Raw genomic sequence first — 57671 nt, forward strand, 5'->3', positions numbered from 1 at the left:
AGCACGCCGAACCAGCCCACGTACAGGCGGTTCTCGGTGCTGGTCACCCACTGGCAGAACCGCTCCCACATCGTGGCGCTTTCGCGCCGCTGTAAGGTGGTTGTCATGGTATTGAGTGCTTGTAGATTACAAGAGTTATGAATTAGGTTGATTGCTCAACCTGAAACGATAGTAAATGATTTATTTCTTTTTGTAAAGCTTCTCAGATCATTCGCAGCAGCTTGCGAGCAATTTTCTACTTTTCAAAGCGCTCAAACTCAAGCTGAGCGACGGCTTCAGGAATGTTGAGCGCCAAAAATCGATCGATCGCCAGGTACATCCAGCTTATGAATACTTGTGGATCCTGACTGGTTTTCTGAAAACCAAGCGCGATCGCCAGCTTTTCGTAGGCGGGGTGGATGATCAGCGTTTGCAAATCGCAAAGGTTGGGAAAATCAAGCTGCATCCGCTGAATCGTCGTTTGTGCGTCTTGTAGAAACTGGCAGAGGGTAGATGGTTGCAGGTAGGTCGCATCGATCATCCAGCTCCGAACAAAGATGGTGGTGCAGGTGGAATCGCCCGCTGCGGCCATTTTGATTGGGTCTTCGATCGCGCTGGAACTCAGGTGTAGACTTTTGCGGGGCGGCAGGAAGAAATTTTCCTCGGATTCTGCGGCTGTGGGATAGAAGGCGTAGAAGCCGATCGGATTGCCGTTGTCTTGGCGTCGCAACACACGCAGCCCGATTGCATACTGGGCTGACCACTGCCGCAGCAGCTTGGCGATTTTGTGCGGAACAACCGTTGTTTTGCAGCGCCAGTTGTAATTTTGAGCGAGGAATGTGGCGACGGGAATCGTGTCCGTGCGGGCGTTGAACTGGTCAGGCGCAAGGGAAATTGTAACGGCAGGAGCAGGCAGCATCAGCAGTTCGGGCGGCGGATTGATTTGGATGCAGATAGTGTTGCCGTCGAACTGCTTGTCGATCAGGCCGAGCGCGGCAAGTTTGTCGAGCATCAAGCCAGCAGCGCGATCGCTGCCTCGGTCTTGATTGCCGTAGAACAATTCGGCGGCTTCTCGGTGCGTGCAGGAAATTAGGCCAGCGGGAACTTCCAGCTTTGCCAGTGGGGACGAATGCGACTTTTGTTTAGCAAGCAGGTAGAGCCACAGGCTCAAGAAGCATTCAGCGCGGCGGCGGGTCATGCCGACTCGTCCCAGCAGCGTGTTGATGTAGGCTTGCTGCTGCTGCAACGACAACCACTGGTGAATACACTCAATATCCATGATTGCTGCTGAAAAAGTTGAGGTAAAACTGGGCAGTTTTACCGAGGTGTGTCGAAAACTTCAGCAGCGATCGCGGCGATTGCGGAATTTGTACGGAGCAAAACTTCACCCTGCTTCAGAGTGCTACAGTCCGCTGGAGTTTATGCCTTGGCACTTCATCACCCTGGCTTGAACAATGGCAACAAGCGATCGAAAAAGTTGATGTTCAAAGCGATCGCAGGGTGTTGCGCTAGGAGAAACCAGGACGATGTCTACCCCGGATACAGTGCAAGTGGAGACCGTGCAAGCGGTGATAGAAGGCTTTGTGGATGGAATTTTGATTCTAACTGAGTATGGGGGTTGGGTGCAGGCCAACACGACAGCACAGCAGCTTTGTCGTCAGCTTGTGCCCCAGACCGCAACCAGTCCGAATAAACCGATCGTTCCGAAAGTCATTTGGGAAGTTTGTGCAGCGCTAATCGACAGTCGATCGACGTTTCGCGAGCATCAGTTCATCTTAGAGTCGGAAATTGTTACGCCTGCCCAGGTGAAGCTGCGAGTAAGAGCGCAGTGGCTCTCGATCGACACGCCTTATTTGCTCGTTGTCTTGGAAGACTGTCAGCAGTCCTCTAAAAACTTTAGAGATTGGAGCGCAAGGAAATACGGGCTGACCGATCGACAAGCGGAAGTTTGGGCACTGCGGCGGCGGGGTTGCTCGTATGCAGAAATTGGCCGACAGCTTTACATTACGCAAAATACGGTAAAAAAGCACCTGAAAGATATCTACGCCAAGATTCGGGAAGTTGAAGATTGGCAAGATTCAGCTTAGGCACAAGTGTCGCGATCGATCCTAGTGATCGATCGCGCTTGGAGTTGCCTATCGCAGACGGCGCGTGTAGGTGATCATCACCTGATCCGGGTTGTTTGGCACGGGCTGCGGCAAAGTCCATTCGGTGCTTTCAGAAAAGCGACACAGATAGAACTCGCGCACAATTTGATCGACACCCGGACGCGAACCATACACGACGATCTGCACCATTTCCGGTTGCGATCGCTTCGCATCCTCTGGTCGTCCCGACTCAACGCGAGGCTTAACGGGCTTTGGCATGGAATTTCTCCTTGTGTTGGATATGAAATTCCCAAACGCTCAGCAGCCCATTGACTGTGCCAGTTGTGGCAAGTGCAAATCGGGCGGCTGAGCGGAATGTTAAAATCCGTCATTAGCCTCCTGACTGCCTGTATCAGTTGTGGGGGTTAGCCGCTCGGATGCTCGTCACAGCTTCCGGTGCGGCGCTGAGTTTTTGGGACAACGCCACCGACGGGCAACGTTAATCGAAGATAGTAGGCGATCGACCTTCAACAGTCAAGCATTTTCACGCAAACGTGAATTTGAATCTTGATTGCATTGAGCGAATCAATGTTTTCGATCGAAAAGAAAATCTAAACAAAGCAAACAGATTTACGCGAGACCTTTACGATGAAAGGCTAGTTGAAAAAGCTGGGCATCTCTGTTTTGCTGCTTCAGCTTAAAAACCGCTGGGATGCGAAATTGAGCCGCGAAGATTGAAGGATAGCAATGAAACTGTGGATTGACGGAAAACCAATGTCGCCGCAAGCAGGGCAGTCGCGATCGCTCATCGATCCTGCAACAGGCGAAGCGTGGGCAGAAGTGGCAATGGGCGATGCTGCCGACATCGATCGCGCCGTCCAATCTGCCGATCGCGCTCGTGCCAATTGGCGATCGGTCAATAGCCGCGATCGAACCCAAATGCTCAGTAGTCTCGCCGCTCTGATTCGTGAGAATTTAGAACCGCTTGCCCAACTGGAAAGCCGCAACGTCGGCAAACCGATCCGCGATGCCAGAGATGAAGTGAATCTCGCTGCCGACTGCTTTGAGTATTACGCCGGAGCGATCAACAAAATTGGCGGACAGACAATTCCCGTTGCTGCTGCGGGAACCTGCCTGACCTTTCGCGAACCGATCGGCGTCTGCGGCCTGATCGCCCCCTGGAATTTTCCGATCGCGATCACCGCCTGGAAAGTCGCGCCCGCCCTCGCAATGGGCAATACGATCGTCCTCAAACCCGCCACCCAAACGCCGCTCACTGCTCTTAGACTGGCGGAACTGGCGATCGAAGCAGGCATTCCCGCAGGCGTGTTCAACGTCGTGCCGGGAGCGGGCGATCGCGCCGGAGATGCGCTGGTTCGGCATCCGCTCGTTCGCAAACTTTCCTTTACTGGCTCCACTGAAATCGGCGCGGCAGTCATGAAGCTCGCTGCCGACGATATCAAGCGCATCACCCTGGAACTCGGCGGCAAATCGGCCAATCTGATTTTCGCGGATGCCGATCTCGACAAAGCCGTCCCGAAGTCGATGTGGAGCGTGCTGGGCAATGCCGGACAAGACTGCTGCGCTCGATCGCGCATTCTGGTTGAGCGATCGATCTATCCAACCTTCCTCGAACAGCTTACGGCTCAGTTTCGATCGCTCAAACTCGGCCATCCGCTTGATGAGTCAACCGAAATCGGTGCTTTAGTTTCAACGAAGCATCGCGATCGCGTCCAAGAGTATGTTTCGATCGGAAAGTCAGAAGGTGCAAAGCTTCTCTGTGGCGGCGATCGTCCGGGCGGCGAACTGGTGGGGGCGTATCTTCAGCCCGCGATTTTTGCCGATGTGCAGCCGGATATGCGAATTTTTCAGGAAGAAATTTTTGGGCCTGTGGTTTGCGTGATGCCGTTTGATTCCGAGGCGGAAGCGGTGGCGATCGCCAACAACAGCTTATACGGACTGTCGGGATCAATCTGGACAAAAGATATCAGTCGAGCGTTGCGGGTGGCAAAGGCGATCGAAACTGGAGTCCTGTCAATCAACACAGGCCACAGCGTCCACCTGGAAGCACCGTTTGGCGGCGTCAAGCGCAGCGGCTTCGGTCGCGAACTGGGACTGAATGCGCTGGACAACTACAGCGAAATCAAAAGCGTTTTTATCGCTGATTAACATCGCAAAAGTAACTTCTAAGCAGATGAACGCCATTCAGTGTGAAATGCTCGAATTGCCCTCACCCCTCACCCCTCTCCCTAGGGGAGAGGGGGACAACAGCCGGATCGGTTCCCCTTCTCCCCTAGGGAGAAGGGGCTAGGGGATGAGGGCAAAATCCACGCATCTGACAAACCTATTCTGTTGAGCGACTTATGGCTGCAAAAATCCGGGGACTGCTGAGCGTGGACGAACTCAAGCAGCAAGTGGAATCAGAAGCGATCGAAACTGTCCTCACCGTCTTTCCCGACATCTACGGACGGCTGATCGGCAAGCGGATCACGGGCGAATACTTCGTGCATGACGTTCTTGACCATGCCGTCCACGCCTGCGACTACCTGCTAGCCTGCGACATGGAAATGGACCCGGTTCCGGGCTATGCCTTCACCAGTTGGGCGACGGGCTACGGCGACTTTCGCATGGTTCCCGATCTATCGACTTTACGATCGGCTTCCTGGCTGGACAAAACGGCGATCGTCCTCTGTGACATCTTGAACGAAGAAGAAGACATCCCCGTTGAAATCGCCCCCCGCAATTTGCTCAAACAGCAAGTGGAAGCCGCGAAGCAACTGGGCTACACGGCAATGGGCGCATCGGAATTAGAACTCTATCTGTTTGCCGATTCCTACGAAGCCGCTCGCCGCAAGGGATATCAGGACTTGGAGCCGATCGGCTCCTACATCGAGGACTATCACATCTTTCAGGGCACAAAAGAAGAATTTGTGATCGGCGCGATTCGCAAGCACCTTGATCGATCGGGCATTCCGGTCGAATTCTCGAAGGGCGAATGGGGACCAGGGCAGCAGGAAATCAACTTGCGCTACGCGGATTTTTTAGAGATGTGCGATCGCCACGTCCTCTACAAGCATCTCGCCAAAGAGATCGCGTGGCAAAACGATGTCGCCCTCACCTTCATGGCAAAGTGGGATGAGCGCTACGCCGGATCGAGTATGCACCTGCACGCTAGCCTGTGGGACGAATCGGGCAATCCGCTCTTTCCCGGATCAGAACCTTTTGGTCCCGTTCACAGTTCCCCCTTATTCCGCTGGTTCTTAGGCGGCTGGATGCAGCACATTCGCGAGATTTTCGCCTTCTACGCGCCCTATCCGAGTTCCTACAAGCGCTACGTCGCCGGATCGTTCGCGCCGACCGGAATCGCGTGGTCATACGACAATCGCACGGCAGGCTTTCGCGTCTTGGGACATGGAGCCGGACTGCGGCTAGAGTGTCGTGCGCCCGGAGCCGATGCCAATCCGTATCTTGCCTTCGCGATGACTTTAGCAGCGGGACTCGACGGCATCCGCAACCAGATCGAACCGCCACCGATGTTTGAAGGAGATGTTTACGCCGCGCAAGATTTGCCGCAAGTGCCGCATAGCTTGAACGAGTCGATCGCCACCCTCGAAGAAAGTGACTGGGCGCGATCGACGTTTGGCGATCGCGTCATCGATCACTACCTGCACTTCTTCCGCACCGAACAGCGCAAGTTCGATGAAGTCGTGACAAGCTGGGAACGCGCCCGCTATTTCGAGAGGGCTTAAGCGATGCGTCGTCCGGTCATCGGCATCACCACCTACAGCCGCAGCGAGGCGAATGATTTCTCGCTTCCTGCCGCCTATGTCGATGTGATTCAGGCGGCAGGCGGCACAGCCGTTCTACTTCCACCCCAGCCCAATCCAGAACCACTGCTAGAGGTTCTGGACGGATTGATTTTTGCAGGCGGCGGCGACATCGATCCGGCTCGCTACGGTAACGATCAGCATCACGAAACGGTTTACCTGGTAGACGCCGATCGCGATGAATTCGAGCTAGAGCTAGCAAATCTGATTCTAAAATCGCAACTTCCCACGCTCGGAATCTGCCGAGGAATGCAAATTCTCACGGTTGCCAGCGGCGGCGATCTCATCGTTCATGTCCCCGATGCGTATGGCGATCGCATCTTGCACCGACTCGATCATCCCCGTCGCCCAACGCCCCATGCAGTTCAAGCGAGTCCGAATAGTCGATTGTCGAATTTGCTGGAGGCGATCGAGTTTGAAATCGTCTCCTGGCATCATCAGGCGATTAAAACCGTTCCGCCCAATTGGAAGCCAGCAGCACGAGCGGCAGACGGACTTGTGGAAGCGATCGAACATCAGCAGCATCCTTGGCTGATCGCCGTGCAGTGGCATCCGGAACTGTCGCCGGACGATCCGATTCAGCAAAAGTTGTTTCGATCGTTTGTGGCCACTTGCCGTTCATCGTTGTGAGGAGAAATGTATGCGCTTAAAAGACAAGGTTGCGTTAATTACAGGAGCAGGCAGCGGCATCGGGCGCGAAACGGCTTTGCTGTTTGCCCAAGAAGGCGCTCAGGTTGTGGCTTGTGATTTGAATGAGACAAGCGGAAAAGCGGTTGTCGAGGCGATCGAGCAGTCCGGCGGACAAGCCGCATTCGTGAAGGCAGATGTCTCAAAAACCGCAGACATAAAGGGCGCGATCGACTTTGCCGAAGCGACCTACGGCAAGCTGAACGTTCTATTCAACAACGCCGGAATTTTTCACGCCAACGATGGCTCGGTTCTGGAAACCGAAGAAGACATTTGGGAACTGACCATTAACGTCAACCTGAAGAGCGTGTTTTTGGGCTGCAAATATGGAATTCCGGCTTTGTTGCGATCGGGTGGCGGCTCAATTATCAACACGGCTTCATTTGTTGCGATCGTGGGAGCTGCGACGCCGCAGATTGCCTACACTGCCAGCAAAGGCGGCGTTTTGGCAATGACACGCGAGATTGCCGTTGAGTTTGCTCGCCAGAATATTCGTGCCAATGCGCTTTGTCCTGGCCCGGTTCAAACGCCGCTGCTAGACGAACTGCTGGCCGACCCTGCCCGCCGTCAGCGTCGGCTGGTTCACATTCCGCCGGGTCGGTTTGCCCAAGCGCCAGAAATTGCCAACGCTGCCTTATTTCTCGCCAGCGATGAATCGTCGTTTGTCAACGGCTCAACATTTTTGGTCGATGGCGGCATCACCGCAGCCTATGTGACACCGGAATGAAGAAGACCTAGACGGCTCGGCGATCGTACAGATCCGCCACCGCTTCCGCGTATCCGTTGTAGAGCAGCGTCGGTCGCTTTTCCCAGGAAAATTCATCTTGTGCGCTGATTAGCCGTTCGTGCGCTTGCGACCAGCGCGGATGCGGCACATCGGGTTCAACGTTCGCCTCAAACTTGTATTCGCCCGGACTGATCGTGTTCCAGTAAGTTTCCGGCTGCTTGTCGGTAAATTCGATGCGGACGATCGATTTTGCGCCCTTAAAGCCGTACTTCCAGGGCAAAACCATTCGCAGCGGTGCGCCGTGCTGTTTGGGCAGCGTGTGGCCGTAGATGCCGATCGCAAAAAACGCGAGATCGTTCGCCATCTCTTCGATCCGCAGCCCTTCTGTGTACGGCCAAGGCAGATAGGCTGAGGGTGGAAAGGAAGGTCCCTGCGTCACTTTTGGGTTGTAGTAAGACGTAAAGCGCACAAACTTGGCGCTGCTGGTCGGCTCAACGGCGTCGATCAGCGCTTTCATCGGGAAACCCAGCCAGGGCACAACCATTGCCCACGCTTCCACACAGCGAAAGCGATAAATCCGCTCTTCTAAGGGAAACTGCTGCAAATCATCTAGGTCAAAGGTGCGCGGCTTTGCCACCAAGCCGCCGACCTCAACTTGCCAAGGATCGATCGACAACGCCTGCGCTTTGCGCCAAATATGCTTGTTGGAGCCGTATTCGTAGAAGTTGTTGTAGGTGGCGGCGACCAGTTCACTCGTGAGGGGACGATCGATCAAAACGCCTTCGCCATCGAGATTAAAGCGGGGATTGCGATTTGCCGTCAGTGGGCGGACTCCGGCGATCGGGTCACTGTCGCTTGCGGTCGGACGCTGACAGCCCATCAGCGAGGCGGCGATCCCGGTGGCGATCGCGCCTTTCAAGAAGCGACGCCGATTCAGAAATGCGGCTTCTGGGGTGACAGCGGCTTCAGAGAGATGCCAGGAGTTGCGAACGCGAATCAGAACCATGTTTGAACTACTGCCACTTCAAGATCAGCCAAAGAAAAGCGGGGTCAAACTGCCCCGCCCTTCTTCATTATTTACCGAAACAGCCGTATTTACCGAAACCGACGCTTGCGCCGCGCCATGATTGCTTTGCGCTTGCGCTTTTCCAGCGGTGTTTCAAAATGGCGATGGCTCTTGACATCAGCCAAGATGCCCGCTTTTGAAACTTGCCGCTTGAAGCGACGCAGTGCCGACTCGATGCCTTCGTTTTCGCCTAAGACCACTTGGGTCATGCAGTTTTCTCCTTTTGCGTTGAGTGGTGCAATTAAAGTGAATTGTGAGTTTGTATGTCGCGATCGCCCGCCGTTCACGCTCCATGCCTGGATGCAATTGCAGATGAACGCCAACTGGACGGAAAGAATGCTGTCAGCGGGTTGCTGGTCAGCCCAAAGCGAATCACAGCTTGTCCCGCAGCACGATCATCTTAGCTAAACTAACACAAAACCTCGATCGCTGGAGCGATCTTCGCGGCTGGCAAGCAATTCCACCTAAGCCAAAATCCCTGAATAAGCGTTGCGTACTTGGGGCGGAAAGGCCAGCGGCGTGAAAATTTCTCCGGTGGACACGTCGAGTTCCCAGTTGCCGCCCAGCGCCGCATTTCCGGTTGGATGCGAAGACGCGGCAACCTGCGCCCCAGTTAGTGCATGAAGGCGATTGAGCAAGGCAACGGAGACAGCCGCGATCGCCGGATCGATCGCAACGCGACAGCCGTAGATAAGGATTTCGGCATCTGGGGCGAGGGCGCGTCGCCACTGCCATAGAGGTTCGGTGTAGCTGGCGATCGAGTCGATCGTCAAATTTGCGCCGCCAAGCTGCACTCGTCCGGGTTCACCCGGTGAAACAATGTGAATTGCTTCGATGTTGCTGCGGTGCGCCAAGGTGCGCGTGATCTGCTCGACGCCGTCTCGGTGCGGATAGAGCAGCACAACCGGAATTTGCGGATAGACGCCGCGCACGAGAAACAAAAAGTCTTTCACTGCCGTGTCAATGAAAACAAGCTGTTTGGAGACTTTGTTTGACGCGATCGCGTCGAAAGCAGGAGGAGCATCGGCGGCTGCGATCGAAGTCATATGAATTGCCTCAGGTGATAGTAGGATGGCCGATCGAAACGCGAATGAAGCGGCAGGTGCAATTGAGTTGCGACGGAGATGGCATCATCCTAGAAGCTCTGCTGAAAAAGGACTTCTAGAAAACGTCAGATTTACACCATCAACGAAGGTTAGGCAAAACCTATAACTTTCGTTGATGCTGAGGCGGCAAGGTCAACGAAAGTTGTAGATTTCGATCGCTTGACTGGAATCTGAAACCGATGCAGTAGTAATAGAACAGCGAATCGTCTCAAAGCTCCAAAGCATCCATGCGTCTTTTCAAAACCCAGCCCAATCCCTTTCGATTTTTGCTCTACACCGAGTGGATGATGCTGGCAAGCTGCGGCTTGATGGCGGCGATCGAAGCGTGGCAGCAGCGGCGAATTCCGATGCAGCACTTTTGCATTTTGCTGATTTTGGGCGTGATGGGCTTGGGTTTACCCAGCGGCAAGCTTGTCGTTCGCTATTTGTATACGGCGATCGAAATTGGCATTATTTTTTACGGCACAACCTTGGGCTATCTGCACATTCTGCCGACGCTATATTTGATTGTGGTGATTCGGAGCTGCTTTTTGTTTCAGCCGATCGAACGCTGGATTGTGGCAGGCGTTTGTCTGGTGCTGTTTTTGGTGAATCAGGCGCAGTATTTTCAAATCATGAGTGACTTGGTGGTGTCGCAAATGCAGCGCGTTTGGATGCACCAGATCGCGCAGGTGCTCATGTTTGGCTTGAGCTTATTTTTTGTCATTCAGCTTGTCGGCATTTTGCTCAATGAGCGGAAAATGCAGGCGCAACTGACGCTCGCACATCATCAACTGCGGCAATACGCCCTGCAAATTGAAGACTTGGCCGCGCTGCAAGAGCGCAACCGCATTGCCCGCGAGATTCACGACTCGGTCGGTCATGCGCTGACGGCACTCAATATTCAACTGCAAACCACCGCGAAACTGTGGCCGATCGATCCCGACCAAGCTCAAACCTTTTTAGCTCAAGCACAACGGCTGGGAATCACGGCAATGCAGGAGGTGCGCCAGTCGGTGAGCGCCCTGCGGATAGAAGACCGACCGGAAGAACCGCTCGAAGTGGCAATCGCCACCCTCGTTGATGATTTTCGCCACAGTACAGGAATTGCGATCGACACTCACCTCGCAATCAGAGCCGACCTTTCGTCCCAAATCACCAAAACGCTGCATCGACTGGTACAAGAAGCGCTGACCAACATCTGCAAGCACGCGCAGGCAACCAGCGTTCAGCTTGCGATCGAAACAAGCGAAGACAGCGTTCACCTGACGATTTGCGACAACGGTCGAGGCTTTGCGTCCGATCGCACGCCGTCTGGCTATGGTTTGCAGGGAATGCAAGAGCGCGTTTCGGCTTTGGGCGGCAGATTTAATCTCGATAGCGCTTTGGGGGCAGGCTGTCAAATTAACGTGCAGTTGCCGATCGAGGTGCTGCCAACGATGGTGCTTCCGACTTAATGAACCCGTAAAATTTCTCAGATTTTGCTGAGCTAGATAGTATAAGAGGATATCCTGTCGGAGAAACCCCGCATGATTCGTCTTCTGCTGGTGGATGACCAGCAACTGGTCTGTCAGGGTCTCAAAGCGATGCTGGCGCTAGAGCCAGATTTGTCTGTAGTGGGGGTTGCTGAAAATGGCGAGGTGGCAGTCGCGCAGGTTGCCAGCTTGCAGCCAGATGTGGTGTTGATGGACGTGCGAATGCCTGTGATGGACGGTCGCACCGCCACGCGAATTATCTGCAAGCAGTTTCCGCAGGTCAAGGTTCTCATTCTCAGTACGTTTGATGACGATCGCTACATTGCCGATTCGATGCACGCAGGCGCAAGCGGCTATCTGCTCAAGGACATGCCCTCTGAAGAACTCGCGCAGGCAATTCGACTCGTGCATCGTGGCTATACGCAGATGGGGCCAGGGCTGATGGAGAAGCTGGTTGCCCAACTTCCGACTGATCGAGCCGAATCTCCCAAGCGATCGATCGCCATTGCGCTGACGCCCCGCGAGGAAGAAGTGCTGCGGCTGATTGGCATCGGCGCTACGAATCGCGAAATTGCCGAGCGCCTGTTCATCTCTGAAGGCACAGTGAAAACCCACGTCAATCACCTGCTCAATCGCATAGCGCTGCGAAATCGATCGCAACTTGCCATCTACGCCCATTCGGTTTTCTACACTACCCATCAACCGTGACGATCGAGCCAATCCCTGACACCCACTCTGCAAGCAGTGGCACAATGGAAAAAACTCGATCGCCCGCAATGAGCCTCACCCCAATTCTCGATCGCGCCTTGGCTGGAGCCGAAATCACCGAGTCGGAAGGCGTGCTGCTGCTGACCCAAACGGACGCCGACGCGATCGAGCAGATTCGCCAAACTGCCGATCGCCTCCGGCAGCGACAGGCGGGTGAAATCGTCACCTATGTAATCAACCGCAACATCAACTTCACCAACATTTGCGAGCAGCACTGTAGCTTCTGCGCGTTTCGGCGCGATGCTGGGGAGGACGGCGCATACTGGCTGGACGAAGGGGTGATGCTGGAAAAAACGGCGGATGCTGTCCGGCAGGGCGCAACGGAAATTTGTATGCAGGGCGGTTTGAATCCGGAGGCCAAGCTCGACGGGCGATCGCTGCCGTTCTATGTGCGGGTGGTGCGATCGATCAAAGACGCATTTCCCGATTTGCATCTGCACGCCTTTTCGCCGCAGGAAGTACAGTTCATCGCCCGTCAGGACGATATCACCGAAACGGAGGTGATTGCTGCGCTGCAAGCGGCAGGTGTCGGATCGATGCCCGGAACCGCCGCCGAAGTTTTAGACGATTCGGTGCGACGAATTCTTTGTCCAGAGAAAATTAACAGCGCTCAGTGGCTCGAAATCGTGGAAACGGCGCATCGGCTGGGAATGCCAACCACCAGCACGATGCTTTCCGGCCACATCGAAACGCCTGTCCAGCAAATGCGGCATTTGGGACTGCTGCGATCGCTGCAATATCGGTCGATTGAGCGGGGCGATCGCGGCATCACGGAATTTATCCTGCTGCCGTTTGTCGGCCAGGAAGCTCCGAAACCTTTGCGGCGTCGGGTCGGACGCGATCAGCCGATTTTGGCGGATGCGCTGAAGCTGATGGCCGTTGCTCGCATTTTTTTGGGCAATGCGATCGCCAACCATCAGCCAAGCTGGGTGAAGCTCGGCCTGGATGGAGCAACCACCGCGCTCACCTGGGGCTGCAACGACATCGGCGGCACGCTGATGGAGGAACACATCACCTCAATGGCCGGAGCGCAAGGCGGAACCTGCATGGAAGTGGCGGATCTCGTCGGTGCGATCGCATCGATCGATCGACCCGCCCGCCAGCGCGATACGATTTACAATCTCGTTCCTGCAATGGAAATGCAGCCAGTGAGCGATCGATGAGCAACGAACTGATCGGCATTTATGAACAGCTTGTGATGGTTAGCCAGAGGGCACTGGAGAACCATGCTTATGAAGTTGCTTATCATGCCCTGGTTGCGGCGATGCACTGCGCCGATGATTTGCAGGACGAACAACGCCTAGCCTTCATCGAACAAGAAGCAGAACGCCAAAAGAATTTTATTGATGAAACTAGCTCGAATCACCGCTTGTCCTCGCAAGCCGTTCAGCAGCGCGGCGGCGTAAATCTGTATGACTCGCTGATGGCACAAGCCCACATTCACCACAGACAAGCAAAGCTCAAACAGCATCAACAGCGACTCGATCGCTAAACCATTTTTTTGCTACAAAAATTGAGGAGAAACGCCATTCTTTACTTCAACAGTTGACATTCACTCGGTTTTCGCTGCCCTGTCCACCAATGGCGCAGTTTCTGTGCCGCTGCTGACGGAAACGGCACGGCGATCGCTTCTTGGGCAGGCTGAACAGTTTTGCTACGCACCGGAAGTCAAAACAGTTGGCGCAGCCGATCAAATTGTTCGCACCGAATACAGTGCCTTTGAAATCTCGGATCAAGCCTTATTCCTAGAATTTCAATTCGCGTTTCAAGGTTTGCTCGATCGCGAATTTGCCAAGCTCGATCGCTATCCGTTTAACAGCAAACAGGAATTTAATGCGATGGTGCTTCAGCGCTATTTGCCGGGAGAATTAGGAATTACGCCACATCGAGATAGCCTGCGAGCCATTCATCTGATTGCCTTGATCAATTTAGGGGGAACTGCTGAGTTTTATCGCTGCGACGATCGCCAAGGCCGCAATTCCATTCAGCTTGACACCACACCTGGAAACGCGATTCTGATGCGTGCCCCAGGCTTTTTAAACGCCCAAATTCGACCGTTTCACTACCTCACCAACATTCGATCGATCCGCTACAGCTTGGGCTTACGACAGCACATCGATCGAGCTTAGCGGCGATCGCATCCATTTCCCCGAACCCCTGACACCTGCCATAATGCCCGTGTGAGCAGAGTGTGACGCAGTGAAATACTTTTTTCTTTCCGAAGGCTGGAGCATCGGTCGCGTTTGGGAACTGGGCGGCTTGTGGAACGAATTGGCGTGGCGACGCAAGCCGGAAATTGAACGGCTCAACCTGTGCATCCTGGAGCAGGGCGAAAAGCTGTGGCTCTATCGCGTCGAGGAAGCCGTCTTGATGGTAGAAGTCAAACCAGATGCCAGCAGCAGCAACAGCCCGATCGGTCAGGTTGTCCTGAAGCGGCTGATCACTGCCGAACAAGCGATCGAACTGCTCTGCGCTGCCGAGGACTTCGGCGATCGCCTCTAGCATTCTCTAATAGCCAACACCCCTCAAGGCGTATCCGCCAGATTCGCGTCGGGGAAGTTGCTCACGGCGCGGCGCAGATCGGCTAGCGATCGGTTATAGCCCAGCACGGCCTGCAAGCGGTTGACTTCCGCCTGCGTTAGTTGCGTTTGCGCCCGCAGCACGTCGGACTGAATGCCAACACCCGCCTGAAAGCGAAGTCGAGCCAGCCGCAGCGACTCGGTTGCCTGCGTTAGAGCCAGTGAAGCGGTTTGAATGTTGGCAAAACTTGCCTGCAAATTCAGGTAGGCTTGCTCGACTTCAAAGCGGACGTTATCGCGGGTATTGGCAAACTGCACTTCGGCGGAAGCAATGTTGGCTTCTTCTTGGTCGGCATTGGCGCGGGCGGCTCCACCGTCAAACAACCGCATGTTGAACTGTGCCCCAAAGCTAAAGTTGTCGTTGAAGCCTTCGCCCTGAGTCAGGTTGTTGTCCAGGTTATAGGCGGCAAACAGTCCAACCTGTGGCCCGGTTGCCGAGAGCGCAACGCGCCGCTGCTGCTGGCCGATCTCGCGCTGCACAAGCTGCTGCTCTAGTTCTGCTCGATTCCGAAAGGCCAAGACGATCGAATCTTCCAGGCTCAAATCCCACAGATCTGCGACCACGATCGGGTCAGCGGCAGAAATATCAATCAGCGGCGGCAGATTGAGGCGGGCGGCAAGCTGGCGGCGAGCAACGCGCTGATCGCTCAGTCGCTGCGTCAAATCTTGCTGCGCGTTTGCCAAATCCACTTGTGCTTGCAGCACGTCAAAGCGCGTGCCAATTCCGGCTTGTTCTTGCGCTTGAGCATCGCGCACGCTCTGTTCGTTTTGTGCCACTGATGCCTGGGCAATCCGCACGAGTTCATCTGCTTCTTGTACGCCGTAATAGTCACGGGTGACGTTTTGGCGCAGTTCTTCTGCCGTCACTTCAAGCTGCAATTCTTGAAAACGCACGGTTCGCTCGGCGGCGCGAATTTGACCCGATCGCCGCCCCGCCGTAAACAGTTCATACTCCACCTGCAAGTTAGCACTTAGCGCAGTCTCCAGCCGCTCATTCGTTTCAAGCTGAGCCGCACCCGGAACTTGCTGTTGCTGCTGTTGTTGCTGTTGCTCCACCTGACGAGACAACGGAACTGGAGTTGGCGTCGGTGAAGGGGTCACACCTGGAGTGGGAGAGGGCGTCACGCCTGGCGTGGGAGAGGGCGTCGGTGAAGGAGTCGGCGTCGGCGTCGGAGAGGGCGTCACGCCTGGCGTGGGAGAGGGCGTCACGCCTGGCGTGGGAGAGGGTGAGGGCGTGGGAATGATAATTGGTGTGCCGCCTGTGCCGCCCGTCTGCGTGGTGCGGGTGACTTGCTGAGACGTTAAATTTGCGCCAACCGAGACGGTCGGGAGATTGGCGGCTTCGGCCTGACGCAGTTGAGCACGAGCGCCTTCGACGGCAAACTGAGCCGCTTGCAGTTCACGGCTATTGCGCTGGGCAAGCTCGATCGCCTGCTCTAGAGTAATGGGCTGTGTGCCAATCAGCGTCACCTCGTCCGCCTGAGTGGGAAACTGAAGCGGATTTGGGTTGTTAAACAGATATTCAGGAGCAGCCACACCCGGAGCCGAGCTAGGCGGCAGCGTTGAGGGAATGCCAGTCGGATTAGGAGCAGGTAGCGGCGTTGGGCTGTCGGCGGGCGCAGGCGTTGCACTGTCGGCAGGTGTAGGCAGCGGCTCGTCCACCGGAGGCACGGTTTGCGCGATCGCTTCGTCTGCGGTTGGTTCGCCTTCAGGCAAATTTGCTGCATCTTCACCAGCGGCGATCGCTGCGTCCGCCGCCGTCTCATCCGCCGTCTCATCTGCGGGCGAAGCTGCGTCTGCGAGCGAGATTGAGCCTGCCGCTTCATTCGCCGCAGGCTCAATCTCGCTTGATGCCTCGCTTGCCACAGCTTCAGATTCGCCTGCCGCTTCATTCGCTTCCGTTTCGCGATCGTCCGCTTCAGGTTCAATCGCTGCTTGCGGTTCGGCTTCGGGCGCTTCTGCTGCTTCAGTTTCAGGCTCAGCCTCAAAACTGTTTGACGCTGCTTGCTCCGGTTCGCCAGGGTCTGCCACCTCGATCGAGACGGCTGAATCGATCGATTCGGGCTGCATAGCTTGAACTTCCACTACCGTCACGGCGAGCGCTTGCGCCTCTGGCAGCGGCTTACTATCTAATGAAACCTTAGCTGCATCTTCAACCGCCGCATTGTCGCGATCGTGGCTGAGTGAATTGATTTCTGGGTCGGTTTGAGCGGTTGCTTTGAAGGGGCTAAGCACGACCACCGCACTCAAACCGATCGCAATGACAGCGTAGGAGGGTTGCATAGATGTTTTGGCAGTCTGGAACAATTGCAGGCAAAAACAGCCTTCAGAATACTCGAATTCTGGTCGATTGGCTCATGCGAGTCAGAAGATTTGCGAGAAATTCCGACTTTGGGTGGTTGCAAAATGGCTGTAGTCATCCTTTACAGCGAGTATTCTGCAAAATCCGGCTGTCCGTAGACTAATGTACGATCGATTACTGAGAAAATTTGGTTGTGCGATCGCTCAGACAGCAAGCAGCGACACGCTAAATCGGCTACATCTGCGCGATGAATGCTGCCCGCCACAGTAGGATCAAGCGTCAGAACGCCATTTCCGGTTGCAGGTTCGGATTTTAGCCCGCCCGGACGCAGAATCGTGTAGGTCAAGCCGCTGGCGACCAAGTGCTGCTCGGCCTGTGCTTTTTCGGCCAACACTGCCCCCAGCGTTTGCAGCGCTTGTGGCGGCAGCGCAACGGCACTGTTGCCACTGCCAATCGACGACACCAAGATGAATCGCTGAATGCCCGCCTTCACAGCGGCATCAATCAGATTTTTGTTGCCCAGATAGTCCGATCGCAAGCCGTCTTTGGACAAACCGCCGATCGTGCTGATGACCGCATCAAACGGCTCGCTTGCCAAGGCTGCCTCGACCTGATCGGACAATAGCGCATCGCCCATCACTAAATTGACGCCGATCGATCGCAGCTCATCCGCCGCAAATTCACTACGCAGCAAAGCTGTAACCGCAAGGGAATGGCGCACCAGTCGATCGGTGAGTTCTCGCCCAACGCCGCGACTTGCACCTGCCAAAAAAATTCGAGAAGCCATTTTCGATCGCTCACGGACACGACATCAGCGGCTCAAATGAGTTGACACACTGGCCGCCCCACCGATTTTACTGCAATGTATTTGGCAGCAACGGCAATCCGCTCAATCAGTTTCGGTGGAAAAACGCTAGCCCAAATCGGCTACAGCCGCTACGGTAAAAAGAATACATGTCAGTTTTTGACGAGTGGCGCAGACTGATAATGCATGTATGTGACGCATTCATGCGAATGTAAAATCCTTTTCATCCGTTTTAAGAAACGACAAGTGCCTGTTGATCGCTGCGATCGCGCCACCCTATCATCCGCAATGAACGAGCCAAGCTGCTCTCATCCGACTGCTTCGATTGCCACCGTGCCACCGCTCGTTTTGCTGCAAAAAATTATCACTGCCACAAGCAAGCAAATTGGCGATCGTCGATTTGACGAGCTTGTGGTGCAGCTTCAGCAAAACTGGAGCGGTGTGGCGATCGTGGCCGAATGTGAATCAGGAACCTGGCAAGTTCTGAGTGCTGCGCCGACTGGGGTAAGCATTGATGCCTTGCTCACCGCCATACAGGACGGGCAATCGCTGCAAGAAGGCGCTCAAGTGTTTGCAGCCGATAGCAGTGGTGCAGTGGTTGGTGCGATCGCAGTGGCAACGGATGTTCTCGATCGCGCCAGCATGCAGGCCGTGCTGGAAATTCTAGCGCCGCTGGTCGGGGCAGAAATCGAGCGGCGACGGCTTCAAGCTGCCGCCCAAGCCAGCCAGCAGCAGGCCGAACGGTTCCAGTGCATTCTCGATCATCTGCCACAGCAGATTTTTTGGAAGGATACTCAGTTCGTTTATCAAGGTGGCAATCAAGCTTGGGCAGCAGCGATCGGACTCAACAGCATCAGCGAGGCGATCGGCAAAACTGATTTGCAGCTAAATTGGCCGAGCGAGCTTGCCACGCTGTTTCAGCAGCAAGACCAGCAGGTCATCACATCGGGACAGCCGCTAGAGCTAATCGAAACGCCAGCCTATCCGATCAGTCAGCCCGCCTGGATCAGCGTTCACAAATCGATGCTCACTGATGCAGCAGGCAATGCAATCGGCGTGGTTGGCTGGATGGAAGACATCTCTGCCTTTCTGCAAACCGAAGCGCAACTGCGGCTGCAACTTGAGCGCGATCGCCTGCTGAAAACGAGCCTGTTGCACATCCATCGATCGCTGCAACTCGAAGATGCGCTCAACAACGCCGTCACTGCCGTTCAGCAGTTTCTTCAGGCCGATCGCGTCTTGGTGTACCAAATTCACCCTGACCAGTCTGGAACGCTGGTCGCAGCGGCCACTGCACCCGAATGGACGATCGAGCAAGCAGGCGATCGCCATCAGCACTGGTTTGGCGTGGCCGATTGCGCGACGGGGAATGAAACCATTTCGCTCACCGCTCAGTATGAGCAAGGCCACCTGTGCATTGTTCACGATGTCCAGCAGCACGGCTTTTCGCCAGAGATGATGCGGTTTTTGCGGCAGATTTCCGTACAGGCAAAGCTGGTTGTGCCGCTGTTGAGCGGCGGTTTGTGGGGCTTGCTCGTGGTGCAGCAGTGTCACGCGCCGCGCCAGTGGCAGCCGTTTGAAATCGATTTGCTTCAGCAGCTTGCCACTCAAGTTGCCATTGCCATTCAGCAAGCCCAGCTCTTTCAGCAGGTGCAGCAGCAGGCGCAGCGCGAACAACTGCTCAACTCGATCAATCGATCGATTAGCGCCAGCCTCAATCCACAGCACATCATTGACGAAATTGTGAAGCGGACGGGCGAATGCTTTGCGGTCGATCGCGTTGTGATTTACACGCTAGGCGATCGAATTCAGGCAAGTACCGAATGGCGCAGCAGCAAAGCGATTGCCTCAGTTCTGGGAACGATTTGGGAACGGGAAGACTGGCCGGATTTATCCAACCCCAATTCCAACTTTTGCAATCGGCGGGCGCTGCATGTGCCACGCTATGAAGATAAGCCGATGTCGCGACGCACTCAGCAACGCTGGTCAGAAACACAAATCAAATCGTTTGTGAGTGCGCCGATCGTCATTCATGGAGCGCTCTATGGCAGCTTGACGATTCACACTACCAGGCAATATCGCAGCTTCACAGCCGAAGAAATTCACCTGCTCGAAGCGATTGCTGCTCAAACGGCGATCGCGCTGTGCAATGCCCAAAGCTACGAATATCTTGAACAGTTGGTGCAGACGCGCACCCAAGAACTTGCGATCGAAAAGCAGTTGTCAGAAACGGCCAACCGCGCCAAAAGTGAATTTTTGGCCGTCATGAGCCACGAACTTCGCACGCCGCTCAATGCAATTCTTGGCCTGTCTGACCTGCTAAGGCAAGGCGTTCACGGCGCACTCAACGCCAAACAGCGCGAATACATGCAGTGCATCTACAGCAGTGGCGAGCATCTGCTGGCGCTGATTAGCGACATTCTCGATCTCTCGAAAGTGGAAGCGGGTCGAGAAGAACTGGATCTGAAGCCGATTGTTGTGGCGGATTTATGCACCTATTGTTTGTCAGTCGTGCAGGAACGCGCTGATGCAGCCGGATTAATTTTGCGACAGGCGATCGATCCCACTGTCGATCTGTGCATTGCGGACGAACGCCGCCTGCGGCAAATGATTCTGAATTTGCTTTCAAATGCCGTCAAGTTTACGCCTGCTGGAACCGTCACGCTCAGCGTCATCAAGCAGCCGCAAAGCGTTCACTTCACCGTCACCGATACCGGAATTGGCATCGCGCCTGACCAGCTACCCACGCTGTTTCGCTTGTTTCATCAGCTTGACAGCCGCCTCAATCGCCACTACGAAGGAACAGGATTGGGACTTGCTTTGACCCAGCGGCTCGCTCAGCTTCACGGCGGTGAAGTCACCGTTGAATCGACTCTCGGTGAAGGCAGTCGCTTTACGATCGTCCTGCCCGATCGCCCCGTCACTGAAGCGCATTTTCGCGCCGAACTTGACCAGTTTTGTCCGGCAGTTCCGCCGCTGTCCCGCGATCGCGCAGCGCTCCCGGAACGGTATCGCGAAGCGCAGAGGGAACGGTATCAGAGGGAACAGTATCGCCGCCGAATTTTGCTGGTTCAAACAGATACACAGCAGGCACAAACGATTTGCGATTATCTCAGCGGACTGAGCTACGACGTGATGCATCAAGCGGAACTGGCCGACCTGATCGCCGATTTGCACCAGCAGCAGCCGGATTTGTTGCTGCTCGCACTGCCTGAGCACGACGAATCGCATTTCACGCTGCTCAAACGCCTGCGCGAGCAGCCTGATTTGGTGCAGCTTCCCGTGATCGTGCTCACCGATTTGACGGTGCGGGGCGATCGCTACCTGAATGCAGGTGCAACGGCGACGCTTTGCCAGCCGATCGGTCTGATGCAGCTTGAATCAACGCTGTTGCGCTACCTGTAGCGGCTACCAAGGTAAGCGGCTGCCGTCCCAAGAGAAAAATTCGCCGCTGTCTGCTTCGGTGAGCTTTGAGAGAATGGTGAGAAGCTGTTCGACGGTGCGATCGACACTGAACAATTTCTCTGGCGGCACATTGCGCTGAAACGGGCGCGATAGCTCAGTGTCGGTTGTGCCTGGATGCAGCACGACCACGATCGCCTGCGGATTTTTGCGGCGATATTCGATCGAGGCCGTTTTCATCAGCATATTTAGCGCAGTTTTGGAAGCGCGATAGCCATACCAGCCGCCAAGCTGATTGTCGCCAATGCTGCCGACTTTAGCAGAAATCGTCGCGAAGACGCAGCGATTGCGATGACTCAGTAACGGCAACAAATGCTTCGCCAGCAAAATTGCGCCAACGCTGTTGATTTGAAAATAGCGCAGCAGGCGATCGCCATCGATCTGCCGCAAACTTTTTTCAGGCGAGAGCGTGGCATCGTGCAAAACGCCAACGCAGTTGATGACGCAATCGAGGCGATCGACCTGAGCTTGAATTTGCTGAACTGCTGCGGAAATTTGCGCTTCTTCCGTGACATCGACTTGAAGACAAACGATGCGATCGGAGTGCTGATCTTGCAGGGCAAATAGTTCGGTTGCTCTGGCGCGATCGCGATAGGTGGCAAACAGTTTGGTGATGCTTTCATCTAGCAGTAACTTTCGGACAAAACCAAGTCCAATTCCTTGCGTTGCGCCGACAATCAATCCGTTCATTTCCACCCAAAATAAACGCCGCGATCGCTTCTTCTAGCTTCGCGGCGAGAACATCAAACCACTGAAAAATTAGCTGGCGAGATACTCGCGAATATCTGCCCGACGCTTACGCAACTTCGTCAGCGCTTCGCGCTCGATTTGGCGGACACGCTCACGGCTAATGTTGAGGCGATCGCCAATCTTGGCGAGCGTTAGCGCCTGTCCATCTTCCAACCCAAACCGCAGGGACAGCACTTGACGCTGCTGCGGCGTCAAATCGGCCATCAGTTGCTCTAGTTCGCTGCGGAGCGACGACTGCGTGGCAAAATCTTCGGGCGAGGGGCCAGTGTCTTCCAGCAGTTCGCCCAGTTCGGTGTCCTGGTTGTCGCCCACGCGCAGATCGAGCGAAAGCGGCAGGCGGGCGCGTTCAAGATACTCGCGCACCTGCTTCGAGGTCAGGTCAAGCTCTTTCGCCAGTTCAGCGGCAGTGGCCGCGCGGCCAAGCTGCTGAGCGAGTTGACGCTGCGCTTTCTTGATTTTGTTGAGCTTTTCGGTGATGTGGATGGGAAGGCGGATGGTACGACCTTTTTCGGCGATCGCTCGCGTGATCGCCTGCCGAATCCACCAGTAGGCATAGGTGCTGAACCGATAGCCTTTTGTGGGGTCAAACTTCTCAACGCCGCGCTGCATTCCGATCGTGCCCTCCTGAATCAGGTCAAGCAGATCGACGTTGCGCTTGATATATTTCTTGGCGACCGAGACGACAAGCCGCAAATTTGCCTCGACCATGCGGCGTTTGGCGTTTTCGCCTTCTGCGATCGCCTGCTTGAGGTCAGCGATCGAAACATTTGCCTGTGCTGCCCACTCTTCCAGGCTTGGATCGCGTCCGTTGGCATCGGCAAATTCATCTTTGGCATCATTCAGCAGGCCAAGACGCTGTACCTGCTTACCGAAGAGGATTTCCTGCTCGTGCGTCAGCAGCGGCACACGACCGATCTCACGCAGGTAAGCCCTTACCAAGTCTGTTGAGGTTTGAGCGGTTTTCATTGTGGCTATCTCGACGGTGGAAGTTGGCAGAAGGGGAAGCGAAAAATGCGGATAGGTCGATCAAGCTACCACATCTAGCGAGAGCGGCAGCAGTTGCAAGAGTAAACGCGATTTTGAGCAGCGAAGACAGGAGAATGGCTTGAGGCGGAGCTGTTTGGCGAACAGCAGCTTATAGACAGCGGCTCGATCGATGCGGTACAGCCTTCCCGTGAATGTCACTCAAAAACTCAGCGGTGAGGTGCACCAGTTCCGTTACATTAACTCCTGAATCGAACTTTGAGTGTAAATAACTGTAACATTTATGAGCGGAAGCGCAACAGCCCTGTAAGGGCAATTTTGATTTTGGTTGAGCCGCTAGAGTATTACCAGAATACCCAGAAAGCCGCAGCCTGATTGCATCTTGGCAAACAAAATCTCTAACAGTTTCCATAGAGAAATCCGTCTTTTGGCAGACCAACGATTGAGCTTATTAGCGTTAATAGGTAGTTTTACCTGAATCAACCTTGAATCGACGTGCTGCGACTGACCGAAAACAGTGTTAAGAATCACCATCTCTTCCGGCTGTAGCAGCGACAATGAGTCAAATTGCAGCCCTCTACGAGCACCGCATGAAGCCGATCCGCACTTTCAACGTTTCTCCCGCACTGCCGCCACAGCTAGAGCCGTTACGCAAACTGGCCTACAATCTGCACTGGGACTGGAATTTCGAGACGACCGATTTGTTTCGCCGACTCGATCGCGACCTGTGGGAATCGAGTCGCTACAATCCCGTGTTGATGCTCGGCACGATTAGCCAAGCCCGCTTGCAGGAAGCCGCCGAAGACGAAGGTTTTCTCGCCCAGATGGATCGCGCCGTGCGGCAGCTTGACTCGTACCTGCAAGAGCGCACCTGGTATCGCAAAAATCGCAAGCACGACATTTCGCCTGCTGAATCGCACAGTGCGATCGTCGCTCAGCCGTCGCAAGAATGCTACGCCTACTTCTCGGCAGAATTTGGCCTCACAACCGCCTTGCCGATCTATTCGGGCGGTTTGGGCGTTTTGGCAGGCGATCACCTCAAATCCGCTTCCGATCTCGGTTTGCCGCTGGTCGGCGTTGGCCTGCTTTACCAAGAAGGCTATTTCTCGCAACTGCTCAACGCAGACGGTTGGCAGCAAGAATTCTATCCGCTCAACGACTTCTACAACATGCCGCTGTATCTAGAGCGCCAGCCAGACGGGTCGGAGTTGCGGATTGCAGTGGATTATCCGGGGCGGACGGTATACGCTCGCGTTTGGCGCGTGCAGGTGGGCACTGTGCCGCTGTATATGCTGGATACGAACCTGCCGGAGAATAGCGCATACGACCAAGACATTACCGATCGCCTCTACGGAGGTGACATCGACCTCCGTATCCACCAGGAAATCATGCTGGGCGTCGGTGGAGTGCGAATGCTGTACGCGCTTGGCTTGCGTCCGACCGCGTTTCACATGAACGAAGGGCACTCGGCCTTTCTTGCCCTAGAGCGAATTCGGATGATGATGCAGCAGGACGGACTCGATTTCGCCAGCGCTCAACAGGTCGCCAATTCCAGCCAGCTTTTCACCACGCACACGCCCGTTCCGGCTGGAATCGACTTGTTTCCGCCAGAGAAAATCACCTACTATCTGGGTCACTACGCGCAGGCGTTCGGCTTGTCAAAAGAAGAATTTCTCTCGCTGGGGCGCGAAGAGTCCGGCGACTTGCAGGCTCCGTTTAGCATGGCGATTTTGGCGATCAAAATGGCGAGCTTTGTTAACGGCGTCAGCCAGCTTCACGGCAAAGTGTCGCAGGAAATGTTTCGATCGCTCTGGCCGAACTTTCCGCAGCCCGAAGTGCCAATTACGGCAATCACAAACGGCGTTCACGCTCGAAGCTGCGTCGCCAAATCGAATCAGGAACTTTACGATCGCTACCTCGGCCCCAGTTGGTCACAAGCTCCTGCCGATCGTCCCTTGTGGGATCGCGTCGATGCGATTCCGGATGAAGAACTCTGGCGCAATCACGAACGCTGTCGATCAGAACTGGTCGTCTTCATCCGCGACTGGCTAGGAAAACAACTCCGCAAGCGCGGCGCTTCCAGCGGCGAACTCGATCGCGCCAAAGAAGTTCTCGATCCGACGATTTTGACGATCGGCTTTGCTCGCCGCTTTGCCACCTACAAGCGAGCCACGCTGTTTTTGCGCGACCTCGATCGGATCAAGCGAATTTTGGCGGGCGATCAGCGTCAGGTGCAGTTTGTAATCGCTGGAAAAGCCCATCCCAAAGACATTCCTGGCAAAGAACTGATCCGCGAAATTATCCACTTCACCCGCGAAGAAGGCTTGAGCGGTCGCGTCGTTTTTGTGCCTAACTACGACATCCACATCTCGCGCATGATGGTGGCAGGTTGCGACGTGTGGCTGAATACGCCACGCCGTCCGCGCGAAGCATCAGGAACCAGCGGCATGAAAGCGGCCATGAACGGACTGCCCAACCTGAGCGTTTTGGATGGCTGGTGGGACGAAGCCGACTATGTGAAAACCGGATGGGCGATCGGTCACGGCGAAGACTACGACGATCCGGAATACCAAGACGATGTAGAAGCCAACGCGCTCTACAACCTGCTAGAGCAAGAAGTTGTGCCGCTGTTTTACGATCGCGACGCAGACGGCCTACCGCGAGGCTGGATCGCAAAGATGAAAGACGCCATCCGCCTCAACTGTCCCCAATTCAACACGGCTCGGATGGTCAGCGACTATGCCCGACGCGGTTATTTTCCAGCCAGCGATCGCTACTACACGCTCACCTCAGACAATTATGCTCCGGCCAAAGAGCTTGCCCAGTGGGAAACCAACCTGTTTGATCACTGGTACGACATGAAAATTGAGCAGGTAGACGTGTCGGAAACCGGAGCAATTCGCGTCGGCCAAACGATCGCCGTCAAAGCTCGCATCAACCTGGGTGCACTTCAGCCCGAAGACGTGCAGGTTGAACTCTATCAGGGCACGATCGATGCAGAAGGCGAAATTGCCAACGGCGTTCCGCTGGTGATGGACTATCAAGGCCAAGATGCACAAGGAGCCAGCCTGTATACCGCCAACTTGACCTACACCAGCAGCGGCCTTCAGGGACTTTCGCTGCGCGTTCTGCCGAGCCACAAAAATCTCAGCAGTCCGTATGAGCCGAGGTTGACGCTTTGGGCAAGTTGAAGAACATCGGCTAAACGCTTGCCGCCATCGGCTTTAGCGCGTGCGACGATCGCGGCGCAGTTGGCGGACGGCAAAAAATCCTGCTGCTAAAAACACAGCGTCCATGAATAGGACGAGCGCGGCTTGCTGCTGAAAGGCCGAGGGATTGGTGCAGACCTGCGACGGCTGCGAACACAAAATTCCATTTAAAATCAGCCAAGGCAGCGAGCCGAAGATCCACACGACCGCGCTCACCAAGATTGCCACATGCAGCTTCACCATTCGATCGCCTTTTTTTCCATTTGCAGGTCAGACTAGCAGAGTGTTTGGCAAAAAGAAAAGACCTGCGTCTTATCGATCGGCTAGGTTTAAGCCAAGCAAGAAAGGCGCACAGCCTTTCGTTCAATAACGAAAACTGTGCGCCTTCCCAAAAAGAGGCTGACTAAATTGTCTGAGATGACTGCGACTAGCGAGCAGCGTAGCCAATCAGGTGCAGGACATCACGAAGGACGCTGTATCCCGCCAAATCCCACAGCAGATAGGCTGTGAAGCCAATCATGGCGAGGCGGCCATTCCACAGTTCTGCTTGGGGAGTCCAGCCAAACAAAAAGGCGTTGCGATCGACCCCATTATATTCGCTGGCAACCGCAGGAAGATCAGTGCTAGAACGTTTTTCTTGTGTTTGCATGTTAAAGTTCCGAACTCGTTATACTCTCCAGTTTGTTACGAAAGATTACTGCCATCCCCTGTCGCTGGTTCTAACTCCAACTCATCCTCAAGAATGAGAGCGCATTTTTTGAAAAGGTATGATTCAGCACAGGGCTGTCCTAGCAGCAGAGTTCAGCTTTTGGACAAGTTAAAGCAGAAGTATCAACGCTTGCTAATCCTGCACCATCAGCTTAACGTTGGCATTTTGCAGGCCAGGACGCTTGACGGTTGAAAGCGTTTGATTGATGGCGTATTTTTGGTTAATTGCACCCAGCAATTGTTCGAGATTGTGATGCTTAGCAACACCCCAAAGATCAGCCACGATCGCAAACGAACCATCCGCACTGCGCGACCAGCCCAAATCGCAATCGCCATCTAGCACCAGCACAATGTCTGCCGGAACCGATTCATCACAGAGACCGCGCACGTTGGCATCAGTTTTAAAAGTCATACCCAAATCGCGTAAAGCCGCTTTGAGCATTTCAGCATCCGTAAGTTTGCTGCGTAGCGTGCTGAAGTGAGACATTTTTGAGTTCTCCCAAATGAAGTATGAAAAACAAGAAATCAGCATTACTAGAGTTGATCGAACGATTCGATCGCTGTACTGCCAATCTTTTCTCTTGCGGCGAATTCATCAAACAGCAGAGTGTTACTCCGCTGCTTTTTCCGATTTTGCCACAATCGATCGCAGCGCAAGACCCAGAAGGTGAACAAATTTCAGCTTCTGAACAGCACTGTTGACTATCGATTTTAAGCAAATCTCGGTCAAACCGTTTCAAGCCTAAGCAGGATTTTGGCGCTTTCTACATTCGCCTTAAGAAGGAAATAAGTAGTTCTGCAAGCTGAATATTTGTATTTTTTGATACAAATATCAGTATTCAAGTGCTAGACTATCCATTTATTTGATCCCAGTCAACTCCCTTGATTAAAAATTAGTAGCATCCGCAAAGGGCGCTACTGGGTCTGTAGGTTCTATGCTGAATCGTGTCTACCGACTGAGTTTGTGCAAAGTGAAACGTACATTGCTGACAAGTGCTTTGCCATCCAGAGCGATCGCCCTTGCCCAAACCAGCAACAAAAGCGAGGCTAACCTGGTATTTTTATTGGCAGCTATATGAAAGCAATGGTTGAAATTTTGCTGAGGAGCAAGCTATGAAGGCTCAAAGGACAATAGAAAATCAACAAAAAATCTTGGTGGTTGACGATCATGAAGCTGTACTTAATGGAACCGTGAGTGCTCTCAAACAGCAACATCCTGAAGCAGAAATTATTACAGCTCAAACGGCTCAAATCGCTCAGCAGCAGGTGGAGAATATTGAGTTTTCGATCGTGATCACTGACTTATCAATACCCGAAAAGAATGGAGAACCCGCCCGGACAGAAACCGGAATTCAACTACTCAGAAATTTGATGCAGAAGTATCCTACCCTGAATATTGTGGTGCAAAGTGCTCATGCGAAAGCGCTTGTTCGCCTCAAGCCAATGATTAACGCTCATCAGGGTGGATTTACGATCGCAGACAAAAGCCTGCCGCTGAAAGAAATGCTGACAAAAGTTGATTGGGCACTGCAAGGATTAGTCTATACGCCGCGAGAAATGCGAACCCGATTAGAGCTGAAACCCGAATGGCTTGAAGTGTTGAAGCTCGCATTTGAAGTAGGACTACAAGACAAAGCGATCGCCGAACAAATTAATGTTTCTGAGCGAACCGTGCGCCACTATTGGACACAAGTTCAAGACGCACTCAGCGTTTATCCTGAAGCTGGAAAAAATATCCGAATTCAAACTGAAATGCGGGCACGAGAGGAAGGATTAATCGATTAGGAAAGCGATCGATGCGCCAGACTTTTCAAGATCGATTCAAGCAAGAACTGAAAATTTGGCGCATTGGAGCGCTGCCTGGTTTGCTGGTAATTGCGCTGGTGATCGCGGCTCGATTCACCGGAAACTTGCAAAACGCTGAGTGGTTTGCGTTCGATCTTCTGCTGCGATCGCGTCCATCAGAACCCACCGACGATCGCATTTTAATTGTCGGTATCGACGAAGTTGATATTCGTCAGATGAAAACCTATCCGATTCCCGATCGTGAGATTGCTAAATTAATTCAAACCCTTCAGCAGCATCAACCCGCTGTAATTGGACTCGATATTTTTCGCGATTTTGCGGTTGAGCCAGGACATTTGCAGTTGGAGAATCTGTTGCGATCGAATCCAAACATCATTGGAGTTGAAAGAGTGCTAGAAAGCGAAACGGCGATCGCTCCGCCCGAAGCTTTGCCGCCCGAACAAGTTGGTTTTGCCGATGCTGTGTTGGATCAAGACGGATTTCTTAGACGCAGCTTGCTTGGCATTCCCATCTCAGCCGAAGAATTCAAAGTTTCCTTGACAATTCGATTAGCAGAACGATATCTAGCGAAGCAAAATATTACTTTAGAAAATGGCATTCAAGATCCGCTGGCAATGCGCTTTGGCGATGCAGAACTGACGCGATTTCAAGCAAATGCTGGCGGTTATGTTTCAGCAGATGCAGGTGGAATTCAAACGTTAATCAACTTCCGTAGTGGCGATCGACCCTTCCATTTCGTTCCGCTAAGAGATGTCACCTCTGGTCAAGTACCGGATGATTGGATTCGCGATCGCATTGTCTTAATTGGCATTACAGCAGTTAGTTTTAAAGATGTGGTGAATACAGCAGCGGTACGTGGAAACAATCCTGGACTAGTCAATGGTGTTGAGGTTCAAGCTCATGCTATTAGTCAAATTATTAGCGCTGCTTTGGATAATAGACCTTTGCTGAAAGTTTGGCCGGATTCGTGGGAATACGTGTGGATTGTCGGGTGGGGTTTGTTTGGAATTTCACTAGGTCGCGTGATTCGATCGCCTCTCAAACTAGTAGCAGGACTAGCGATCGCTTGCTGCGTTCTAGTTAGTATTTGCTACGGATTATTAATGGCAGGTTGGTGGTTACCGCTCGTTCCAGCCTTTCTTGTTTTGTTTCTAAATGGTGCAGGAATAACGGCAGCACTATTTTATCGGCATGAGCAAAATCTTCGTGCTAGGCTGCGCGATCGCCAACTGATTATCGATCAAACCTTTGATGCGATTCACAATGGCCCTCTACAAACATTAGCAAAACTATTGAGGCAGTCTGAAATGCAGTCGAGCAACTCCCTACAAACTGACTTAAAAGTGTTGAATCGCGAATTAAGAGAAGTATACGACTCTATGCGGCGAGAAGCATTAGTTCAAGGCGATCGCTTCCACCTGAGCAGTAATCAAGAACTCGATCTAAACCTGCCGCTACACGAAGTTCTGTTTGAAGTTTACGAATATACTTTAGAGCGCGATCTACCTTATTTTCAACAAATTAAGCTTAATATTACAACCTTTGAACCACTCGACGATCGCGCTTTAACGGTTGAACAGAAGCGAGGCATTTGCCGTTTTTTAGAAGAAGCTTTGTGTAATGTTGGGAAACATGCGAAAGACGTGACGCGACTTGATGTAATTTGCAAATTAGAAAGTGACAAAAACTTGATTCGCATTGTAGATAATGGGATGGGCGATCGCGATTATTTCAATCTTGATCATGTTGGGCGAGGGACACAGCAGGCAAAAGAATTGGCACGAGAATTAGGAGGACAGTTTCAGCGATCGTCTCGTCCGCCACAGGGAACGATTTGTGAACTGGCCTGGCCTCCAGGAAAGCCCTGGCATCGCTGGTTTAGGTTGAATTAATTCTGCTATTTTACTTACATAAAATTGCGATCAATTGATCCTGCTTTGGCGATTTAACTTGCGTAAAGCGCTTCGCAGTTTGTCAACTCAGCTTCTAATCTAGAAGAGATAGCATAAGTTAATCTTTAACGAGGTAACTGTGAGCAACATCGCCAAACTTAGCGTCCAGGGGTTTATGGGTAGCTGCCTTGCGTCTCGATCGTATCTCCAGTTTGGGCAGGCTACAATCCACCGAGCCAACCTTCTGCGCCCAGCGGCAACATCACAACCACAGGCAGAAGAGGCGGCTGTTTATCAGCAGAAACAGCGAGCTTGACGGCGATCGCTCCGCTCAGCCATGTTGGGCAAACGATCGCTCCTCATCCGACGTTTATGTGGTTTGTTCCAGATGAACAACCGTTTTCCATCGAATTCTATCTTTATCAGCAGCAAGTATCTGGTGAACAGCTTATTTATCAGGTCAATCGATCGAGTACACCGGGAATGATGTCGCTGACACTGCCTACAGCAGAACCAGCTTTACAAGTCGGACAGCGCTATCGCTGGCAGGTGGTTTTATTGTGTAATCCAAATTCACCTTCCAGTGCACTTGTTGCCGATGCAGAAGTTGAAATTGCTCGTCCTTCGGCTGAATTAGAAACAGCATTTGCTAGCACGATCAATCCTGCTGCTCGCGCCAATTTACTTGCAGAATTTGGGCTGTGGTATGACGCGATCGCTGTGGCAGATCCGGAAGAACAAATCAATTTACTCACCAATTTATCTGCAATTGAAGCAGCAAATGGAAGCAGCAATCATAGCCAGGCAATCGATCGAATTATAGCCAGTTTCCAATCAAGATAAAGGGTGCCCAGTATGCCGGATTCGCGGTTTGCCTGTTTTCCAGCAGCGAAATTTGGGCTGCTCGAAGCGCATCGGCTCGGCTCATATTTGGATTTTGTAAGTTGGCGTAAAATTCAGTGGCAAGCTGTGCAGTTGCGGCATCATCAATGAACCAAAGTGATGCTAAAGCACTTCTTACACCCGCTTGAATTGCGACACCTGCAAGTCCTAAAGCAGCGCGATCGTCTCCGACTGCGGTTTGACAAGCCGTGAGCGACAATAGCTCGATCGAATCAGTCGTTGCGGTTTGTCGCAAAATCCGATCGAGGTCAGTAATTGTCAGCTTTTGGCGATCGCCCGTAATTAGAAATGTATCGTCGGGAACAGTGCTGAACTGACCATGCGTTGCCATGTGAATAATTGGGTAGGACGCTTGAGAAAGCGCCTGCTGTAATCGTGTGGAAGTAAAGTTTTGATCAAGCAGCGGTGTGCTGTTTAATTCAGCTTCGATCGCCGCCACTTCACGATTGACATTGCTTAAAGCTGGAAAGGTTTGTCCATCAATTTCAGCCGCTTGTGTTAAGCCTAAAACTAAAACGCGAAGCCTGCTGCGATCGAGCGGTTGCGCTTCTGTTAGAGTCAAGCTTGGTGTAGTAGCGATCGCGTATTTTTGAATCAAATACTGTTCGCCATCGTAGAGGGCGGCCATTGGAACGCTGCGAAGAATGCCGTCTTGCACAAAGACGAGTGTTTTGACTTGGAACTGTTCCAAAACTTCAGCAAATGGCGCAATCAGCCAGCCGTACATTTTTTCGGCTTGCTGAGGATCAAATCGACGATAAAAGCGCTCTAGCTGCTGACGATAGTCGTTGACTTCAGCCGTCAGCCGATCGCGATCGATATCAATCCAATGAATTTGCTGTTCACCGTTTGGCAAGCTGAGAATCACTGCCGTGCGATCGGCCAAAACCACCGAGCTAAAAATTGCTGTTGCGGCATTCGGAACGGCATCGATCGATCTTGGCGCGGCAACAATTACGCAGTCATCGCCAAAATAATTTTGCAGTTCGGCCAGCCTCAGCGCATCGAGATTTTGAAGGGCTGCGCTGATATTTTCGGGCGCTGCGGTGGACAGCCGCAGTTCAACAAGTTCGCGGTAAACCGGATCGACCGTATCGCGAAAGTCAAACTGCAAATCGCGATCGGCGCTCAATAGCTCGCTGCGAATCGTCTCCAGCGTCGTCACCGCTTTGTCATAGGCGGCGATCGCTGCTTCGATTTTGCCCTGCGCCGCGAGAATCCGTCCGGTCTGCCATTCCCACAGATACAAACTGTCTTGAGCGCGGAGGTCTTGCTCGGCAGCCCATCGCGCCTGCTGCGTCAAGGCGATCGCTTGCTCATAGTCACGCTGGCACTCATAAAAACGCCCCAACTCACCGAGCGCAAACGATTCCGATCGCGGATCATCAAGCTGTTGAGCAACCAGCACCGCCTGCTGCAACAGCGCCAAGGCTGTTGGACTGGCAGCGCAGGCGGCGGGTTCCAGCAGATGCACCAAATCGACCGCTAGATACACTTTGTCCGGCGAGTTGGGCAGCGTCGAGAGCAGATCGATCGCTTGTTGCCGTGCCGCTGCTGCCAAAGTTTCTGTGCGATAGTAGGCCGGAAGTGCAGCGACGATCGCTCGCAGTTGTGCCAAGCGATCGCCTTGCTGCTCAGCGATCGTCAGACTTTGCTGAAAGTAGCGGATGGCAGTAGCATCCTGTTCGCGTCCGGCCTGCTCTAGTTCATCCGCGTTGGATCGGCCAACTTGGGCAGCAGCGATCGCTCGACGGTAGCTGATCTGTGCCAATCCGAGTTGCGCGTTGCCCAAGCCGTTCAGGGCAGCCGCTTGATAAGCAAGCTGATTGATGTCCTGCGCGACCGCATGACTGGCGCTGAGCAGTTCGATCGCCCGCTGATAATCACCTCTGGTGCGGTAGGCTTCTCCCAAACTGCCCAGCGCGGCGGCTTCTCCCAGGCGATCGCTCGATGTCCGCGCAAGCTGCAATGCACTTTCAGGCAAACAGTCGGGCGGCGTTGCACCACACAGCAGCGCGATCGCCTGCCGCGACTGTCCCAAGCGGCGATGTGCTTGCGCCTGTTCGGTCAGCATTCGTCCCCACTGAGCGCGATCTCCCGCTTGCCGATAGTGCGCTGCCGCCTGCTGCCAATACTGAATTTCCTGATTGGTCTGACCGATTTGCTGATAGGCTCGCGCCAAATTTTCCAGCACGATCGCCGCATTTGCTTGTTCGCCGCTGGCCTGATACTGCGACAGTGCCGCTTGCCAAGATTCGATCGCGCTTTGCACCGCTCCAGCCTGATAGCGATCGACGCCTTGCTGCACCAGTCCGGCAGGATCGATCGCTTGGGCAGCGAGTGGCGTCGGGTCGATCGCCGTCAGCATCAAGCTGAGGATAAACAACAGCCCCAATCCAAAATGCTTTAACCGTCGGCTCCAGCGCTTCACGATCGGCTCGCTCCCAGCAGTTCTTCAACAGCTTATCAATTGACGGCTTAAGAGCGCATTCTAGAGTTGCTGCATTCTGCTGTCCGAGTGCTTGTAATTACTTTCGCAGCATTCTTAATCGTCCACATTGGCAGCAAAACTTCGTAAATCATCAAGATGCTTGACGATCGCTTTGCAGTTCAAGCTAGCAGTGGTAGTTTATAAGCGCTGCTCTTGAAGAAATCTGGTTGTGTCTTACTCGCTACGCTCCCTTTGGATCGCGACCGCCTCAATCGGCTGTGTCATCAGTCCGGCTACGGCTCAAGTCATTCCTGATAATACTTTAGGCGCAGAAAATTCGCGAGTCAGTCGCGATCGCATTGGCAATTTAGAAAGCGATCGCATTGATGGCGGCGCAGTTCGCGGCAGCAATTTGTTTCATAGTTTCGATCGCTTCAATGTGGGCGAAGGGCGCGGCGTCTACTTCAGCAATCCAACTGGAATTGACAGCATTTTTAGTCGAGTTACAGGTCGCGATGTTTCAAATATTCTAGGGCGACTTGGCGTTTTAGGAACTGCCGACTTGTATTTAATCAATCCAAACGGCATTGTGTTTGGAGAAGATGCCAGCTTAGATGTCGTTGGTTCATTTACAGCGACTACATCAAACGCAATTGAATTTGGCGATCGTGGCGTTTTTGATGCAGCAAATCCAACCGTTCCATCCTCACTTTTAACGATTAATCCATCTGCCTATTTGTTTAGTCAGCCAAATGCTGGAGCGATCGTCAATCGCGCTAGCATTCCCATCGATCCTACCAGTGAATTGAGCTTTGGCCTGTTTGTTCTACCGACGGAAACTCTGACGCTTTTGGGAGGAGAGGTTCGCCTCAACGGAGGAGCGCTAACCGCTATCAGCGGTCAAATTGAAGTTGGCGCAGTTGATGGAATTGGCAGCGTTAGAGTCAATTCAAACGGACGTTTATTTTTTCCAAATCATCTCGATCGCGCGGATGTTTCATTAACAAACTCAGGCATCATCAACGTTTTGGGTGCTGGCGGTGGAACGGTTAGAATTCATGCTGACAATCTGCTGATTTCACAAGGTACGATCGGGGCTGGAATTGCTCCAGAATTAGGTTCTGCAACGGCACAGGCCGGAGATATTGTGTTGGATGCAACGGGCAGAATCCGAATAGAGCGATCGTCCTCGATTGGAAATGAAGTGTTAAGAAGCGAGAGCGGCGAATTTGGAACTGGTAATAGTGGCGACATCATTGTTCGCGGCGATTCGCTTTTAGTGAACGACTCTATAATCAGTGCAAGCACGTTTGGGATCGGCGATTCAGGTTCCATTCGCCTGAATGCCGTAAATGACATCCATTTACAGAACAGCATTCAAAACGACAGGGGAATTCGGACTGGTGTGGGGGCAACAGGTGTTGGTCAAACGGGTGATATTCAAATCACTGCTGGGGGACAAGTTCGCTTAAACCAAATGCTCATTGCGACGAGTTCGCGCAGTGCAACCTTTCAAGCAGGAGTTTCAATTGATCTCGATCGCCTTGCCAGCACCAGCAACGTTCGCATCAATGCGCGATCGTTTGAACTCGACAATTCGATTATTTCAACAGGCGTCTTTGAATTTCCAGGCTCAGCAGAAATTCCAGTTGGAGGTGCTAGCAATGTCACGATCAACGTAGCTGAAGAAATTGAAATCTTTGATTCCAACTTGAATGACGATATTATTCCTGGAATCGGAAGTCAAGTTGCCCCTGGTGCACTTGGTAGAGGCGGAAATATTTCACTAAATGCTCAATCTTTTTCGATCGCAAACGGCGGCCTCAGTTCAAGTAATTTGACAGGTTTTGGTGCCGAATCGCTTGACCGACCTTTAGCCACGTTCTTGCTCAACTTTGCAGAATTTGGGCAAAGCGGAAATATTCAAGTGCGAGTTGACGATCGATTCGAGGCAACGGACAGTCAAATATTTGCGGTCGGCTTAATTTTAGGTGGAGAAATTGCGATCGATGCTGGAGACATCTCGCTCCGCGAAGACACAACGGTTTCTTCTTTTGCCGGAGTGAGAGATGCCGGAGGAATTACCCTAGAAGCCGATTCAGTTTTAGCATTTGACAATGCAAATATTACTGCATTCTCGCTGGTTGGCAGAGGCGGAAATATTGAACTCGAAACGCCTGCCTTTTTTGCTGAAAACTATCGGTTCAGTTCAGCAAGTATTGAGAATTCGGGCTTGAGCGATCGAAGTTCACTAGAGGAGCTTGATGAGTTCAGCAACAGCGACGAGTTCAACGATTTTCTAGAGGAGCGCTTAGCTTTTTTAGATAACGATCGCGTTGATGTGGATGCCAGCGGCACAATTTCCGGCGGCGAAATTGCCATTCCAGATGTTAGCCTCGTGCAAAATAGCCTGGTCGAAATTCCCGAAAACGCGATCGATACGAACGCTTTACTTGCCAATAGCTGCATTACCCGCACGCCAAATCGCGGTAGCTTTATTGTTACCGGAAGTGGAAATCTGCCTGCTCGTCCCGGTGACGAATTTGCTTCACCCTACTCGACAGGAACGGTGCGATCGATTCCAGACGGCGAACCATCGATCGAGGAGCCGCAAGGTATTTACACGCTGCCAGATGGTCGATTGGTGATGAGCCGCGAGTGTGATGAATGACTTGCTTGTTCTACAGTTCACCATTTTCAATTTACGGACAAAGCGAGTAGAACTACGATTTCTTACAGTTTTTAGCAATTTGCTTTGTCGCTAGTGGAGATCGACTTGTCAGAAAGGGTTGCTGTTTCTCAAACTGATCTTTTTTAATCTTGAACTATGAACAACAGTGAGCTTAGGAGCAGAAGAGATGCAGAACATTCATTTAAACAAGCAGTTCAATCCTGAAGTGAATGCTCTAAAGATCGCTTCTCATTCTGCTCCTTTTTCTGCTCAAGCCGCTCAGCCAACCGGAATCGCAAAAAGCAGTTTTCAACCCGAAAAAACGAGTCAATCAGCAAATTGGAACGGCAGCAAAATTCGCGACGCTCAGCTTAGAAAAACGATCGCCAATCGGTTTATGGATGGTGTGATCGATCGATTTGACATGCTGAAAATCTTTTCACGGGCAGGCGATGGCGGACGGGTTGAGCAAACTGAGTTTCGAGACCTAAAAACGATCGTGCGTAGTAGCAGTCTTGGCCTGTCAGAGGATGTCAAAAACCTGGCGCAAAAAGTAATTTTAGGCAATGTTGCTAATCAGCACTATCAAGGTGAACAGCTAGGCAATCTTCAGACCAACAGCACCGCTGCACATCTGCAAAAATTGGTGAATAAATGGTTCTTTGGCAGCGATCGCCCGACCGCAAGTTCCACAGACGGTTGGACAAAATATTCCTACCGCAATGCCACCGCCTCGCTGTTTCAAGACGGTGCAAGCTACAGCGATATCCGTCAAGGTGATTTAGGAAACTGTTACTTCTTGTCGAGCTTAGCTTCAGCCGCCGTGCAATCTCCGCAACAGCTTCAAAGTATGTTTATTGATAATGGCGATGGTACGTTTGCCGTGCGCTTCTATAAAGCGAATGGCGAAGCCGATTATGTCACGGTCGATCGCAAACTACCTGTCAATCGCTGGAACAAATCTGCCTATGCCGACGGTCGCAGTGAAGTTTGGGTGGCACTGGCTGAAAAAGCCTATGTGCAGTGGCGCGAATCCGGTGCAGCAAACAGCAATTCCTATCAAAATATTGCGGCTGGCTATAGCCACGTTGCGACGCGACAAATTACGAATCGCAAATCCGACTATCAATTTCTAAGCGATACCACAAGCGACGCGATCGCCACTGCCTTTGCATCCGGAACGCAAATTACGATCGCTTCCAAGCCGCGTCCAGAAATTTATATCGAATCACGCCATGCCTACACGCTGCTGGGCTACAGCGCCGAAACGCAGACATTCACGCTTTATAATCCTTGGGGATCAGACGGCACAACCAGTCGAGACAGCAATCCAGATGATGGCCGCTTGGAGCTAACCTGGAACGAACTGAACCGCAACTTTGACTATTGGAGTTTCACGGCTTCGTAAAGCATGGAAATGTGGCGATTTGGCTGGATTCAGATTGGATGCGGAGCGAGTCCGTTTTGGCACGCGATCGCGCTGGTTGCTGCCTCGCCTGCCTTTGCCCAAACACCCCCACCTCCTGTTCTACCGCTGCCGTCCGACCTGCCGCCGCCGCCAAGCCTGCCGTCCGATCCGGCTCCGCCCCCGACGCTGCCGCTGCCACCGAGTCCGGTTTCGCCGCCTGCCCCTGAAAGCGTGCGATTTCAACTGCGCGATGTGGAGGTGCAGGGCAGTACAGTTCTGCAACCGGAAATTGCGGCTTTGATCGAACCGCTACGGGGTCAAGCTGTTTCATTTGAAGATCTTGTCAGTCTGCGATCGGCCATCACTCAGCTTTATATCGCCAATGGGTATGTCACGTCGGGCGCATTTTTGCCAAACAATCAAGATCTAGGCAGCGGCATCGTTCGCATTCAGGTGATCGAAGGGGCGCTAGAGCAAATTCAAATTACCGGATTGCAGCGCTTGCAGCCCAACTATGTGCGCGATCGCCTCGAACTTGCTGCCCAAGCGCCACTCAATCAGCAAGATTTGGTTGAAGCGCTTCAGCTTTTGCAGCTTAATCCCCTCATTCGTCAGGTGAATGCGGAACTGACGGCGGGCAGTGCGCCTGGTCGCAATTTGCTCCTCGTCGCGGTGCAGGAAGCCGATCCGGTCAGCCTCAGCCTCAGTGTGAACAATGCGCGATCGCCCAGTCTCGGCTCCAATCAGCTCAGCGTTGCCGCAACACATAGCAATCTGCTGGGATTGGGCGACAGCCTCAGCGTCAGCTACGGTTTGACCGAAGGACTCGATCAGTTCTCAGTTCGCTATGCGCTGCCCGTCAATCCGCAAGAGGGCACGGTGTCGCTCAGCTTCAGTCGCGATGACGGGCGCGTGGTGGCCGCAGATTTTGCCGATTTGGGAATTCGCAGCAACGCGGAAACGATTTCGATCGGATTTCGCCAGCCGATCGATCGATCGCCCCAAACTGAATTTGCGCTCAGCCTCGGCCTCGATTTGCGCCGCAGCCAAACTTTTATCCTTGAAGATGAACCGTTTTCGTTTTCGGCAGGTGCAGAAGATGGTGAATCGAACCTGACCGTGCTGCGGTTTTCACAAGAATGGGTCGATCGAGATGCCACTCGCGTTCTGGCAGCGCGATCGCAGTTCAGCCTCGGCCTCAACGCCTTCGATGCGACGATCAATACCAGCGGCACAGACGGCGAATTTTTTGCTTGGCTAGGACAGTTCCAGTACGTGCAGCAGGTGTCGCCTCGGCTCTTACTTGTCTCTCGCGTCGCCACTCAACTGACGCCCGATTCGCTGCTTTCGCTAGAACGATTTGGCTTTGGCGGCGTGGATACGGTGCGCGGCTATGTGCAAAATCAGCTTGTCACCGATAACGGCGTGCTGGGTTCGATCGAAGCGCGTCTTGCACTTGATTCCGCCGATCGCCTCCAGCTTATTGCGTTTGTCGATGCGGGCTACGGCTGGAACAATCGCGCTCCTGATCCGCCCGATCCACTCGTGGGCGTGGGGCTGGGCTTGCGCTGGTTTGCCACACCGGATTTGGCGCTCCAGCTTGACTACGGCATTCCGCTGACTCAAAGCGATCGCCAAGGCAGCTCACTTCAGGAAAATGGCATTTACTTTTCGGTGCGCTCTCAGCTTTAACAAAGGACGAGGAATGGAAAAAAGACCTCAGCCGATTCCCGACACTCGCCATACGCTAAGCTAACGCTCATCGGCTGAACCGTTACGCACATGGAAATTTTTGCTGAGGCTTACGCTTATGCCGCTGCGAACGCAGGTGAACTGGTCGCGGCATTCAGACAGCATTTGCTGTTGGTGCTACTGCCGTTGAGTATCGGCTTGCTGCTCGGCTTGCCGCTGGGCTTGTGGAGTGCACGATCGCGCACGGCTGCAACAGTGTTTATTAACAGCTTCAATGCCCTGCGAGTCGTTCCCAGCTTGGCAATTTTGTTTCTGGCGATTCCGTATTTTGGCCTTAGTTTTTGGTCAGCGGCGATCGCTCTGACGCTGCTGGTGATGCCACCGATCTTGATCAGCACGGATGTTGCCTTTCGCAATATCGACCCGATGATTCGCGAGGCGGCATTCGGCATGGGCATGAATCGTCAGCAAGTGCTGCGGCTCATTGAGATTCCGCTTGCCCTTCCGGTTGTGCTGGCGGGCATCAAAACGGCGATGGTGGAAGTGATTGCCAGCGCAACGCTTGCGGCCTTCATTGGTGCGGGCGGGCTGGGAACCTTTATCGTGCGCGGCTTTTCGCTATACGACAACGCCATTTTGCTGGTCGGCGCAATTCCCGTTGCGCTCTTGGCACTGCTGGCAGAAACCAGCCTCAGTTGGCTTCAGCGATCGGTCGAACCACCGACTACCTAATACGAGCCGTCAGGGTTCAATCTAGCGGGGCACAACATGCCGTGCCCCTACGCCAAAATTCTCACCGGACGTTGAGATGAGCAACCTGTGCAGGTGGAACGATCTTGCCGTACATTGCAACGATTTCTTTCACCTTGGTTTCCCAGGTGAAAGCCTTGGCGCGATCGATCGCGTGAACGGCCATTTGCTGCCGCAGGGCTGGATTTTCAATCAGCATCGTAATGTGCTTTTTCAAGTCTTCGACGACGTGCGATCGCGAAACAGGCTCAATTTTGAATCCGGTTTTTTCCGTGACATATTCACCAATGCCGCCATTGTTCACGACGATGCAGGGCAGGCCGCTTGCCATCGCTTCGATCACAACGGCTCCGCCAAATTCGCGAATTGAAGGGAAGCAAAAAACATCGGAAGTGCGGTAGTAGTCCAGCGTTTCTTGCTGCTGCACCCAGCCTGTGAAGTGAATGCGATCGCTCAAATTCAAAGCGTTGACTTGCGCTTCTAGTGCGCTTCGCTCCGAGCCATCACCGACGATCGACAGTTCCACTTTCTGCTGAATTGCCAAATCCAACTGGCCGATCGCGTCGATCAGCATGTCTGCGCCTTTGTAGGGAACCAATCTGCCGACAAACAGCAGCCTCACGACATCTGCATCAATTTTGGGCTGAGCCAGTTCTTCCTGACCTTTGAGAAAATCTTGAGTGATACCGTTTTCGTAGGCGAGGCTGATGCGATCGTCGGGGACATCAAACAAATCTTGAATCAAATTCAAGGTGTAGGTGGAGCCTGCCAAGATGCGATCGGCTTTTTCGTAGGTTTCCCGATAGCCCGGAATTACATGGCGACCGATGGTTCGCAAAAAGTTAAAGTAGGCAAATTCTTGGCGCGAAACGGCTTTGAATCCGGGTGGAAAAGGAACACCGCCGTTCACAGGTCCCAACACAAACGGCGTGCGATCGCACGCTTCAATCAGCTTGACGGGATAGCGCGGCATCATCGGCGTAATCGCGTGAACCACGTCAAATTCGCCGCTCAGCACGCGATCGCGAAATTTTTGGTAAACCTGCCGATTAAATTCGTCGTAAACCGGAAAGCTCAAGGTATTGTAGAGCGGCCAAATCGTTTTGCCTTTCACCTTGCTGAGCCGTTCCGCCAGCTTGTAGTACTGCCGAATCGAGCTGCTTTCGGCAATGTAAACGATTTCGCGATCGGGATGCGCCTTTTCAAGAGCAGACTGATTGCGATTGTGCGTTACCAGCGTCGTTTCAGCAAGCTGGCTAATGCCTTCGTAGTATCGATAGCCAACTAGCGGAACAGAAGCCCATTCTGGGTTGCACTGCTCGATAATCAGCAACACTTTGAATCGGCGATCTTGCATTCCTCGAACTTCCTCCCAGCAGGACGTAAAGTTTCTGCGCGGCAATTGTTAATTTGCGGTCTTTTCTGCAAATTGACAAAATTTCCGGTTCTACCTTAGACCAAGTTTGCGATCGCGCCGACCGTGTATTCGCAGGGCTTGCCCAGGATGGACAAAGCACTCAGCAGGTGAGCCGGTAGAATCGCTGTTGCGCCACCAGTCTAGCCAAACTTTCGACCCAAGACAAGAAAGACAAAAACCCTCAAACGAAATCGCTTGAGGGCTGGAGTTCCTGAAAATCGTCACTAAGTAATAATATGGCAGCGATTCACAAAAATCACAAGGGGGTGCGACCCTACGCCCGTGAAATTCCCGTGAAAACCCTTAGACAATCGAATCAGCTAGTATCGGGCGATCCGAGAGCGACTGACGATTTTCGATGGGAATGTACGGTGCTTCGTGCGTTCCTGTGTAGATCTGCGTAGGGCGAAAGATCCGATTTGCCTCTAGCTGTTCTTTCCAGTGAGCCAGCCATCCGGCCACACGAGCGATCGCAAACACGGGCGTAAACAGATCGGTGGGAATGCCCAGCTTGCGATAGACCAGTCCCGAATAGAAATCGACGTTCGCGTAAATGCCTTTTTCACCGAGCTTTTCGGCCACGCAATCCTCTAGCTCAACGGCGATGTCATAGTAGTCATCGCGGCCAAACTTCTCAAACAGTTGCTCAGCCAAATCCTGCAAAATGATGGCGCGTGGATCTTTGACTTTATAGACGCGATGACCGAAGCCCATAATTTTCGCTTTGCGATCGACACAATTTTCGACAAACGATCGAACGTTTTCGATCGAGCCAATTTCCTCCAACATTGTGATCACTTCTTCGTTTGCGCCGCCATGCAGCGGCCCCGCCAGCGTTCCGACTGCGGACGCGATCACACCATACGGATCGGTCAGGGTTGAAGCCGTCACCATTGCCGAAAACGTCGAAGCGTTAATCGTGTGTTCGGCGTGCAGCGTCAGGCAAATGTCAAAAATTTTCGCGGCCAGCGGATCCGGTTCGCGCTCGTTGAGCATATACAGGAAGTTGGCCGAATAGTTGAGATCGTCACGCGGCTGCACCGGATCGTTGCCTTTGCGAATTAGTTGAAAGGCGGCAACCATCGTGGGAATTTTTGCCAGCAGTCGCACAACCGCCGCCCGAATGTAAGCGGGATCTTCCAGCGCCCGGCGCGAGTAGAACAATCCCAAGGCGGCAGCGGAGGCTTGCAGTGCGTCCATTGGATGACCGCTTTCGGGGAAGCACTTCATCATGTCGCGAATGCGATACTTGAGGCGGCGATGATAGCGGATTTCATGCTCAAAGTCTGCGAGTTCATCCTTGGTGGGCAAATAGCCCCAAATGAGCAGGTAAGACGTTTCGAGAAACGTGCTGGCTTTGGCAAGTTCTTCGATGCGAATGCCGCGATATTCGAGAATGCCTTGCTTGCCATCCACAAAGCTAATGCTCGACTGGGTAGCCGGAATGCCTTCTAGTCCCGGTCTATACTCACAGACAGTCATAATTTCACCGTTTGTCTCAGAAGGTAGAACTTTGATCTTAGTTTGAGAGTGCCATACTGCTAAAGCGGGTTCTGTTGCACAAAGCAGCTTTTCACGCATGAGTAGCAATTTCGATCGCCCGCTATTTCGATCGCAGCAGGCGCGGTGGCGTCAGCCAAAACAGTTCGCACTGCCCGATCGCCACTTTGGTTTCCGGCACAGCAAGACCGATCGCCCCCGCTTTTTTCAGCACAATTCGCCCTTTCACCTCGCCCCAAATGAGCTGCTCTGCCCAAGCGCTCAAGTCCGGCTCATGTCCGACCAAGGCCAGCTTTGCATCCGGTGAATGCGGCCAGTTTTGCCACCAGGCGATCCAGTCTTCTAACTTGCCGTCATGCCCCAAAAAATCCGCTTCCTCTAATTGCGGACTTAACTTTGCTTCCAGCAAAATGTCAGCCGTTTGCTTCGCGCGGACATACGGACTGGTGAGCATGTGATCAAACTTAAGGCCGATCGATCGCATCTGCTGCGCGACCTGTTTGGTCTTTTCACGGCCTTCTTTGGTGAGCGGTCTTTGCGTGTCGTCGGCGTATGTGCCGCGATCGCCCGCCAGCCCATGCCGAATTAGATAAACTTCATTTACCATTGCAGCAGCCTGATTGAATATGCCTCAAATTAGCGCATCCGTGATGGTTTCCGAACACTAAAGCACTTATCAAACTTCTTGAATAATTCGGTTGCATTCGAGATGCCAATTTCTTGTCCCCAACTTTCAATGCAAAATAAAAATGCTTGAAGGTCGCGCTCCACTTGTCTGAGTGCCTTTTCAAAGGCAGCGCGGGACACCTCCACATGAAAGGCTTTCCTGACAGGTGCAATTCCCCCATCTGACCAAATTCGGATACTATTGCCCTGCCGCTCCAGCCAAGGACTCGGATCATGTCCTAGCCAAGGTGTTGTGCCTGTGCTTAAGAAATCAATCCATTCTCGCCAAGTTTCAAGACCACAACAGCAGCTTGGAGAAATCGGTTTATTTTCTTCACGAATTACTTGTATTCCACCGGGCAAAACTAGACTTTTCTGGTCGATAATTTTGTTAATTATTGCTTGCTTATCATCGACAAGTTTGATTTGGTTGTATTGAGCAAGCTGCGCGATGACTAATCCGATTTCTGGATATTCCATTTCTCCAGATAGCCGAATCATCGAGTAGGGCTGAACCTGGCTAATCTCCCAAGGACAGCACAACTGACCTTCAAAATAAGGCGCTTCTACGACAGGCTGAAACTGGATTGATGCGTTCATAAATTTCTGCCCAATTTTTTCACAGCTTATCAAATTCAAATTGAGAGATGCGATCGCCCAAATCTATCAGTGTTAATGTCAAAGAATCAGCGTTTTGGAAGCGGTTTTGGTTATGCGCTATTGGCGGGTGCTGCAATTGTTTTGGGGAACGGCGATCGCCGCAGAACTCGAATACCGACTGAATTTTGCGATCGCGGCTCTCAGCAGTGCGGGCAGTTTGGCAGGCAGTTTATTCAGCTTGTTTTTGTTTTATCGGACAGGCTACACCTTCGAGGGCTGGTCTTGGGCAGAAGCCCTGCTCGTCTTGGGATTGTTCACCTTGCTGCAAGGTTTTTCCAGTACGTTTCTTGCACCGAATCTGAATCAAATCGTCAAGCAGGTGCAGGACGGAACGCTCGACTTTGTTTTGCTCAAGCCGATTAGCTCGCAGTTTTGGCTTTCGACGCGCACCGTGTCGCCTTGGGGACTGCCGGATGTCTTTTTTGGCCTGATCATTATTTTTTATGCGGGCACTCAGCTACAGCTTGCACCCGTGAATTATCTGCTGGCGATCGCGCCGCTCACGTTCGGTCTGCTCAGCCTTTATAGCCTGTGGTTTATGCTGGGCGCTTTGAGCATTTGGTTTGTCAAGATCTACAACGTGACGGAAGTGCTGCGCGGACTGCTCGAAGCCGGACGGTTTCCGATGGTTGCGTATCCGGCAGCATACCGATTTTTCTTCACGTTCATCATTCCGGTTGCGTTTCTGACCACGATTCCCGCTGAAGCTCTGCTGCGCGAAACCGAAATCGGCTGGATCGCTGGAGCAGCAGGACTGGCGATCGCCCTGCTGCTGGTTTCTCGCTCATTTTGGAAGTTTGCCCAACGCTTCTACACCAGCGCATCGAGCTAGCGCGGAAAGCTGGGAAGTTCCACAGCCGCAAGCGATTGGCGTTTGCGCGTCGGTTGCCGCAGCGGATAGACAACGGGCGACGGCCAGTTTGACTTTGCGATCGGCAACTCTATGGCAGCAGGCAGGTCTGGTGTAGGTGCAGGAACCGGAGCCTGTGAAATGGGTGGTTCGCTACTGAAGGTCTGCGGCGCGCTTGCGGGCGGTTGCCAGTCCGGTTCGTCCGGCATCTGCTGCACAAATTCGGCAAAATCTTCGGCTGTGCTGGCTCGCACGACATCGTCTGTCGAAACCTCGATCAGGCGGGCGAGGTCTTGCCAGAGTGCCGCTTCATCGTCGGCAAGTTCGGCGGGTGCATCACTCAGGTCATGCAGCATGTCGGCGGTGATTTCGATCGTTTCGATCACGGTGGGTTCAGCCGCTTCGATCGATTCGACGATTTCTGCAACAGGCGTTTCAGCCGCTGCGGGTGCGGCTTCCAGATCAGCAGGCGAATCAATCCAATCAGAAAGCGTCGAGTGCAAATCAGAGTCAGACTGGACGGGCGGATCGATCGATTCGCTGCTGAGCCGTCGCAGCGCAGGCAAATTTTCGTTCGGGTCGATCGTGGGAAACTGCGGCTGGACTGACCAAGGCCGAATGCTCACCACTTTGGGCAGCAGAGCATGAGGGGCGGGCAGCGCGGCCTCCGATCGCTCCGCCTCTTCACAGGGAGAAGGCACATCCAGGCATTTATTCAGCGCAACTTTGAACTGCATTGTGTAGCGCTGCTGCCGCTGAAGGCGAATTTGCAAATCGCGACAGGTCGTTTCAACTTCGACAATCTTTTGCGCCTGTTCACCACAGCGCAATTGCGCGATCGAGCATTCGCGCTCAAGCTGGGCAATTCGCTCTTGCGAGTTTTCAAGCTGTTCGGTCAGCGTTTCCACCAAGATTTGCTGCCGCTGATTGGCCTGATGGCTAGATTCAAGCTGCTGCATCAGGTGCGACAGTTGCGTTTGCAGCGCGTTTTCCTTTGCGGCGGTTTGCGCTAGCACGTCTTGATGATGGGCAATTTCAGTCTGCAAATCTGTTTGACTGTGTTCGATCGCCGCCTCAAGCTGTTCGACGCGATCGAGCAGTTGCGTGTTGCACTCGTTCAACTGCTGAATCAGCTCGATCAGGTGCGTGACTTGTGCTTCGTCTGTCAATGGTTCATCTGTCGCGGGTTCTGGAGCGATCGCATCCACATTCACACTGTTGGGTAGCTCAACGGTCTGCCAGTCTTGCCAAACATCGTTCACCAGCGAATCATCAACCGGAAGCTCGGACGCGGACTCAGGAGAACCGGAGGTGGGGGGGATGTTCGCTTCACTCATGGTAGGGGAGACAGGATGGCTAACAACGGAGAGGACAAACGGTGAGAACAAATGCACTGCCTGCCCTGCGTCAATTGCAGACGAAAAGCAGGAATTGAGTTGCAAGCTTAGATCAAAGTTGCGACGGTGGCAATGGCCTCAAATAAGTCATTTCCACGCAAAAATCGCAACCACTAACTTAGTAGCACAGAAAACTCAACTCGCTGCTATTTTCACAGCAATTTTTACGTTCAGCACTCTAAATTTAGAGGCTGAACTGGTTTTTTCCGGTCGCAAAACGCTAGAACGCGACGCGATCGCCCCCTACCTGTCACGAAACCTGGGCAAATTGCAGCCCTACTCCAACCCCAATTCCCGTTTGAGCAAGCTGATCGATTTAGCGCTGATGTAGTTGTCATATGCGATCACCTGCGGGGCACGAATTAAATCTTCGCGAGCCGTTTGAATCGCAGTCTTGACCGTTGAAAGGCTGGCTTGGTCGCAGTGAATATACTGAGCGCTCCGGACGATCGCCCGAATCCGATAGGCATCTTCGGTTTGCGCCGTCATCAGCAGCACTTCATCGCCGCGTGAACTGTGAACGAGCACTTCTGCTGCCCGCAAAATGCCAGAACTGAGGCTGATCACGCCAACGCAGCTTCCTTTTGGCACAGATTTGAGCAGATTCAGCTCTTTACCATAGTCGTAAATGTCGATCGGAATGACGCGCACGGATTTGGGAGCGGCGATCGCTTCTGCTTCTGAAACAAAGTAGCGACTGGTGACGACCGTTCCCGATCGCGCCTGATCAAGAATTTGGCCGAGTTCTTCGATCGGCACAAGCTGAACGGGAATATGCAGCGCTTGCTCAAGTTCGCGCACCATCAGTTCGCCCGCACCCAAATCATTTGCCGGAGCCGTCACCAAAACTCGCGCACTACAGCGCAAGCGCCAATCGACTTCGGCTAGAAATAGCTCTCGTGCCTGACTGAGCGAGCAGCCTTGCGCCAACAGTTCATCCACGCTTTTTTGCACGAGCTTGTGTGCTTCGGGATGTTTGCTCAGCAGCGGCGATTTAGCTTTTGCGCCGTTTTCGTCGCCCTGTGCCCGAACATAAATGCCTGATCCGGCCTGTGCATCGACGACGCCTGCTTCTTCAAGCTGACGATAAACTTTGCTGATCGTGTTGCGGTGCAGTCCGGTTTGCATTGCAAGTTGGCGCGTGCTGGGCAGTCGATGTCCGGGGGGAAACTGCCGCGATGCGATCGCAAAGCTAATCTGATTAAAAAGTTGGGTAGATGCCGGAATTTCACTATCCGGCTGAATATGAAACTGAACCATTTCGAGCCTCCCAGATGCTCCGCGCTGCTTTTGTCAACAGCGCAACCTCAATAAGATGACGTTTATACACAAGTAGCTACACTGCACCCCGATCGCATTCCTGAAACTGTAGCGGCATCGGCCTTCAAGGAACGCCAAGTAAAAATAATAGGCCAGCTTGGAAAAGCAAGAATCGCCGTTTCCAATGTTGAAACAATCTAACTGTCCACTCTTCTATTATGCCAGTTATCTAGCGAGGTTGGGGAGGCGATCGCACTTGTGGAAATTCAGTGTTCGATCGACTGTCCTTAGCGGATAATGTCAGCTAGTTTGCGATCGTTTTGGGTCGTTTCAAAAATGCCTGTCCCTGATTTTCAAACGGTAATGCTACCTTTGCTGCAATATGCCAGCGATGGCGAGGTGCATTCGCTGCGAGAGGCGATCGAGGCTTTAGCCGATCGATTTAACCTGAGCGAACAAGCGCGACAAGAATTGCTGCCCAGCGGAAAACAAGCATTATTTGCTAATCGCGTCGGCTGGGCAAGAACGCATTTATTCAAAGTGGGTTTGTTGCAATCGTCAAAACGAGGATTTTTTCAGATTACCGATCGATATGCAAAAAACATCAATTTAAAGATTGTTCTTGTTGATGGTCAAAAACTTGCTCAACTGATGATCGATTACGGTGTCGGCGTTTCAACCAGCGAAATCTACGAGATTAAGAAGATTGATTCAGATTATTTTATTGAAGAATGAACCCTTGAATCAACAAACTAATTTCTCGCGATGACATTACAAATTCGATCGAATCTAACCCAAATTCACAGTGGCGATCTAGCTATTGATGCCTATCTCGCCATTCCCGAAACGGATCAAAAAGTTCCAGCGATCGTCGTCATTCAAGAAATTTTCGGCGTCAACGCTCATATTCGGAATGTGTGCGATCGCATTGCCAAACTGGGCTATGTGGCGATCGCGCCTGCTATCTACCAGCGGCTTGCACCAAGATATGAAACGGGCTACAGCGAGGCAGACGTGAAGCAGGGGCGGATTTATAAAGAGCAAACAAAGGTGGATGAACTGCTCAGTGATATTCAGGCGGCGATCGATTATGTCAAAACCTTGCCGCAAGTTGAACCCGATCGAATCGGCTGCATCGGCTTTTGCTTTGGCGGTCACGTTGCCTACCTTGCGGCGACTTTGCCGGATATCAAAGCGACGGCTTCGTTTTATGGCGCGGGCATTCCGAACTGGAGTCCGGGCGGCGGAACGGCGACGATCGAGCGCACTGCGGAGATTAAAGGCAAGCTCTATGCTTTTTTTGGAGCAGACGATGCCAGCATTCCGCCCGAACATGTAGAAGCGATTCGATCGGCACTCGATCGCCATTCGATCGAGCATCAGGTTTTCGTGTATCCGAAGGCGGGACATGGCTTTTTTTGCGAAGCGCGATCGAGCTATGCGCCGGAAGCAGCGAAAGCAGCGTGGCAACAGGTGCAGCAGCTATTTGACGAGTCGCTCTAGTCCAACGCGCTAGCCTAAGAAATTGCGGAGAATCTTTATGCGAATCGACAGCCGAAATCGAGTGGAATTGATTATATTGGGAAGACTCAGTGTGTCCTCAATTCACCGCATTTGTTTGACTGGAGGTTGATTTGTCTTTTTCCTCTGACGACTTTGCCAAGGCACTCGAACAGCACGACTACCAGTTTCAGCGCGGACAGGTCGTGCGTGGTAAAGCGTTTAGCTACGACTCCAATGGAGCCTTAATTGACATTGGCGGCAAATCGGCGGCCTTTTTGCCGATCGAAGAAGCCGCGATCAATCGCATCACCGATTTGTCGGCGATCGTTCCGGTTGGCGAAGAGCGCGAATTCATCATTGTCCGCGAACAAGACAACGACGGACAGGTGACGCTTTCAATTCGCCAGCTTGAACTGCGAAAAGCTTGGGATCGCCTCGAAGAAATGCAGGAAAATGGCCAAACGCTTCAGGCCAGAGTCAACGGCATCAACAAAGGCGGCGTCACGGTCGAAGCAATGGGCTTGCGCGGCTTCATTCCGCGATCGCACCTCGTCGAGCGCGACAATCTCGAATCGCTGATCGGCAAAGGGCTGACGGTTGCCGTGCTGGAAGTCGATCGCGACAAGCGCAAGCTCGTCCTCTCGCACCGCATGGCCGCTCAAGCCGCCAGCCTTGGCTCGCTGGAAATTGGTCAACTGATCGAAGGCAAAATCGTCGGAATTAAGCCGTTTGGCCTGTTTGTCGATTTTGACGGCACAACCGGACTTTTGCACATCAACCAGATCAGCAAAAACTACGTTGCCTCGCTCCAATCTTTGTTTGCAGTCAATCAGCCGATCAAAGCGGTAATTATCGATGTGGATGAACCGAAGCGGCGCATTTCACTGTCCACCAAAGTTCTCGAAAACTATCCGGGCGAAATGCTCGAAAAAATGCCGGAAGTGATGGCTGAAGCTGCGGAGCGGATGGCGAAAGTCGCGAAAGACCTCGATAAACAAACGGATTAAAAACCGTTTTCTCCCTCGGTTTTCACGTCACTGGGGGAGCCGATCGCCCGTCGATCGCTTGTCCTGCACAAGTTCACTGTCGATCGCAGTGACACTGGTTCGTCACCCAATGGACGATCGCGATCGATGAATTGAGTTTGACTTCCGCCGTAAAACACTCCAGTTCCTTCAGGCGGCTGGGCATCTTATGATGGTTGGCTGATTTGGGCTTGAAGCAGCCCTTGGCCTGTAAAGCATAATTCAAAAGCAATCTGATCAGCCAAACTCAATTCATCACGCGATCGCTCCATGCCCATCTTCCTCCCTCATCTCAAGCAGCAAGGCTTCCTCGAAACGCTACAGATGACCGTTTGCAACGTCGGCTCGCGCAAACTCAACGCCAGCGACGACTACGCCAACCGAGGTTGGGAAATCTTCGCTCCCAATCTGACGATCTACGGTTTCGATGCCGATGCCGACGCCTGCGAAGCTGCCAACGCCGACCTGGAGGAACGACAAATTAGCTGGCGCGAAATCCATTTGCCGATCGCGCTGAGCAACGCAATTGGCGAATCCACGCTTTACGTGACGCGCAGTCCGATGTGCAGTTCGCTTTATCCGCCCAACGAAATTTTTCTTCAGCGGTTTGCCGGACTGATCGAGCTAGTTGGCCTCGACTTCAGCGTTGAACTGGAAACAACGACGCTCGACGCCTTTTGTGCTGCCGAAGCGATCGAGGCGATCGATTTTCTCCAGATCGACGTGCAGGGCGCGGATTTGCTTGTGTTGCAGGGTGCAACTGACCTGCTCGATCGCAGCGTCCTCGCCGTCCAAATTGAAGTGGAATTCGCCCCGCTCTACCACAATCAACCGCTGTTTGCTGATGTCGATGCCTTCTTGCGGAATCAGGGATTTTCGCTGTTTGATCTCGCACAGGCACGGCGTCCTCGCCCAATTTCTCCGATTCATGGCCGCACTCAGCTTTTGTGGGGCGATGCATTCTACTTTCGCGATCTGCTTGCAGACTCAGCACCACCACCGTTCAAAACGCCTGCCAACCTGTTCAAACTTGCTTGCATCGCCGACGTAATGGGATTTCCCGACTACGCGCTGGAGTTGCTGGTGCATCTGGTGCAGCAGGATGGCAATCACGACTACAACTGTGCAGACGCGATCGCCACCAGCCTCCAGCAGTTTCCCCAGCTTGATTTGAACAATCTGCCTGCGATCGCGGCGATTCGATCGGCACTCAGCCCATCCACGCTGAAAACGCTTGCTCTAGATCGCGAGTAAACTGGCGAGCGTTCCACAGTGGCGCGGTTTGGCGACTCTGCCGTAGTTGCCAGCTTACGTGCTGCCGCAAGGCTGCATCGGTTCCCAAGCGAATGCCCCACTCCACATAATCTTCAGCGCTCCACGCGATTCCCGCTGACACGCCGACATTTTTGAGCATCGTGTAGCTGTTGCGGGCGGCAAACTGTTCGCCCACCTGCGTCACCAGCGGAATGCCCATCCACAACGTTTCCAGTGTCGTTGTTGCGCCATTGTAAGGAAACGTGTCGAGAACCACATCCGCGATCGCTAAATTTGCTCGATGCGTCGCTTCGTCCGAAACCAGCGGCAAAAAGCGGAGCCGATCGATCGCCACGCCTTCGCTTAATGCAATTTCTTCAAAGCACTGCCGCAAGCCGTCGGCATCGCCCAAGCCTTTCACCAGCAAATGGCTGTTCGGCACAGCTCGCAAAATCTGCATTTGCGCCCGAACGGTGTCAGGGTGGCGCTTAAAGGCGGACTGCGACGTGAGAAACACGATCGCCTCGCTGGAAATTCCAAGCTGATCTCGTCGCAGCGTTGGAACTCCGACCTCAAACCCATCAACGGCAATGTAGGTGCGCGGCAAGCGCCAAATGCATTCCCGATAATCAATTTGCGCGGTCTCTGGCAGCACGTAGGGATCGGCAATGAAGTAGTCGATCGCAGGCAGTCCTGATGCATCTGTGCCCAGCCAGGTCGCCTGAATCGGCGCGGGCTTGAGCGCCATCACTTCACAGGTGAGCGGAACCGTGATGCTGTCAAGATCGATCAAAATGTCAATGTCGTCAGCGCGAATTTGAGTGGCGATCGATCGTGCATCTCCAGTCAACAGGCGAAACTGAGTTGCTGCACGGGCGAACCATCGTTCTGAAAACGCTTCGAGCGGTGGTGGTTGCAGAAAGTAAACATAAGCCTCGAACTGGTCGCGATCGTAATGGGCAAACAGCCAGCGACACAGCCACCCGACCGAATGCTGCCGCAGACAGCGCGACAAATAGCCAATTCGCCGCTTGCTTTTGCGAGTGATTCCAGCGGGCGGCAGCGGCTCCAAGCTGGACTGATAGCGGGCAGCGGCTTGATTTTGCAGCGATCGCCTCGTGCTTGGATCATCTGCCAAATACGGCGCATAATACAGCGGTGAACAGACGATCGCGGCATTTGTGGAAGGAGCGATCGCCGTCAGATCAGCTTTTAGCAATGCAATTTGCTGAGCCTGAGCCGATTCCGCTGCACTCCAAGCTGATCCCAAGCAGAGCAAACCTTTGAGCAGCAAGGTGTTCGCTGCGAGTTGATGATCGAAATTGGGGGCAAGCTGGCGATAAAGCTGGGCAAGTTCCACGCCGTCTCGGTAGCGCTCCTGCGCGATCGCATTGCGCGTGGCATACGCAATTGTCGGCACATGCTGGGGATCAAGCTGTAAGCCCAAACGCAAATAGCGATCGGCTCGCTCAAAATCATGCTGTGTCGTAAGTTCGATCGCCTGTGGCAGCAGCAAATTTGTCCAGTCAGGCGACAAAACGGACGCACAAACTTCGGCTAGCGCAATTCCAACCTCTGGCTGAGCGGAGATCAAATCGCGCAGCGTGGTTTGCAGCAAATCGAGATCGATCGGCACTTCTGTTTGCAGCAGTTCGATCGCGCTGTCTACATATTCCGCTGCCGCAAGAGGATCGCTTGTGAGTTGCAGCAGATGCAGTAAATTGTCGAGGTCGGTCGGCACAAGCTCACGGAAATACTGCCGCAGCAGTTTGGCTGAATCGATCGAACGACGCTGGATTTCGCGCTGGAGAATTTCGGCCAGTTCGATCGTCCAGCAGGCGAGATCGTCGGCTTCTCCTTCTGCCATGCCCACCAGCCAAATTGCTTGTGCGTCCGCTTCTTGTTCTTGCAGCAGCGCAATCAAACCCAAATACCAGAAGGGCGTTTTGCTGTCAGTTTGATGAATCGCCGCTTCACAAAGCTGCCGCGCCTCGTCAAACGCATCGTTGCCAATGGCGCGATCGATCTCCTGCAAACAATCAATCGACATCTTGCTACTGGTCATAATGAGGAATCGCACCCTCGATTGCTAGACGCATCCACCCTCAAAATTAGCCGACGCCCCACGCTTGATTCTTGCACCCGACACCCCTCACCGCGATCGCAACCACATCTGCTCATACGCCGCTTCGAGATCGTGCGTGAACTGGCGGGCGTTCCAAAGCGGCGACGTGTGGCGCGATCGCTGTAACTGCCAGCTTACCTGCTGCCGCAAGGCTGCATCAGTTCCCAAGCGAATGCCCCACTCCACATAATCTTCAGCGCTCCACGCAATTCCCGCTGACACGCCGACATTTTTGAGCATCGTGTAGCTGTTGCGGGCGGCGAACTGTTCGCCCACCTGCGTCACCAGCGGAATGCCCATCCACAACGTTTCCAGCGTCGTCGTTGCGCCCGTGTAGGGAAACGTGTCGAGAACCACATCCGCCAGCGCTAAGTTGCCTCGGTGAACCGCTTCAGACGGAACGCGGGGCAGAAATCGGAGGCGATCGCCTGCAATGTCCATTTCCTCAGCCATTTGTCTAAAGAAAGCTTCGAGCGCGGCTTGGTCAGCCTTGATGCTTTTGATCAAAAAGTAGCTGTTGGGAACGGCCTGAAGAATTTGCAGTTGCCGTCGCACGTTGTCTGGATTGCGCTTCAGCCCAACCTGGGAACTGAAGTAGACGATCGCCTCGCTAGGAATGCCAAGCTGATCGCGCCGCAGGCTCGGCGCACTCACCTCAAATCCGTCAACGGCAATGTAGGTATGCGGCATTCGCCAAATTTGTTCTGCGTAGTAATCTTGGGCATCGTCCGGCAGCACATAGGGGTCAGCGATGAAGTAGTCCGTCTTTGGAAAGCCTGCCGCATCGTAGCCGAGCCAGTGAAGCTGCACGGGAGCAGGCTTGAGCGCGGCCACACCGCAGTCGGTAAATGAAGTCAAGCTGTCCATTTCGACAAGGATATCGATCTCATCTTGGTAAATTTGATCGGCCATTGCCGCTACATTTCCCGGCAGCAGGTGGAAGCGATCGCCATATTCGTCTTTGAACGCTTGCTGGAGGGGATCAGCCGACGATCGCGACGAATAAAGATGCGCTTCGACGCGATCGGAATCGAGATGATGCTTGAACAGCCAGCGACTTAGCCAGCCGACCGAATGCCGACGCAGCGACTCGGACAAATAGCCGACCTTGAGCCGTTGCGGTTTCGAGCGAGGAAAATGCGGATAGGTGCGATCGCAGTTGGCAATCACGCGGGACTGGGCGATCGCCGCGATCGCATTGCGCCGCGATCGATTTTCGCGGGGTTTGTCTTCAAAGTAAAAGCAAAACAGTCCGCAGGTTAATAGCCGCACCAGCATTCCCAGCTTTTCATCCGCATCGGAATCGCCGCCCTTCTGGGCAATTTCATCGAGCAGCAATTTGTAAAGTTCATAGACTTCGATCGCCCGCTGATGCTGTCCGCTGGCTGTCATCAAGCTGGTGAGCAAGCTTTGCGCGGCAAAGACGCGATCGACCACAGTGGGCATTTCGGCCAAGCACCGCTCGCCAAGCTGAATGCTCAGCCACAGTTCCTCGCTGCCATCAACCGCCTGCAACAGCGGAATCACCGCCATCAGCACATCCAAATCATTCGGCAGCAGGCGCACACAGATTTTTCCCAGGTCGGCGGCAAGCTGCGATTTGGCAGAGAGAAACACGCTTTGTGCTTTTGCCAGCAAAATCTCGACCATCGACGCGGGCGGAACGTGCAGCGCGATCGCTTCAATGCAAGCCAAAACGCTCGCCTGATTCGATTCCAATTCCACCAGTTGCCGCACCACTTCCAGCAGAAAATCCGGCGAGATTTCTGCTGCGTCCGGTAGCAAAGCGGCAATTTGAGTCAGCAGTTCAGCGTCGATCGCTTCGGGATCGCGTCGCAGATCGATCATCAGCAAAATCAGCAGATTCGGCAGATCGATCGCATTGAGTTGGCGCAAATGCTGCCGAACCAGCCAGGCTGCATCGAGATTTTCTGCGATCGCCAAGCGATCGGCTTCAGTGGTTAGAACCTGGGTAAGTTCGTGCAGCCAGATTTCTGCCTGCGGCTCATCCGCTTCTAGCAGCGGCGTCATCCAGACCATTTGTGCTTCTGCTTCTTGCTCTTGCAGCAGCAGCGCTAGACCGAGATGCCAGTAGGCTGCGATCGCGCCTTCCTCCGCCAACTGCTGCCACAGCAGCGCAGCGTCCGCATAATTTCCCTCGGCAAACAGGGCGAGGGCTTGGGTGTGTTGGGCAGATCGATCGAGCGTAGAAGCGGCGTTCATCAGGTTGGGGCGTTGCTTACCAGTCTTGGATACCCACTGCGCTACCAGGAGGCGACAACACTCAGTTTAAAATACGAAAAAACGCGATCGCTGCTTATGAAAGAAACCTTGGTGAACTGGCTCAATTCTGCCCTGATGCTGAATTTGTTTTTTGTGCTGTTTAGCTTTGCGTGGCTGGCGATCGCGCTGGTTGGAAAATCGCTGCATCTGCCGTTCGGCTTCGACTTGTGGTACAGCCTGTGGCAGCCTGTGTTCATGCCCGCTCTGGGAATTTTGATGGCGGGCGCACTTTTGAGCGGGGCGATCGGTTGGATCAGCCAGCGACTCAATTTAACCGCCTCTCGCTAACCTTCGCTGAGAACTTCGGCCAGTGCAGGTTTGACCTGCGGATATTGATATTGAAAGCCGATCGCCTCTATCCGCTTCGGTAGAACCTGCTGGCCTTGCAGCACGACTTGAGCCGCATCGCCCAGCAGCGCTTCCAGAGCAAAACCGGGAACCGGAAGCCAAGACGGACGCTGCATCACGTCGCCTAGCGTTTGGCAGAATTCCGTCATCCGCACGGGGTTCGGTGCGGTTGCATTGTAAACGCCTTCCATCTGCGAATTGGTGAGCGCCTGCAAAATCAAGCTCACCAGATCTTCCCGGTGAATCCAAGAAAACCACTGCCGACCGCTGCCGATCGGCCCTCCAGCAAACAGGCGAAACGGCGTCAGCATCTTGGCGACTGCTCCGCCTTTGCCCAACACAATTCCTGTACGCAAAATCACCAGTCGCGTTCCCGCTTCCTTCACCTTTTGCGCTTCGGCTTCCCACGCCTGACAGACTTCAGCCAGAAAATCGCTGCCCGCGCTGCTGCTCTCATCAAACGTTGCGGTTTCACTCGTGCCGTAAAATCCGATCGCTGACGAATTCACCAAAACGCTTGGCTTCTGCTCGGCCTGAGCGATCGCCTCGACAATTTTGCGCGTCCCGATCTGCCGACTTTCGAGAATTTCGCGTTTGCGATCGGGCGTCCAGCGCTGATCGGCGATCGGCGCTCCTGCCAAGTTGACGACGCCATCACAGCCGGAAATGGCCGACTGCCAATCGCCTGACTCCAGCGGCGTGTACTGCATCAGTTGAATGTTGGGAAAGTCTGCGGCAGGAAACTCCGCGACTTTGGAGGCGCTGCGGGTGAGGGCGAGTACCTGATGCCCTTCAGCCTGGAGGCGATCGACTAAGCGTAATCCGACAAATCCAGTTGCTCCGGTGACTGCGACTTTCATAACCCCCCTGCTGCAAACGTGCGATCGGTGATTTCTATTACAAATCTTAATGCTGATTGGGGACGGCGATTAGCAATAGAGTTGCTGCACCAATTCACTGCTCAAACTCAACTAGGCTGCACAAGCGCTTGCGGCGTCGCATCCCCTGCTTAGCTTTGCCACGCCGTGCGGTCGCCCGCTTAGACAGTTGTGTGGGTTGCTCAGGCGTAGTTGAGGCATCTGCCCGTTTTTTGGCTATGGCGATCGCAAATACCGTTCAAGCTGAAAAAATTGCAGTAAATCTGCTAAAGAAACCGCTTCATCTGTTGGTGTCATCGTTGAAATAATTTGAATATTTTCCGGCGTTAAATGCTTGAAGATTTCTTTCAAAATTGGGATAGCATCGCTCGAAAATTCCTGAATTTCGCGATCGAATCGGGCAAGCCGACTTTTAGCAAAATGAACTTGAAAGCGCGATCGCCTCAAAAGCC

General features: G+C 53.3%; 51 protein-coding genes and 1 pseudogene (1 of these 52 running past the window's edge). 28 read left to right on the forward strand and 24 right to left on the reverse strand.

Annotated elements, in window-relative coordinates:
* Positions 1 to 107: pseudogene (locus H6F67_RS03410) on the reverse strand (photosystem II q(b) protein); the annotation flags it as partial.
* Positions 108 to 235: 128 nt separating this feature from the next.
* Positions 236 to 1258, reverse strand: coding sequence for a hypothetical protein (locus H6F67_RS03415; RefSeq protein WP_190763339.1), 1023 nt, complete (start codon positions 1256 to 1258; stop codon positions 236 to 238).
* On the opposite strand from H6F67_RS03415, the gene H6F67_RS03420 reads away from it, so the two are divergent.
* Together H6F67_RS03420 and H6F67_RS03425 are read left to right on the forward strand one after the other, a co-directional pair.
* Positions 1257 to 1430, forward strand: coding sequence for a hypothetical protein (locus H6F67_RS03420; RefSeq protein WP_190763341.1), 174 nt, complete (start codon positions 1257 to 1259; stop codon positions 1428 to 1430). The two genes, H6F67_RS03415 and H6F67_RS03420, sit on opposite strands and share 2 nt — an antisense overlap.
* A 75-nt stretch (positions 1431 to 1505) precedes the next feature.
* The gene (locus tag H6F67_RS03425; RefSeq protein WP_190763343.1) at positions 1506 to 2066 is read left to right on the forward strand and encodes a helix-turn-helix transcriptional regulator; all 561 of its coding nucleotides are present in this window, start codon (positions 1506 to 1508) and stop codon (positions 2064 to 2066) included.
* Positions 2067 to 2114: 48 nt separating this feature from the next.
* Here the strand turns inward: H6F67_RS03425 and H6F67_RS03430 are convergent, their stop codons facing one another.
* Positions 2115 to 2345 carry a hypothetical protein gene (locus tag H6F67_RS03430; RefSeq protein ID WP_190763345.1) on the reverse strand — a complete coding sequence of 77 codons (231 nt, stop codon included), beginning with the start codon at positions 2343 to 2345 and terminating at the stop codon, positions 2115 to 2117.
* Between the two features lie 468 nt (positions 2346 to 2813).
* Between H6F67_RS03430 and H6F67_RS03435 the strand changes: the two genes are divergently transcribed.
* The 4 genes from H6F67_RS03435 (at position 2814) to H6F67_RS03450 (ending at position 7307) form a co-directional block, all read left to right on the forward strand.
* Positions 2814 to 4235, forward strand: coding sequence for an aldehyde dehydrogenase (locus H6F67_RS03435; protein ID WP_190763347.1), 1422 nt, complete (start codon positions 2814 to 2816; stop codon positions 4233 to 4235).
* Between the two features lie 194 nt (positions 4236 to 4429).
* The gene (locus H6F67_RS03440; RefSeq protein WP_190763349.1) at positions 4430 to 5815 is read left to right on the forward strand and encodes a glutamine synthetase family protein; all 1386 of its coding nucleotides are present in this window, start codon (positions 4430 to 4432) and stop codon (positions 5813 to 5815) included.
* 3 nt (positions 5816 to 5818) lie between these two features.
* Positions 5819 to 6523 (forward strand): gamma-glutamyl-gamma-aminobutyrate hydrolase family protein, encoded by a 705-nt coding sequence (locus H6F67_RS03445; RefSeq protein ID WP_190763351.1) that lies wholly within the window; start codon positions 5819 to 5821, stop codon positions 6521 to 6523.
* 10 nt (positions 6524 to 6533) lie between these two features.
* The gene (locus H6F67_RS03450) at positions 6534 to 7307 is read left to right on the forward strand and encodes a glucose 1-dehydrogenase (protein ID WP_190763354.1); all 774 of its coding nucleotides are present in this window, start codon (positions 6534 to 6536) and stop codon (positions 7305 to 7307) included.
* A gap of 7 nt (positions 7308 to 7314) precedes the next feature.
* On the opposite strand, the gene msrP is transcribed toward H6F67_RS03450, so the two are convergent.
* A complete protein-coding gene (gene msrP / locus H6F67_RS03455; RefSeq protein ID WP_190763356.1) occupies positions 7315 to 8313 on the reverse strand; it encodes a protein-methionine-sulfoxide reductase catalytic subunit MsrP in 999 nt (332 codons plus the stop codon).
* An 89-nt stretch (positions 8314 to 8402) separates the two neighbouring features.
* The gene (rpsU, locus tag H6F67_RS03460) at positions 8403 to 8582 is read right to left on the reverse strand and encodes a 30S ribosomal protein S21 (protein WP_058881784.1); all 180 of its coding nucleotides are present in this window, start codon (positions 8580 to 8582) and stop codon (positions 8403 to 8405) included.
* Here rpsU and H6F67_RS03465 point away from each other — a divergent pair.
* On the forward strand, positions 8581 to 8781 hold the full coding sequence (locus H6F67_RS03465) for a hypothetical protein (protein WP_190763358.1): 201 nt from the start codon (positions 8581 to 8583) through the stop codon (positions 8779 to 8781). The genes rpsU and H6F67_RS03465 overlap by 2 nt on opposite strands.
* A 56-nt stretch (positions 8782 to 8837) precedes the next feature.
* Here the strand turns inward: H6F67_RS03465 and H6F67_RS03470 are convergent, their stop codons facing one another.
* Positions 8838 to 9419, reverse strand: coding sequence for a DUF4347 domain-containing protein (locus H6F67_RS03470; protein WP_190763360.1), 582 nt, complete (start codon positions 9417 to 9419; stop codon positions 8838 to 8840).
* A gap of 287 nt (positions 9420 to 9706) precedes the next feature.
* Here H6F67_RS03470 and H6F67_RS03475 point away from each other — a divergent pair, with 287 nt between their 5' ends.
* From H6F67_RS03475 to H6F67_RS03500, 6 genes are all read left to right on the forward strand, one after another.
* Positions 9707 to 10915 (forward strand): sensor histidine kinase, encoded by a 1209-nt coding sequence (locus H6F67_RS03475; protein ID WP_190763362.1) that lies wholly within the window; start codon positions 9707 to 9709, stop codon positions 10913 to 10915.
* 72 nt (positions 10916 to 10987) lie between these two features.
* Entirely contained in the window at positions 10988 to 11641 is a 654-nt protein-coding gene (locus H6F67_RS03480; protein WP_190763364.1) for a response regulator transcription factor, read from the forward strand.
* 44 nt (positions 11642 to 11685) lie between these two features.
* Positions 11686 to 12864, forward strand: coding sequence for a 7,8-didemethyl-8-hydroxy-5-deazariboflavin synthase subunit CofH (cofH, locus tag H6F67_RS03485; RefSeq protein WP_190763366.1), 1179 nt, complete (start codon positions 11686 to 11688; stop codon positions 12862 to 12864).
* A complete protein-coding gene (locus H6F67_RS03490; protein ID WP_190763368.1) occupies positions 12861 to 13193 on the forward strand; it encodes a hypothetical protein in 333 nt (110 codons plus the stop codon). Before cofH ends, H6F67_RS03490 begins: the two co-directional genes overlap by 4 nt.
* 103 nt (positions 13194 to 13296) lie before the next feature.
* Positions 13297 to 13830, forward strand: a complete 534-nt coding sequence (locus H6F67_RS03495; RefSeq protein WP_190763370.1) for a hypothetical protein — start codon at positions 13297 to 13299, stop codon at positions 13828 to 13830.
* A gap of 70 nt (positions 13831 to 13900) precedes the next feature.
* Positions 13901 to 14203 carry a hypothetical protein gene (locus tag H6F67_RS03500; protein WP_190763371.1) on the forward strand — a complete coding sequence of 101 codons (303 nt, stop codon included), beginning with the start codon at positions 13901 to 13903 and terminating at the stop codon, positions 14201 to 14203.
* 23 nt (positions 14204 to 14226) lie between these two features.
* Here the strand turns inward: H6F67_RS03500 and H6F67_RS03505 are convergent, their stop codons facing one another.
* Positions 14227 to 16563 carry a TolC family protein gene (locus H6F67_RS03505; RefSeq protein ID WP_190763373.1) on the reverse strand — a complete coding sequence of 779 codons (2337 nt, stop codon included), beginning with the start codon at positions 16561 to 16563 and terminating at the stop codon, positions 14227 to 14229.
* A 140-nt stretch (positions 16564 to 16703) separates the two neighbouring features.
* Positions 16704 to 17369 carry an SDR family oxidoreductase gene (locus H6F67_RS03510; protein WP_190763375.1) on the reverse strand — a complete coding sequence of 222 codons (666 nt, stop codon included), beginning with the start codon at positions 17367 to 17369 and terminating at the stop codon, positions 16704 to 16706.
* Between the two features lie 306 nt (positions 17370 to 17675).
* Here H6F67_RS03510 and H6F67_RS03515 point away from each other — a divergent pair, with 306 nt between their 5' ends.
* Positions 17676 to 20792: a GAF domain-containing protein gene (locus H6F67_RS03515; RefSeq protein ID WP_206753881.1), complete on the forward strand. Its 3117-nt coding sequence runs from the start codon at positions 17676 to 17678 to the stop codon at positions 20790 to 20792.
* Positions 20793 to 20795: 3 nt separating this feature from the next.
* On the opposite strand, the gene H6F67_RS03520 is transcribed toward H6F67_RS03515, so the two are convergent.
* Positions 20796 to 21539, reverse strand: coding sequence for an SDR family NAD(P)-dependent oxidoreductase (locus tag H6F67_RS03520; protein ID WP_190763379.1), 744 nt, complete (start codon positions 21537 to 21539; stop codon positions 20796 to 20798).
* Positions 21540 to 21608: 69 nt separating this feature from the next.
* The gene (locus H6F67_RS03525; RefSeq protein ID WP_190763381.1) at positions 21609 to 22565 is read right to left on the reverse strand and encodes an RNA polymerase sigma factor, RpoD/SigA family; all 957 of its coding nucleotides are present in this window, start codon (positions 22563 to 22565) and stop codon (positions 21609 to 21611) included.
* 608 nt (positions 22566 to 23173) lie between these two features.
* Here H6F67_RS03525 and glgP point away from each other — a divergent pair.
* Complete coding sequence (gene glgP / locus H6F67_RS03530) at positions 23174 to 25774, forward strand: alpha-glucan family phosphorylase (RefSeq protein ID WP_190763640.1); 2601 nt, start codon at positions 23174 to 23176, stop codon at positions 25772 to 25774.
* A gap of 33 nt (positions 25775 to 25807) precedes the next feature.
* On the opposite strand, the gene H6F67_RS03535 is transcribed toward glgP, so the two are convergent.
* From H6F67_RS03535 to H6F67_RS03545, 3 genes are all read right to left on the reverse strand, one after another.
* A complete protein-coding gene (locus H6F67_RS03535; protein ID WP_190763383.1) occupies positions 25808 to 26035 on the reverse strand; it encodes a hypothetical protein in 228 nt (75 codons plus the stop codon).
* Positions 26036 to 26219: 184 nt separating this feature from the next.
* On the reverse strand, positions 26220 to 26441 hold the full coding sequence (locus H6F67_RS03540; protein ID WP_190763385.1) for a chlorophyll a/b-binding protein: 222 nt from the start codon (positions 26439 to 26441) through the stop codon (positions 26220 to 26222).
* Between the two features lie 192 nt (positions 26442 to 26633).
* Positions 26634 to 26987 (reverse strand): DUF1257 domain-containing protein, encoded by a 354-nt coding sequence (locus H6F67_RS03545; protein WP_190763387.1) that lies wholly within the window; start codon positions 26985 to 26987, stop codon positions 26634 to 26636.
* 626 nt (positions 26988 to 27613) lie between these two features.
* On the opposite strand from H6F67_RS03545, the gene H6F67_RS03550 reads away from it, so the two are divergent.
* The 3 genes from H6F67_RS03550 to H6F67_RS03560 all read left to right on the forward strand — a co-directional run bounded on the left by H6F67_RS03550 (position 27614) and on the right by H6F67_RS03560 (position 31041).
* Positions 27614 to 28285, forward strand: a complete 672-nt coding sequence (locus tag H6F67_RS03550) for a response regulator transcription factor (RefSeq protein ID WP_190763389.1) — start codon at positions 27614 to 27616, stop codon at positions 28283 to 28285.
* Between the two features lie 11 nt (positions 28286 to 28296).
* Positions 28297 to 30198: a CHASE2 domain-containing protein gene (locus H6F67_RS03555; RefSeq protein WP_190763391.1), complete on the forward strand. Its 1902-nt coding sequence runs from the start codon at positions 28297 to 28299 to the stop codon at positions 30196 to 30198.
* A 261-nt stretch (positions 30199 to 30459) separates the two neighbouring features.
* Positions 30460 to 31041, forward strand: a complete 582-nt coding sequence (locus H6F67_RS03560) for a DUF928 domain-containing protein (RefSeq protein ID WP_313926757.1) — start codon at positions 30460 to 30462, stop codon at positions 31039 to 31041.
* Here H6F67_RS03560 and H6F67_RS03565 read toward each other — a convergent pair.
* Positions 31016 to 33532: a CHAT domain-containing protein gene (locus H6F67_RS03565; RefSeq protein ID WP_190763393.1), complete on the reverse strand. Its 2517-nt coding sequence runs from the start codon at positions 33530 to 33532 to the stop codon at positions 31016 to 31018. The genes H6F67_RS03560 and H6F67_RS03565 overlap by 26 nt on opposite strands.
* Positions 33533 to 33761: 229 nt before the next feature.
* Here H6F67_RS03565 and H6F67_RS03570 point away from each other — a divergent pair, with 229 nt between their 5' ends.
* The 4 genes from H6F67_RS03570 (at position 33762) to H6F67_RS03585 (ending at position 40035) form a co-directional block, all read left to right on the forward strand.
* On the forward strand, positions 33762 to 36203 hold the full coding sequence (locus H6F67_RS03570; protein ID WP_190763395.1) for a filamentous hemagglutinin N-terminal domain-containing protein: 2442 nt from the start codon (positions 33762 to 33764) through the stop codon (positions 36201 to 36203).
* A 187-nt stretch (positions 36204 to 36390) separates the two neighbouring features.
* On the forward strand, positions 36391 to 37611 hold the full coding sequence (locus H6F67_RS03575; protein ID WP_190763397.1) for a C2 family cysteine protease: 1221 nt from the start codon (positions 36391 to 36393) through the stop codon (positions 37609 to 37611).
* A 3-nt stretch (positions 37612 to 37614) separates the two neighbouring features.
* Positions 37615 to 39303 (forward strand): ShlB/FhaC/HecB family hemolysin secretion/activation protein, encoded by a 1689-nt coding sequence (locus H6F67_RS03580; protein ID WP_199304223.1) that lies wholly within the window; start codon positions 37615 to 37617, stop codon positions 39301 to 39303.
* 90 nt (positions 39304 to 39393) lie between these two features.
* Positions 39394 to 40035 (forward strand): ABC transporter permease, encoded by a 642-nt coding sequence (locus tag H6F67_RS03585; protein WP_190763399.1) that lies wholly within the window; start codon positions 39394 to 39396, stop codon positions 40033 to 40035.
* Positions 40036 to 40096: 61 nt separating this feature from the next.
* Here the strand turns inward: H6F67_RS03585 and H6F67_RS03590 are convergent, their stop codons facing one another.
* The 4 genes from H6F67_RS03590 to H6F67_RS03605 form a co-directional block, all read right to left on the reverse strand.
* The gene (locus tag H6F67_RS03590) at positions 40097 to 41410 is read right to left on the reverse strand and encodes a glycosyltransferase family 4 protein (RefSeq protein ID WP_190763401.1); all 1314 of its coding nucleotides are present in this window, start codon (positions 41408 to 41410) and stop codon (positions 40097 to 40099) included.
* Positions 41411 to 41773: 363 nt separating this feature from the next.
* Entirely contained in the window at positions 41774 to 42952 is a 1179-nt protein-coding gene (locus tag H6F67_RS03595) for a citrate synthase (RefSeq protein WP_190763404.1), read from the reverse strand.
* 121 nt (positions 42953 to 43073) lie between these two features.
* Positions 43074 to 43577 carry a phosphohistidine phosphatase SixA gene (sixA, locus tag H6F67_RS03600; protein WP_190763406.1) on the reverse strand — a complete coding sequence of 168 codons (504 nt, stop codon included), beginning with the start codon at positions 43575 to 43577 and terminating at the stop codon, positions 43074 to 43076.
* Positions 43578 to 43606: 29 nt separating this feature from the next.
* Entirely contained in the window at positions 43607 to 44116 is a 510-nt protein-coding gene (locus H6F67_RS03605; RefSeq protein ID WP_190763408.1) for a hypothetical protein, read from the reverse strand.
* 232 nt (positions 44117 to 44348) lie between these two features.
* Here H6F67_RS03605 and H6F67_RS03610 point away from each other — a divergent pair, with 232 nt between their 5' ends.
* Positions 44349 to 45128: an ABC transporter permease gene (locus H6F67_RS03610; RefSeq protein WP_190763410.1), complete on the forward strand. Its 780-nt coding sequence runs from the start codon at positions 44349 to 44351 to the stop codon at positions 45126 to 45128.
* Here the strand turns inward: H6F67_RS03610 and H6F67_RS03615 are convergent.
* Both H6F67_RS03615 and H6F67_RS03620 read right to left on the reverse strand, forming a co-directional pair.
* Positions 45125 to 46483: a hypothetical protein gene (locus tag H6F67_RS03615; RefSeq protein ID WP_190763412.1), complete on the reverse strand. Its 1359-nt coding sequence runs from the start codon at positions 46481 to 46483 to the stop codon at positions 45125 to 45127. The genes H6F67_RS03610 and H6F67_RS03615 overlap by 4 nt on opposite strands.
* A 336-nt stretch (positions 46484 to 46819) precedes the next feature.
* Positions 46820 to 47803 carry a GntR family transcriptional regulator gene (locus H6F67_RS03620; protein ID WP_190763414.1) on the reverse strand — a complete coding sequence of 328 codons (984 nt, stop codon included), beginning with the start codon at positions 47801 to 47803 and terminating at the stop codon, positions 46820 to 46822.
* 336 nt (positions 47804 to 48139) lie between these two features.
* Here H6F67_RS03620 and H6F67_RS03625 point away from each other — a divergent pair, with 336 nt between their 5' ends.
* The 4 genes from H6F67_RS03625 (at position 48140) to H6F67_RS03640 (ending at position 51585) form a co-directional block, all read left to right on the forward strand.
* The gene (locus tag H6F67_RS03625) at positions 48140 to 48538 is read left to right on the forward strand and encodes a winged helix-turn-helix domain-containing protein (RefSeq protein ID WP_190763417.1); all 399 of its coding nucleotides are present in this window, start codon (positions 48140 to 48142) and stop codon (positions 48536 to 48538) included.
* A gap of 30 nt (positions 48539 to 48568) precedes the next feature.
* Complete coding sequence (locus H6F67_RS03630; RefSeq protein WP_190763418.1) at positions 48569 to 49306, forward strand: dienelactone hydrolase family protein; 738 nt, start codon at positions 48569 to 48571, stop codon at positions 49304 to 49306.
* Between the two features lie 131 nt (positions 49307 to 49437).
* Positions 49438 to 50313, forward strand: a complete 876-nt coding sequence (locus H6F67_RS03635; RefSeq protein ID WP_242020477.1) for a S1 RNA-binding domain-containing protein — start codon at positions 49438 to 49440, stop codon at positions 50311 to 50313.
* A gap of 288 nt (positions 50314 to 50601) precedes the next feature.
* Positions 50602 to 51585 (forward strand): FkbM family methyltransferase, encoded by a 984-nt coding sequence (locus tag H6F67_RS03640; RefSeq protein WP_190763420.1) that lies wholly within the window; start codon positions 50602 to 50604, stop codon positions 51583 to 51585.
* Here the strand turns inward: H6F67_RS03640 and H6F67_RS03645 are convergent.
* Together H6F67_RS03645 and H6F67_RS03650 are read right to left on the reverse strand one after the other, a co-directional pair.
* Entirely contained in the window at positions 51542 to 53635 is a 2094-nt protein-coding gene (locus H6F67_RS03645; protein ID WP_190763422.1) for an O-linked N-acetylglucosamine transferase, SPINDLY family protein, read from the reverse strand. The two genes, H6F67_RS03640 and H6F67_RS03645, sit on opposite strands and share 44 nt — an antisense overlap.
* A 102-nt stretch (positions 53636 to 53737) precedes the next feature.
* Positions 53738 to 55933: a hypothetical protein gene (locus H6F67_RS03650; protein WP_190763424.1), complete on the reverse strand. Its 2196-nt coding sequence runs from the start codon at positions 55931 to 55933 to the stop codon at positions 53738 to 53740.
* A 96-nt stretch (positions 55934 to 56029) separates the two neighbouring features.
* On the opposite strand from H6F67_RS03650, the gene H6F67_RS03655 reads away from it, so the two are divergent.
* A complete protein-coding gene (locus H6F67_RS03655; RefSeq protein WP_190763426.1) occupies positions 56030 to 56281 on the forward strand; it encodes a hypothetical protein in 252 nt (83 codons plus the stop codon).
* Here the strand turns inward: H6F67_RS03655 and H6F67_RS03660 are convergent.
* Positions 56278 to 57201 (reverse strand): TIGR01777 family oxidoreductase, encoded by a 924-nt coding sequence (locus H6F67_RS03660; RefSeq protein ID WP_190763428.1) that lies wholly within the window; start codon positions 57199 to 57201, stop codon positions 56278 to 56280. The genes H6F67_RS03655 and H6F67_RS03660 overlap by 4 nt on opposite strands.
* 234 nt (positions 57202 to 57435) lie before the next feature.
* Positions 57436 to 57671: the end of a hypothetical protein gene (locus tag H6F67_RS03665; protein WP_242020478.1), read on the reverse strand. Its footprint extends 730 nt past the window's final position; only the last 236 of its 966 coding nucleotides appear in the window; the start codon falls outside the window, past its right edge; the stop codon is at positions 57436 to 57438.

This window comes from Microcoleus sp. FACHB-1515 (assembly GCF_014696105.1).
Taxonomy (GTDB): domain Bacteria; phylum Cyanobacteriota; class Cyanobacteriia; order Elainellales; family Elainellaceae; genus JAAUTJ01.

Excerpts from the sequence above, each read along its gene's own strand:
- H6F67_RS03420 (WP_190763341.1), top strand. The coding sequence starts at position 1,257 with ATGATTGCTGCTGAAAAAGTTGAGGTAAAACTGGGCAGTTTTACCGAG.
- H6F67_RS03415 (WP_190763339.1), bottom strand. The coding sequence starts at position 1,258 with ATGGATATTGAGTGTATTCACCAGTGGTTGTCGTTGCAGCAGCAGCAA.
- H6F67_RS03425 (WP_190763343.1), top strand. The coding sequence starts at position 1,506 with ATGTCTACCCCGGATACAGTGCAAGTGGAGACCGTGCAAGCGGTGATA.
- H6F67_RS03430 (WP_190763345.1), bottom strand. The coding sequence starts at position 2,345 with ATGCCAAAGCCCGTTAAGCCTCGCGTTGAGTCGGGACGACCAGAGGAT.
- H6F67_RS03435 (WP_190763347.1), top strand. The coding sequence starts at position 2,814 with ATGAAACTGTGGATTGACGGAAAACCAATGTCGCCGCAAGCAGGGCAG.
- H6F67_RS03440 (WP_190763349.1), top strand. The coding sequence starts at position 4,430 with ATGGCTGCAAAAATCCGGGGACTGCTGAGCGTGGACGAACTCAAGCAG.
- H6F67_RS03445 (WP_190763351.1), top strand. The coding sequence starts at position 5,819 with ATGCGTCGTCCGGTCATCGGCATCACCACCTACAGCCGCAGCGAGGCG.
- H6F67_RS03450 (WP_190763354.1), top strand. The coding sequence starts at position 6,534 with ATGCGCTTAAAAGACAAGGTTGCGTTAATTACAGGAGCAGGCAGCGGC.
- msrP (WP_190763356.1), bottom strand. The coding sequence starts at position 8,313 with ATGGTTCTGATTCGCGTTCGCAACTCCTGGCATCTCTCTGAAGCCGCT.
- H6F67_RS03465 (WP_190763358.1), top strand. The coding sequence starts at position 8,581 with ATGCAGTTTTCTCCTTTTGCGTTGAGTGGTGCAATTAAAGTGAATTGT.
- rpsU (WP_058881784.1), bottom strand. The coding sequence starts at position 8,582 with ATGACCCAAGTGGTCTTAGGCGAAAACGAAGGCATCGAGTCGGCACTG.
- H6F67_RS03470 (WP_190763360.1), bottom strand. The coding sequence starts at position 9,419 with ATGACTTCGATCGCAGCCGCCGATGCTCCTCCTGCTTTCGACGCGATC.
- H6F67_RS03475 (WP_190763362.1), top strand. The coding sequence starts at position 9,707 with ATGCGTCTTTTCAAAACCCAGCCCAATCCCTTTCGATTTTTGCTCTAC.
- H6F67_RS03480 (WP_190763364.1), top strand. The coding sequence starts at position 10,988 with ATGATTCGTCTTCTGCTGGTGGATGACCAGCAACTGGTCTGTCAGGGT.
- cofH (WP_190763366.1), top strand. The coding sequence starts at position 11,686 with ATGGAAAAAACTCGATCGCCCGCAATGAGCCTCACCCCAATTCTCGAT.
- H6F67_RS03490 (WP_190763368.1), top strand. The coding sequence starts at position 12,861 with ATGAGCAACGAACTGATCGGCATTTATGAACAGCTTGTGATGGTTAGC.
- H6F67_RS03505 (WP_190763373.1), bottom strand. The coding sequence starts at position 16,563 with ATGCAACCCTCCTACGCTGTCATTGCGATCGGTTTGAGTGCGGTGGTC.
- H6F67_RS03510 (WP_190763375.1), bottom strand. The coding sequence starts at position 17,369 with ATGGCTTCTCGAATTTTTTTGGCAGGTGCAAGTCGCGGCGTTGGGCGA.
- H6F67_RS03515 (WP_206753881.1), top strand. The coding sequence starts at position 17,676 with ATGAACGAGCCAAGCTGCTCTCATCCGACTGCTTCGATTGCCACCGTG.
- H6F67_RS03520 (WP_190763379.1), bottom strand. The coding sequence starts at position 21,539 with ATGAACGGATTGATTGTCGGCGCAACGCAAGGAATTGGACTTGGTTTT.
- H6F67_RS03525 (WP_190763381.1), bottom strand. The coding sequence starts at position 22,565 with ATGAAAACCGCTCAAACCTCAACAGACTTGGTAAGGGCTTACCTGCGT.
- glgP (WP_190763640.1), top strand. The coding sequence starts at position 23,174 with ATGAAGCCGATCCGCACTTTCAACGTTTCTCCCGCACTGCCGCCACAG.
- H6F67_RS03535 (WP_190763383.1), bottom strand. The coding sequence starts at position 26,035 with ATGGTGAAGCTGCATGTGGCAATCTTGGTGAGCGCGGTCGTGTGGATC.
- H6F67_RS03540 (WP_190763385.1), bottom strand. The coding sequence starts at position 26,441 with ATGCAAACACAAGAAAAACGTTCTAGCACTGATCTTCCTGCGGTTGCC.
- H6F67_RS03545 (WP_190763387.1), bottom strand. The coding sequence starts at position 26,987 with ATGTCTCACTTCAGCACGCTACGCAGCAAACTTACGGATGCTGAAATG.
- H6F67_RS03550 (WP_190763389.1), top strand. The coding sequence starts at position 27,614 with ATGAAGGCTCAAAGGACAATAGAAAATCAACAAAAAATCTTGGTGGTT.
- H6F67_RS03555 (WP_190763391.1), top strand. The coding sequence starts at position 28,297 with ATGCGCCAGACTTTTCAAGATCGATTCAAGCAAGAACTGAAAATTTGG.
- H6F67_RS03575 (WP_190763397.1), top strand. The coding sequence starts at position 36,391 with ATGCAGAACATTCATTTAAACAAGCAGTTCAATCCTGAAGTGAATGCT.
- H6F67_RS03580 (WP_199304223.1), top strand. The coding sequence starts at position 37,615 with ATGGAAATGTGGCGATTTGGCTGGATTCAGATTGGATGCGGAGCGAGT.
- H6F67_RS03585 (WP_190763399.1), top strand. The coding sequence starts at position 39,394 with ATGGAAATTTTTGCTGAGGCTTACGCTTATGCCGCTGCGAACGCAGGT.
- H6F67_RS03590 (WP_190763401.1), bottom strand. The coding sequence starts at position 41,410 with ATGCAAGATCGCCGATTCAAAGTGTTGCTGATTATCGAGCAGTGCAAC.
- H6F67_RS03595 (WP_190763404.1), bottom strand. The coding sequence starts at position 42,952 with ATGACTGTCTGTGAGTATAGACCGGGACTAGAAGGCATTCCGGCTACC.
- sixA (WP_190763406.1), bottom strand. The coding sequence starts at position 43,577 with ATGGTAAATGAAGTTTATCTAATTCGGCATGGGCTGGCGGGCGATCGC.
- H6F67_RS03605 (WP_190763408.1), bottom strand. The coding sequence starts at position 44,116 with ATGGAATATCCAGAAATCGGATTAGTCATCGCGCAGCTTGCTCAATAC.
- H6F67_RS03610 (WP_190763410.1), top strand. The coding sequence starts at position 44,349 with ATGCGCTATTGGCGGGTGCTGCAATTGTTTTGGGGAACGGCGATCGCC.
- H6F67_RS03615 (WP_190763412.1), bottom strand. The coding sequence starts at position 46,483 with ATGAGTGAAGCGAACATCCCCCCCACCTCCGGTTCTCCTGAGTCCGCG.
- H6F67_RS03620 (WP_190763414.1), bottom strand. The coding sequence starts at position 47,803 with ATGGTTCAGTTTCATATTCAGCCGGATAGTGAAATTCCGGCATCTACC.
- H6F67_RS03625 (WP_190763417.1), top strand. The coding sequence starts at position 48,140 with ATGCCTGTCCCTGATTTTCAAACGGTAATGCTACCTTTGCTGCAATAT.
- H6F67_RS03630 (WP_190763418.1), top strand. The coding sequence starts at position 48,569 with ATGACATTACAAATTCGATCGAATCTAACCCAAATTCACAGTGGCGAT.
- H6F67_RS03640 (WP_190763420.1), top strand. The coding sequence starts at position 50,602 with ATGCCCATCTTCCTCCCTCATCTCAAGCAGCAAGGCTTCCTCGAAACG.
- H6F67_RS03645 (WP_190763422.1), bottom strand. The coding sequence starts at position 53,635 with ATGTCGATTGATTGTTTGCAGGAGATCGATCGCGCCATTGGCAACGAT.
- H6F67_RS03650 (WP_190763424.1), bottom strand. The coding sequence starts at position 55,933 with ATGAACGCCGCTTCTACGCTCGATCGATCTGCCCAACACACCCAAGCC.
- H6F67_RS03655 (WP_190763426.1), top strand. The coding sequence starts at position 56,030 with ATGAAAGAAACCTTGGTGAACTGGCTCAATTCTGCCCTGATGCTGAAT.
- H6F67_RS03660 (WP_190763428.1), bottom strand. The coding sequence starts at position 57,201 with ATGAAAGTCGCAGTCACCGGAGCAACTGGATTTGTCGGATTACGCTTA.